Origin of the sequence: Streptomyces sp. NRRL F-5650 (assembly GCF_000721365.1) — a bacterium.
In the GTDB taxonomy this organism is placed as follows: domain Bacteria; phylum Actinomycetota; class Actinomycetes; order Streptomycetales; family Streptomycetaceae; genus Streptomyces; species Streptomyces ardesiacus.
In genome coordinates, this window is the sequence record NZ_JOGV01000018.1 from 1 (window position 1) to 55805 (window position 55805).

Consider the following 55805-nt stretch of genomic DNA (forward strand, 5'->3'; position numbering starts at 1 on the left):
AACCCGCCCCCGCCCTGGCGGTCCCCCAGTCCGGCGACCCCGCCCTCACCCTCCTCCGCCGCATCGGCACCACGGACCCCGCCTCCCTGGACGACTACCGCGCCCACGGCGGGGACACGGCCCTCCGCCGCGCCTTCGCCCTCCGCCCCGCCGCCGTCATCCGCGAGGTCACCGACCCCGGCCTGGTTGGGCGGGGGGGGGGCGGCCCCCTGCCCCTTGGGGCGGGGGGGGAGGGCGGCCCCCCCCCGGCCGACCAGGCCGGCGTCGGTGACCTCGCGGATGACGGCGGCGGGGCCGAGGGCGAAGGCGCGGCGGAGGGCCGATGACGATCGCGGCCTACGCCACCGGCGCCCACCGGGGCTACCTCTACCTCCGCGGCGAGTACCCCCGCGCACTGGCCCGCCTCACCCACGCCATCGAGCAGGCCCGCACCCGCGGCCTGCTCGGCGACGACGTCCTCGGCCAGGGCTACGCCTTCGACATCGAGATCCGGCGCGGCGCCGGCGCGTACGTCTGCGGCGAGGAGACGGCCCTGTTCAACTCCATCGAGGGCCGTCGCGGCGAGCCCCGCTCCAAGCCGCCCTTCCCCGTCGAGAAGGGCCTGTTCGGCAGACCCACCGTCGAGAACAACGTGGAGACCCTGGTCAACGTCCTCCCCGTCCTGACGATGGGCGCCCCGGCGTACGCCGCGATCGGCACGCCGATGTCCACCGGCCCGAAACTGTTCTGCGTGTCCGGCAGCGTGGCCCGCCCCGGCGTCTACGAACTGCCCTTCGGCGCGACGCTGGGCGAGCTGCTCGCCCTCGCCGGGGTCCGCGGCAACCTCCGCGCGGTCCTGCTCGGCGGCGCCGCCGGCGGATTCGTCCGCCCCGACGAGCTGGACATCCCGCTCACCTTCGAAGGCACCCGCGAGGCGGGCACGACCCTGGGCTCCGGCGTGGTCATGGCCTTCGACGACACGGTCCCGCTCCCCCGCCTCCTCCTGCGCATCGCCGAGTTCTTCCGCGACGAGTCGTGCGGACAGTGCGTGCCGTGCCGGGTCGGGACCGTGCGCCAGGAGGAGGCGCTGCGCCGGATCGCTGACCGCACGGGCGCCGCGGCGGCCGACGACGTCGCGCTGCTGCGCGAGGTCGGCCGCGCGATGCGGGACGCCTCGATCTGCGGTCTCGGGCAGACCGCGTGGAACGCCGTGGAATCCGCCATCGACCGTCTGGGGGCCTACGAATGACCGCGATACCGCTCGGAGTGCCGCGCCGCCTGGTGGAGTTCACCCTCGACGGGCAGGAGGCCAGGGTCCCCGAGGGGTCCACGATCCTGGACGCCTGCCGGGCCGCCGGCAAGGACGTCCCGACCCTGTGCGAGGGCGACACGCTCACCCCGAAGAACGCCTGCCGGGTCTGTGTGGTGGACGTCGAGGGCGCCAGGACCCTCGCGCCCGCCTGCTCGCGGCGGGCCGAGCCGGGCATGGTGGTGCGCACGGACACCGAGCGCGCCCGGCACAGCCGCAAGGTCGTCCTGGAACTCCTCGCCTCCTCGGTGAACCTCTCCACAACCCCACGGGTCTCCCGGTGGATCAAGGAGTACGAGGCGAAGCCGGACCGCTTCGGCCCGGACGCGGCCCGCGTCGACGAGGACCCGCGCGTCGACAACGACCTCTACGTGCGCGACTACGGCAAGTGCATCCTCTGCTACAAGTGCGTGGACGCCTGCGGCGACCAGTGGCAGAACAGCTTCGCCATCGCGGTCTCCGGTCGCGGCTTCGACGCCCGGATCTCGGTCGAGCACGACGGCCCGCTGCCCGACTCGGCGTGCGTCTACTGCGGCAACTGCATCGAGGTGTGCCCCACGGGCGCCCTGTCCTTCAAGTCGGAGTACGACATGCGGGCGGCGGGCACCTGGGACGAGGAACGGCAGACCGAGACGACGACGGTGTGCGCCTACTGCGGCGTGGGCTGCAACCTCACGCTCCATGTGCAGGACAATGAGATCGTCAAGGTCACCTCTCCGCACGACAACCCGGTGACCCACGGCAACCTGTGCATCAAGGGCCGCTTCGGCTACCAGCACGTACAGAACCGGGACTGACCGGCACACCGACCGGCGCAAGGGGCACGAACATGGGACGAGTCACGGAACGACGCAAGGTGATCCGCGTACGGGACGGCGCGGTGTCCACCCGGCCGGACACGCTCGTCGCCGAGGAGCCGCTGGAGATCCGGCTGAACGGCAAACCCCTCGCGATCACGATGCGCACCCCGGGCGACGACTTCGCACTCGCCGCGGGGTTCCTGGTCAGCGAGGGCGTGCTCGCCGAGCAGGGCGACCTGCAGAACATCGTGTACTGCGCGGGCGCCACGGTCGACGGTTCCAACACCTACAACGTGGTCGACGTGCGGACGTCCCCCGGCGTGCGCGTCCCGGACATCACCCTGGAGCGGAACGTCTACACCACCTCGTCCTGCGGGCTGTGCGGCAAGGCGAGCCTGGACGCGGTGCGCACGACGGCCCGCTGGCCCATCGCCGACACTCCCCCGGTGCGCGTCGCGCCGGAGCTGCTGGCGGACCTGCCCGACCGGCTGCGCGCTTCCCAGCGGGTCTTCGACCGGACCGGCGGGCTGCACGCGGCGGCGCTGTTCACCGAGGACGGCGAGCTGGTGGACGTGCGGGAGGACGTGGGCCGGCACAACGCCGTCGACAAACTCGTCGGGCGCGCCCTGCAGAACGGCGGTCTGCCGTTGTCGCGCTCCGTCCTGCTGGTGTCGGGCCGGGCCTCCTTCGAGCTGGCGCAGAAGGCCGTGATGGCGGGCATCCCGGTGCTGGCCGCGGTGTCCGCGCCGTCCTCGCTCGCGGTGGACCTCGCCGCCGAGACGGGCCTGACGCTGGTGGGCTTCCTGCGCGGCCGCTCCATGAACGTGTACGCGGGCGAGGACCGCGTCGTCCTGCGGGCCGCCGCCGCCCAGGGCTGACCCCGCCCTCCCCGCTGCACGGCGGCGGGGCCCCGGCCGGGCGGGGAGCGCCCCCTGCGCCCGAGGGGCCCCGCCTCGACCGCGCCGGTCGTCCTCCGGTCGTCCGCGCCGGTCATCCACGCCGGTCGTCCACGCCGGTCGTCCGCGTCAGCCTTCCGCCTCCGTACCGGCGACCCGCCGGACCAGATCCATGAGCCGCGCCCGCTCGTCCTCGGTGAGCGGCGCCGGCAGCTCGTCGTTGGCCGCGCGGGCGAAGCGGCGCGCCCCCGACGGGCACGGGGCACCCGGCTGCGGTCGGTTCACGCGGACCGGCCGGCGGTGCCCACCTCGGTGCGCTCCGGGGCGGCCGGCCGCTCCTGGGACGGGACCGCCTCGGGGTCGTGCGACCGCCGCTTGGCGATCACAGCGCACACCATCAGTTGCATCTGGTGGAAGAGCATCAGCGGCAGTACCGCGAGCGATGCCTGGGCGCCGAACAGGACGCTCGCCATGGGCAGCCCGGCGGCGAGCGACTTCTTGGACCCGGCGAACTGGATCGCGATGCGGTCCTCCCGCCCGAAGCCGAGCCCCTTCGCCCCGTACCAGGTCAGGACGAGCATCACCGCCAGCAGCACCGCCTCGACGGCCAGCAGCCCGGCCAGCCGCACCGGGCTCACCCGGTGCCAGATGCCCTGCACCATGCCCTCGCTGAACGCCGTGTAGACGACCAGGAGGATCGAGCCCCGGTCGACGAGCCCGAGCACCTTCTTGTGCCGGGCGACGAAGCCCCCGATCCACCGGCGCAGCAGTTGCCCGGCCACGAACGGCACCAGGAGCTGAAGCACGATCTTCACCACCGAGTCGGCGGAGAACCCGCCCCCGCCGCCGCCCAGCAGGGCCGCGGCCAGCAGCGGTGTGACGACGATGCCGGCCAGCGAGGAGAAGGACCCGGCACAGATGGCGGCGGGCACGTTGCCGCGGGCCATGGAGGTGAAGGCGATCGACGACTGGACGGTCGACGGGACCAGGGTGAGGAAGAGCAGGCCCTGGTGGAGGGGGTCGGTCAGGAGCACCGGGACCAGACCGCGCGACGCGAGGCCGAGCAGCGGGAAGACGACGAAGGTGCAGGCCAGCACCGTGACGTGGAGCCGCCAGTGCCGTACGCCGTCCATCGCCTCACGGGTGGAGAGCCGGGCGCCGTAGAGGAAGAAGAGGAACGCGATCGCGCCGGTGGAGGCGCCCGAGGCGACGTCCGCGCCCGTGCCGCGGGCCGGCAGCAGCGCCGCGAGGCCCACCGTGCCGAGCAGCAGCAGGACGTACGGGTCGATCGGCATCCAACTCGGCCAACGCAGGCGTCTCACGGTGCTCCACTTGCTCGCTGCTTGCTCGTTCTCGCTCGTTCCGGTGGGGGTCACGGGTCCCCGCTCCATCGTGCTCCCCCGCCCGGCGATCGGGAATCCGGTATACCGCTCTGACTGTCATCACGATCACCGATGAGCAGCGCTAGCCTGGCGTCATGTACGACCCCTCGCACCTGCGCACGTTCCTGTCGGTGGCCCAGACCCTGAGCTTCACGCAGGCCGCCCGGCGGCTCGGCCTGCGCCAGTCGACGGTGAGCCAGCACGTGCGGCGGCTCGAGGACGCCACCGGACGGCAGTTGTTCAGCCGGGACACGCACTCCGTGGAACTGACGGAGGACGGGGAGGCGATGCTCGGGTTCGCGCGCCGGATCCTGGAGGTGCACGAGCAGGCGACGGCGTTCTTCACGGGCACCCGGCTGCGTGGGCGGCTGCGGTTCGGGGCGTCCGAGGACTTCGTGCTGACCCGGCTGCCGGAGATCCTGGAGGGCTTCCGGCACGACCACCCCGAGGTGGACCTGGAGCTGACGGTGGAGCTGTCGGGCACACTGCACGAGCAGTTGGCGGCCGGGAAGCTGGACCTGGTGCTGGCCAAGCGGCGGCCCGAGGACCCGCGGGGCGAGCCCGTGTGGAGCGACCGGCTGGTGTGGATCGGCGCGGAGCGGCTGCGTCTGGAACCGGACCGCCCGGTACCGCTCATCGTCTATCCGCCGCCCGGCATCACGCGTGCGCTCGCCCTGGACGCGTTGCAGCGGGAGGGCCGCGAATGGCGCGTCGCGTGCACCAGCGGCAGCCTCAACGGCCTGATCGCGGCCGCCCGTGCCGGCCTGGGCGTGATGGCACACTCGCGCGGTCTCGTCCCGCCCGGTCTCGTCCGGGTGCCGGACCGGGCCGGGCTGCCCGAGCTGGGCGGTGTCGACTTCGTGCTGGTGCACGGCCGGCGGCGCCCCTCGGCCCAGGGAGCGGCGGACGCGCTGGCGGCGGCGATCCTGGCGGGTGCCGACCGGCTGCACCGCCCTCGACGCACGGCCTCGCACAGGTGAGCTGCTCCACCCGGCGCGGGAACGGCGACGCCTCCAGGTGCTGGACGCAGCCCGGGGACGCGCTCGGCACCGCCGTGTACGGATTCCGTGGCGCTCGCGCGGCAAGAAGAGGAGGCGCCTCCGGCAGCCGCGTACCGGCGGTAGGCGGGTCGTACAGATTCGGTGGAGATTACGGCACCGAAACTTACTCAACCGTCAGGAAACTGTCCGACCCTTCCCCATGTGAGCGCATTTCCTCTCGCTGACCAGCGCGGACATGAGCCCTGCTCCCCTTTGCCGCCCCTCCCGTCCGCGCGTCGGGTGGGGTAGCTTTCACCGCCGTGCGGGGGCGTCGTCCAAAAGCGGGGAGTGGGTTTGCGCGAGTTCACCAGTCCTCCGTCGACGTTGGCACCACCGGTGGGCGGTCTGGCCGACGTCGTCTTCGAGCATGCCGAGGAGGACCCCGGGCACATCGCCCTCGGCCGCAAGGACGACGCCGGGCAGTGGCGGGACGTCACCGCCGGCGCCTTCCGCGACGAGGTGCTGGCCCTCGCCAAGGGGCTGCTCGCCCAGGGCGTCCGCTTCGGCGACCGGGTCGCCATCATGTCCCGCACGCGCTACGAGTGGACCCTCTTCGACTTCGCCCTGTGGACGATCGGCGCCCAGGTGGTGCCGGTCTACCCGACCTCCTCGGCCGAGCAGTGCATGTGGATGCTGTACGACGCCGAGGTCACGGCGGCGGTGGTGGAGCACGAGGACCACGCGATGACGATCGCCACCGTCATCGACCGGCTGCCGCACCTGCGCGGGCTGTGGCAGCTCGACGCCGGTGCCGTCCAGGAGCTGTACGACGCGGGCGCGCACCTCGACGACGAGGTGGTCCACCGGCACCGCAAGGCGGTCACGCCCGAGTCGGTCGCCACCGTGATCTACACCTCGGGCACCACCGGCCGCCCCAAGGGCTGCGTCCTGACGCACGGGAACTTCATGTGGGAGGCCGACACCGTCATCGACCGCTGGGAGCCGGTGTTCCACTCCAGGCGGGGCGACGAGGCGGCGACGCTGCTGTTCCTGCCGCTCGCGCACGTCTTCGGGCGGATGGTGGAGGTCGCGGCGATCCGCGGCCGGGTCCGCTTCGGCCACCAGCCGCAGCTCAACGCCGCGGCCCTGCTGCCCGACCTGGCGGCCTTCCGGCCGACCTTCATCCTGGCCGTGCCGTACATCTTCGAGAAGGTGTTCAACGCGGCACGGCGCAAGGCGGAGAAGGAGGGGAAGGCGGGCCCCTTCGAGAAGGCCGTCGACGTGGCCGTGAAGTACGCCGAGGCGGTGGAGGCGAGGGCCTGGGGAACCGGGAGCGGGCCCTCGGCGGGGCTGCGGATGCAGCACCAGTTCTTCGACAAGCTCGTCTACTCCAAGGTGCGGGCCGCGATGGGCGGACGCATCCGCAACGCCATGTCGGGCGGCTCGGCGATGGACCGGCGCCTCGGGCTGTTCTTCGCGGGCGCGGGCGTGCAGATCTACGAGGGCTACGGCCTGACCGAGTCCACCGCGGCCGCCACCGCCAACCCGCCCGAGCGCACCCGCTACGGCACCGTGGGGCAGCCCGTGCCGGGTGTGAGCGTGCACATCGCGGACGACGGCGAGATCTGGCTGAACGGCGGCAACGTCTTCGGGGGCTACCTGAACAACCCGAAGGCCACCGACGAGACCCTGCACGACGGCTGGCTGGCCACCGGCGACCTGGGCTCCCTGGACGAGGACGGCTACCTCACCATCACCGGCCGCAAGAAGGAGATCCTGGTGACCTCCGGCGGCAAGAGCGTCTCGCCGGGCCTGCTGGAGGAGCGGGTGCGCGATCATCCGCTGGTCAACCAGTGCATCGTCGTCGGCAACGACCGCCCCTACGTCGCCGCCCTGATCACCCTCGACCACGAGGCCGTCGAGCACTGGCTGACGATGCGCAACAAGCCGCGGATGTCCCCGGCCGAGCTGGTGCACGACGCCGACCTGGAGACGGAGGTGCGCCGCGCGGTCGTCGCGGCCAACACGCTGGTCTCCCAGGCCGAGTCGATCCGCACCTTCCGCATCCTCGCCCAGCCGTTCACCGAGGAGCACGGGCTGCTGACGCCCTCGCTGAAGCTCAAGCGCAAGGCCATCGAGAACGCCTACGGCGCCGAGGTCGAGGCACTTTACCGGGCGTGAGTTCCACGGTCAGGAATGCGCGGGGGCTCGTGATCGTTGACGATGGGAGTACCACCTGACCACAACCGAAGGATCAAGAGCTCGTGAGCAGCAAGGTCCCCCCGATCATCCTGAACAACGGCGTCGAGATGCCCCAGCTTGGCTTCGGCGTCTGGCAGGTGCCGGACGACGAGGCGGAGACCGCCGTCGCCCAGGCGCTGGAGGCCGGGTACCGCAGCATCGACACAGCGGCGATCTACGGAAACGAGGAGGGTACCGGCAGGGCGATCGCCGCCTCCGGCGTGGCCCGCGAGGACCTCTTCGTCACCACCAAGCTCTGGAACAGCGACCAGGGGTACGACTCCACGCTCCGCGCCTTCGACACCTCGCTGGCGAAGCTGGGCCTGGAGTACCTGGACCTCTACCTGATCCACTGGCCCGCGCCGGCCAAGGACACCTACGTCGACACCTACAAGGCGTTCGAGAAGCTGCTCGCCGACGGCCGGGTCCGCGCCATCGGCGTGTCCAACTTCCTGCCGGAGCACCTGGAGCGGCTGACCGCCGAGACGTCGGTGATCCCGGCCGTCAACCAGATCGAGCTGCACCCCCACCTCCAGCAGCACGCCGCCCGCGAGGTGCACGCGGAGCAGGGCATCGCCACCGAGGCCTGGTCCCCGCTCGGTTCGGGCAAGGGCATCCTGGACATCCCCGCGATCGTCGCGATCGCCCAGAAGCACGGGCGCACCCCGGCCCAGGTGGTGCTGCGCTGGCACCTCCAGCTCGGCAACGTGGTGATCCCCAAGTCCGTGACGCCGTCCCGGATCAAGGAGAACATCGACGTGTTCGGCTTCTCCCTGGACACCGAGGACCTCGCGGCGATCAGCGCGCTGAACGAGGACCGCCGGCTCGGTCCCGACCCGGCGGAGTTCAACGCCTGAGCGCCCCCGTGCGAAGGGGCCCGGCCGTCCGGACGGCCGGGCCCCTTCGCACGGCGTCAGTTGGGCTGCCCCACCGGCCGTACGACCACCGTGTTGACGTCGACCCCGGCGGGCTGTCCCATGGCCCAGACGACCGAGTCGGCGATCTGGTCGGCGGTGAGCAGGTCCCCGGGCGGCAGGGCGCCGGTGCCGTCCCAGAACGGGGTCTCCACCCGGCCGGGCGCGATGAGGGTGACGCCCACGCCCCACTGCGTCACCTCCCGCCGGGTGTTCTCGGCGAGACCGGTCACCGCCCACTTGGTGGCGCCGTAGATGTTGCCCGGCGTGTTCACGAAGCCCGCGACGCTGCCCACCAGCACGATCCGCCCCCGGGTCTCCCGGAGCGCGTCGATGGACGCCCTGATCAGCAGGGCCGGGCCCAGCACGTTGGTCAGCACCATCTCGGTCCAGCCCGCCGGGTCGCCCTCGGCGACCGAGTCGTGGGTGGCGAACCCGGCGTTGGCGACGACCGTGTCGAGCCGGCCGAACCGCTTCAGCGTGGCCTCGACCGCGGCGGCCACGTCGCCGTGGTCGGCGGCGTTGCCGCGGATCGTCAGCAGGCCCTCCGGGTCACCGAGTTCCGCGCCGAACGCCCGCAGTCTCTCCTGCCCGCGTCCGGTGACGGCCACCCGCTGCCCCGATTCCAGCAGCCGCCGGGCGACGGCCGCCCCGATGCCGCTGCCGCCGCCGGTGATGAGTGTGACCGCTGTGTCGCTCATGATTCCCCCCTGTCTGTAGGTGTCTCTCACGGACGGCGGCAGTCCATCACTTGGAGCGCTCTCGAAGTCAAGCCCTGCCTCGGACCGGTCGCACCGCCGTGTACACGGTGTGCGCCACCAGCACGAACACGTCCGGGCGGCGGTGCACGCCCGCCTCGTCGGCGGGGTCGAGCAGCCGGTCCAGGGTGGCGCGGTCCTCGCTGTCGAGGCTCTCGCCGATGCGCTCGCGCAGCCGGGACAGGGACGTGGCGACGTAGTCGCGGGTCGCGGCGGTGACGGGCGCGGGCAGGTCGAGCAGGAAGCTGCGGGTGCCGGTGTGTGCGAGTCCGGCGGCGGTCAGCATCGCGGTCCAGTCCTCGGTCTCGGCCACACAGCCCGGCAGGTCCGCGCGCATCGCGGTGAAGGCGTCCTCCTCCACGGCGCGGAGCCTGGCCTGGAACCCGGGTCGTCCGATGCCGATGTCGCGGGGCAGGAAGCGGGCGGTCAGTCCGCCCTCCAGGACCGCCAGCGTGCCGCCGGGCGCCAGGTGCCCGCCGAGGGCGGCGAGGGCCGCGCGCTGGTCGGGCAGGTGGTGGACGCTCTGGGCGGCCCACATCAGGTCGGCGGGGTAGTCGAGGTCGGCCAGGGCATCGGGCAGGTCGCCGGCGAGGGTGCCGAAGCGGTCGGCGAACCCGAGCCGCTCGGCGCGGGCGCGGGCCCGCTCCAGCAACGGGGCGGCGCCGTCGGCGGCGACGACGCGGGCGCCGGGGAAGGCGTCGGCGAACAGCCCGGTGACGACGCCGGGGCCGCTGCCGACGTCGACGACGAGGCCGGGTGCGGTCACCTTCCGGGCCAGCCAGGCCAGGGCCTGCCGGTACAGCGGCGCGTACAGCTCGGCCTGGGCCTCCAAGTGCGGGGCCATCTCGGCCCAGTCGATGTCGCCGTGGTCGTGTGCCATACCGGTCAGCCTCCCGTTCGCGTGCCGTCAGGGTGCGACGACCCGCCGTCCGGGGGCAACCGGTGTTGCCACTTCCGCAAATGCGGGCGCGGACCACCGGGGCCCGGCGCACGAGGCCGGGCCCCGGGGCTCACCCGCGCGAGGTGCGCGGGCGTCCGCTCACGACAGGGGCGGGTAGGCGTTCTTCATCAGCTCCTGGAACTGGGCGGAGAACCACTTCCCGGAGATCGGGGCGTTGGGCAGCGCGCCCGAGGGGCTGTTCCCGTTGCGCACGTTGCCCTCGTAGGTCGGGTCGCACATCCGGTCGAAGCCCTTGCCCTCGTCGTTGTCGATCGCCTCGCTGGCGCCGTCGGACTCGCCCGGGGGCTTCATCCAGACGTACGCGTCGATCCCGGCGGCGGGGCTGGCCTGCGGACGCTCACCGAGACCGGCTCCGGACTGGTTGCACCAGTTGCCGGGGTGGATGCGCCGGTCGAAGCGGCCGCCGTCCACGTAGGCGTCGACGCTGGTCTGCGGTCCGGGTCCGGCGGGCCGGGCCGAACCGCCCCAGCCGTTGCGGGAGGTGTCGATCAGCATGCCGATGCCGGAGTCGAAGCCCTTGGAGACCAGCTCGTTGCGGAAGGCCTGGGCGAAGGACAGCTCGTCCACGTACCGGTTCCAGTCGACCCACTTCGACTGGCGCACGGAGGTGCCGTTGACGCTGTCGTCGATGCCGAAGTTCTCCTCCTTCAGCGCGCTGTAGTTGGCGGTGTTGGTGATGAAGCCGTGCACGTCGCCGATGGTGGCGCCCTCGGCGGTGGCGGCCTGCTTGATCACGTCGGCGCTGGCGCCGAAGTTGTCGTCCCAGCCGATCCAGCCGTGGTGGCCGGCGTCGATGTAGTTGTAGACGTTGGGCACGTCGCCCAGCTGGGCCAGGGCGTAGCCGACGCCCTTCACGTAGTTGCCGTTGGCCTTCATCGTGTCGCACGCGGGCACGGCCGTGGGACGGCTGCCGGTGTTGGTCACGAGGTTGGGCAGCGAGTCGATCTCCACGGTGGTGACGATCCGCAGCGAGGAGTACTTCGAGTCGCCGAGGATCTCCTTGATCGGGTCGATGTACTCGGTCTTGTACCGGTCGATCTCGGTCGGGCCCAGCTCGCCGTTGGAGGCGAGCGCGGAGCAGTCGCGGCCCGGCAGGTTGTAGATGACGAGCTGGACGACCATCTCGCCGGAGCCCTTCTGCTCCAGCGCCGCGTCCAGGTGGTCGCGCAGGCTCATGCCGCCGTTGACGCCCTCGATGGCGGCGGTCCGGTCGAGCCACACACCGGTCGGCTCGTTCGCGATGCGGTCCCCGCCGGGTTCGGCGGCGGCGTTGGCGGACCACTCGGGGTTCACGTAGACCTTGGCGCCGTCATAGGGGTTGTCCACCCGGGCGGACGGGCCGGTGGGGTCGGTCGGGTCCGTCGGGTCGGTGGGGTCCGTGGGGTCGGTTCCGCCGTCGGTGTTGCAGGTCACGCCGTTGAGCGTGAAGGTGGCCGGGATCGCGTTGCTGCCGCTGTAGGTGCCCTGGAAACCGAAGCTCGCCGAGCCGCCCGTGGACAGGGTGCCGTTGTAGGACTCGTTGGTCACGGTGACGGCGGCGCCGCTCTGGCTGATCTTCGCGTTCCAGCCGCTGGTGACCTTCTGACTGCCGGCGTACGTCCACCCCAGCGACCAACTGGACGTGGCGGCACCGTTGTTGGTGACGGTCACGGCAGCGGTGAATCCGCTTCCCCAGTCGTTCTGCACCTGGTAGTCGACAGTGCAGGCGGCGGCCGCGGCTCCGGCGCTCGCGGACTGGGCGGCCAGTGCCGTGCCGGAGGCGCCGGCGACCAGGGTCAGGGCGGCGAGCATCGCGGTTCTGGTACGGGTCATGAGTGCGGGTTCCTTCTTTCGTGGGGGAGCTGCTGTCGTCCGGGGCCGCACCGTGCACGGCGCGGCCCCCTGCCGATCGGCCTGGGGGTGCCGTCTGATCGGAGGTCAGGAACGACCCGCGGGCACGGGGGAACTGCCCACGGGATGAGCGATCCGGCCCACGGGCCGGCAAGGCGTCGGACACTTGGCGGCCACGGCTGCGGCCACGGCTAAAAGTCCTGAACGCGGGGGGTGGAACGGGGGGTGGCGCATGAGCGACTCCTTGCAGTTCGGGCGCGCCGTGACGGACGCGTCGACTGGTGGAACCGCTCCCACTGGTGCAGTGAACGTAGCGCCAAGTGACGGCAAAGAACAGAGGAGTTACCGACTTTCTCCGCCGGGACCCGTCGAATCTTTTCGACTGTTCACACATCTTGACCCCTCTTGGCGGCCTCCCCACTATGGGAGCGCTCCCACTGGTTCAAGGCTTGTTGCTCCTCCTCCACCCCCTCCCCGAGCCGCAAGGAGGAACCAGCACCATGCACCCCGGACACCGCCACAGACGCCGCACCGCGCGGCGCTGGTGGACCGCCGCCCTGGCGGCCCTCGCACTCCCCCTCACGATGCTGGGCACAACCGCGACCCCCGCCCAGGCGGCCGCGCTCCAGTGCAGCGTGGACTACAAGACCAACGACTGGGGCTCCGGCTTCACCGCCGAACTGACGCTGACCAACCGGGGCTCCGACGCCATCGACGGCTGGACCCTGACCTACTCCTACGCGGGCGACCAGAAACTGACGAACGGCTGGAGCGGCACCTGGTCCCAGTCCGGCCGGAACGTCACCGTGCGCAACGCGTCGTACAACGCGCGGATCGCCGCCGGGGCCGCCGTCTCCACCGGCGGTCAGTTCACGTACAGCGGCAGCAACGCCGCGCCGACCGACTTCGCGGTCAACGGCACCTCCTGCGCCGGCGCCCACCAGCCGCCGATCACGGTCCTGACCAGCCCGGAGGCCGGCGCGGTCTACTCGCGGGGCGAGGCGGTTCCGCTGGCGGCCACGTCGGCCGCGGCCGACGGCGCCACGATCAGCAAGGTGGAGTTCTACGACGACACCACCCTGCTCGGCACCGACACGAGCGCGCCCTACACGCACTCGGCCACCGGCTTGGCCGTGGGCAGTCATTCCCTGGTGGCGAAGGCCTACGACAGCACGGGCGCCTCCGCCAGCTCCACGCCGGTCGGCATCACGGTCGCCTCGGGACCGGCCGTGGTCGCCTCCCCCGGCCAACTGGGCGTCCAGCAGGGCAAGTCGGCGGCCTACGACGTCAAGCTCTCACAGCAGCCGACGGCGAACGTGACCGTCACGACCACCCGGGCGAGCGGCAACACGGGCCTCACGCTCACCGGCGGCGCCAGCCTCACCTTCACCCCGTCGAACTGGGACACCGCCCAGCGGGTGACCGTCTCGGCGGACGCCTCGGGCAGCGGTTCGGCGGTCTTCGAGTCGACGGCACCCGGCCACGGCAAGGCCGCGGTCACCGTCACGCAGTTGGCGGCGGCGAAGGACTACGACGCCCGCTTCCTGGAGCTGTACGGCAAGATCACCGACCCGGCGAACGGCTACTTCTCCCCCGAGGGCATCCCGTACCACTCGGTCGAGACGCTGATCGTCGAGGCACCGGACCACGGCCACGAGACCACGTCCGAGGCGTACAGCTACCTGCTGTGGCTCCAGGCCATGTACGGCAAGGTGACCGGCGACTGGGAGAAGTTCAACAACGCCTGGGAGATCATGGAGAAGTACATGATCCCCACCCACGCCGACCAGCCGACCAACTCCTCGTACAACGCGTCGAAGCCGGCCACCTACGCGCCCGAGCTGGACACGCCGAACGAGTACCCGGCACCGCTGGACGGCACCGTGCCCGTGGGTGCGGACCCGATCGCGGGCGAACTGAAATCGGCGTACGGCACGGACGACGTGTACGGCATGCACTGGCTCCAGGACGTCGACAACACCTACGGCTACGGCAACTCGCCCGGCAAGTGCGAGGCGGGGCCCTCCGACACCGGCCCGTCGTACATCAACACCTTCCAGCGCGGCGCGCAGGAGTCGGTGTGGGAGACGGTGCCGCAGCCGACCTGCGACGCGTTCAAGTACGGCGGAAAGAACGGCTACCTGGACCTGTTCACCGGTGACGCCTCCTACGCCAAGCAGTGGAAGTTCACCAACGCCCCGGACGCCGACGCGCGCGCCGTGCAGGCCGCGTACTGGGCGGACGTCTGGGCCGGCGAGCAGGGCAAGGGCGACGAGATCTCCGCGACCCTCGGCAAGGCCGCGAAGATGGGCGACTACCTGCGCTACGCCATGTTCGACAAGTACTTCAAGAAGGTCGGCGACTGCGTCGGACCGGCGAACTGCCCGGCCGGCACCGGGAAGGACTCCTCGCACTACCTGCTGTCCTGGTACTACGCCTGGGGCGGCGCGGTCGACACCTCGGCGGGCTGGGCCTGGCGCATCGGCTCCAGCCACACCCACGGCGGCTACCAGAACCCGCTGGCGGCCTACGCCCTGAGCACCGACGCCGATCTGAAGCCCAAGTCGGCGACCGGCGCGTCCGACTGGGCCAAGTCCCTCGACCGGCAACTGGAGTTCTACCGCTGGCTCCAGTCCGACGAGGGCGCCATCGCGGGCGGCGCGACCAACAGCTGGGCGGGCCGCTACGCGACCCCGCCGGCCGGCACGCCGACCTTCTACGGGATGTACTACGACGAGAAGCCGGTGTACCACGACCCGCCGTCCAACCAGTGGTTCGGCTTCCAGGCGTGGTCCATGGAGCGGGTCGCCGAGTACTACCAGCAGAGCGGTGACGCGGACGCCAAGGCGGTCCTGGACAAGTGGGTCGACTGGGCGCTGTCGGAGACGACGGTCAACCCGGACGGCACCTTCCGGATCCCGTCGACGCTCCAGTGGTCCGGACAGCCCGACACCTGGAACGCGTCGTCCCCGGGCGACAACGCCGGCCTGCACGTGACGGTCGCGGACTACACCGACGACGTCGGTGTGGCGGCGGCGTACGCCAAGACCCTGACGTACTACGCCGACCGCTCGGGCGACACCGAGGCGGCCTCGACCGCCAAGGCGCTGCTCGACGGCATGTGGGAGAACAACCAGGACGCGCTCGGCATCGCCGTCCCGGAGACCCGTGCCGACTACAACCGCTTCGACGACGGGATCTACGTCCCGAGCGGCTGGAGCGGCACCATGCCCAACGGCGACACGGTCGACGCGTCGTCGACCTTCGCCTCGATCCGGTCCTTCTACCAGGACGACCCGGCCTGGTCGAAGATCGAGAGCTACCTCCAGGGCGGTGCCGCGCCCACGTTCACGTACCACCGGTTCTGGGCCCAGGCGGACATAGCCCTCGCCATGGGTTCGTACGCGGAACTCCTGGAATAGCCCCGCCCGGCGTTCCGCGTGCACGGTCCCGTCACCGGACGACGGGACCAACCGACCGGGCGGCCCCCTGCTCACGCCTGGGGCCGCCCGGTCCTCGCATGTGTTCTGTTCCTGACGGAAGGACGGTCCCCACCGTGCGAAGAACCCGGATGCTCACCGCATTGCTGGCCCTCGCGGCCGGGCTGCTCGTGGGCGGCCCGCCCACGGCGCTGGCCGCCGACGCCCCGAAGCCGGCGCTCGCCGCCGACAGTTACACCTGGAAGAACGCCCGCATCGACGGCGGCGGCTTCGTCCCCGGCATCGTCTTCAACCGGACCGAGAAGGACCTGGCCTACGCCCGCACCGACATCGGCGGCGCCTACCGCTGGCAGGAGTCGTCCCACACCTGGACGCCGCTGCTCGACCACGTCGGCTGGGACGACTGGGGCCACACCGGCGTGGTCGGCATCGCCTCCGACTCCGTCGATCCCGACCGGGTGTACGCGGCGGTCGGCACCTACACCAACGACTGGGACCCCGGCAACGGCGCGGTGCTGCGCTCCGCCGACCGGGGTGCGACCTGGGCGAAGACGGACCTGCCGTTCAAGCTGGGCGGCAACATGCCGGGCCGCGGGATGGGCGAGCGCCTGGCCGTCGACCCGCACGACAACGACGTGCTCTACCTCGGCGCGCCCAGCGGCCACGGCCTGTGGCGGTCCACCGACGCCGGCGTCACCTGGTCCGAGGTGACGGCGTTCCCGAACCCGGGCAACTACGCGCAGGACCCGGGCGACACCTCCGGCTACGCCTCCGACAACCAGGGCATCACCTGGGTCACCTTCGACGAGTCGACGGGCGGCGCGGGAAAGGCCACGGGGACGGTCTACGTCGGGGTCGCCGACAAGGAGAACGCGGTCTACCGCTCGACGGACGCGGGGGCGACGTGGGAGCGGCTCGCCGGGCAGCCCACGGGGTACCTGGCCCACAAGGGCGTGCTGGACGCGGAGAACGGCTACCTGTACCTCGCCTACAGCGACACGGGCGGCCCGTACGACGGCGGCAAGGGCCGGCTGTACCGGTACGCGACCGCGACCGGCACGTGGACAGACATCAGCCCGGTCGCGGAGGCGGACACGTACTTCGGCTTCGGCGGCCTCACCGTCGACCGGCAGCGCCCGGGGACGGTGATGGCGACGGCGTACAGCTCGTGGTGGCCGGACACGCAGATCTTCCGCTCGACGGACAGCGGCGCGACGTGGACCCAGGCGTGGAGCTACACGTCGTACCCGAACCGTGAGAACCGCTACACGATGGACGTGTCGTCGTCCCCGTGGCTCACCTGGGGGGCGAACCCGGCGCCGCCCGAGCAGACGCCGAAGCTGGGCTGGATGACGGAGGCACTGGAGATCGACCCGTTCGACTCGGACCGGATGATGTACGGGACGGGCGCCACGGTCTACGGCACGGAGAACCTGACCGACTGGGACGAGGAGGGCGGCACCTTCGCCGTCGCGCCGATGGTGCGCGGCCTGGAGGAGACGGCGGTCAACGACCTCGCCTCGCCCCCGTCCGGCGCCCCGCTGCTCAGCGCGCTCGGCGACATCGGTGGTTTCCGGCACACCAGCCTGACCGAGGTCCCGTCGATGATGTACACCTCGCCGAACTTCACCTCCACGACGAGCCTGGACTTCGCGGAGAAGAAGCCGGACGTCGTGGTCCGCGCGGGCGATCTCGACTCCGGTCCGCACATCGCGTTCTCCACGGACAACGGCGCCAACTGGTTCGGCGGCACCGACCCGTCGGGCGTCAGCGGCGGCGGCACGGTCGCGGCGGGCGCGGACGGCGACCGCTTCGTGTGGAGCCCGCAGGGCGCGGGCGTCCAGTACACGACGGGCTTCGGCACGTCCTGGCAGGCGTCGACGGGCATCCCGGCGGGCGCCGTCGTCGAGTCCGACCGGGTGGACCCCGCGACGTTCTACGGCTTCAAGTCCGGGAAGTTCTACGTCAGTACGGACGGCGGCGCGACCTTCACCGCGTCGGCGGCGACCGGCCTGCCCACCGGTGACAGCGTCCGCTTCAAGGCGCTGCCGGGCGGGGAGGGCGACGTCTGGCTCGCGGGCGGCACGGCGGCCGGCCCGTACGGGCTGTGGCACTCGACGGACGGCGGCGCGAGCTTCACCAAGCTGGCGAACGTCGACGCGGCGGACACCGTCGGCTTCGGCAAGGCGGCCCCGGGCGCCTCCTACCAGACGCTGTTCACGAGCGCCGAGATCGGCGGCGTCCGCGGCATCTTCCGCTCCACGGACGAGGGCGCGAGCTGGACCCGTGTCAACGACGACGCCCACCAGTGGGGCTGGACCGGCGCCGCCATCACCGGCGATCCGCGGGTCTACGGCCGCGTGTACGTGGCGACCAACGGGCGGGGCGTCCTCTACGGCGACACCTCGGACACCGGCGGCCCCGGTCCGGGCCCCGGCCCCGATCCGGAGCCCACCGGCGCCTGCGAGGTGACGTACACGGTCACGAACCAGTGGTCGGGCGGCTTCCAGGCGGATGTCCGCCTCACCAACACCGGCGCCTCGGCCTGGAACGGCTGGTCCCTGAACTGGTCGTTCCCCGGCGGCCAGCAGGTGACCCAGATGTGGAACGCCGAGCACACCCAGTCCGGCGCCGCGGTGACCACGCGCAACGTGGGCTGGAACGCGGCGGTCGCGCCCGGCGCCTCGGTCAGCTTCGGGTTCACGGGGAGCTGGTCGGGGACGAACGCGGAACCGGCCGCGTTCTCGCTGGGCGGGCGGAGCTGCGGGGCCGGCTGAGCGCGGAGGGCGGGTCGGGGACCGCCGGGAGACCGGCCGTGCCCGACCCGCCCCGTGTTCAGGGCGTGTAGACCGACGGCCGCGGGGCCGTGGACATGCCCGCGCCGAGGAAGAAGCTCGGGTGCGGGGGCTGGTTGTAGGCCGTATTTTGCCAGGCCAGGGCGGTGCGGTACTGGGTGTCGTGGAGGAGGGTCGTGATGCGGGTGTCCGTGTCGTGGGGGCTGGAGTAGATGCGCAGGGCCTTGTTGTCCGACGTGCGCCAGACGACCTCCTCGCGCCAGTCACCGAGGATGTCCCCGGAGAGGACCGGGGTGGCCTTGGTGCCGTTGTTGGAGGCGACGCCGGAACCGGTGAGCAGACGGGTGTCGCCGGAGGTGCCGTACTTGTCGATGTGGGTGCCGTCGAGGAGTTCGCGGACGGTGTCGCCGTCCCACCAGGACAGGAAGTTGGTGCTGGAGGGCTTGCGGCTGCTCACGACGGTGCCCTTGGGGTCGCGGATGCCGCTCTCGGCGGACGACCAGGACTCGGCGCCCGCGCTGCCCGACCAGATGTCGCCCGAGACACCGCGGCCGTTGTCGCCGCTCGCGCCGGTGGACCAGAGGATCTGGCCGGTGCGCGCGTCCGCCATGTACGACGAGGGCTTCGAGCCGTCCTCGTCGACCTTGAACTCCTCCAGGCCCGCGCGCGACGGGTCGAGGTCGCCGACGTGCATGGCGTCGCCGTGGCCGTTCCGGGTGGTCCACAGGGCGTTGCCGTTGTCGTCGACGGCCATCGCGCCGTACACGATCTCGTCCCTGCCGTCGCCGTCGACGTCGGCGACGGAGAGCTGGTGGTTGCCCTGGCCGTCGTAGCCCTTGCCGCTGTTGGTGGAGGAGTTGGTGTCGAAGGTCCAACGGCGGGTGAACCGGCCGTCGCGCCAGTCCCAGGCGGCGATCACGGTGCGCGTGTAGTAGCCGCGCGCCATGATCACGGAGGGGCGGGAGCCGTCCAGGTAGGCCGTGCCGGCCAGGAAGCGGTCGACGCGGTTGCCGTAGGAGTCGCCCCAGGAGGAGACCGTGCCGCGGGCGGGGACGTAGTCGACGGTGCCCAGGGCCCTGCCGGTGAGGCCGTCGAACATGCTGAGGTACTCGGGGCCCGACAGGACGTAGCCGCTGGAGTTGCGGTGGTCGGCGGAGGAGCTGCCGATGACCGCGCCGGTGCCGTCCCTGGTGCCGTCGGCCGTCTTCATGGCGACCTCGGCCCGGCCGTCGCCGTCGTAGTCGTACACCTGGAACTGGGTGTAGTGGGCGCCGGAGCGGATGTTGCGCCCCAGGTCGACGCGCCACAGGCGGGTGCCGTCCAGGCGTATGCCGTCGACGACCGTGTTGCCGGTGTAGCCGGACTGGGAGTTGTCCTTGGCGTTGGTCGGCTGCCACTTGAGGACGATGTCGAGGGCACCGTCGCCGTCGAGGTCGCCGACGGAGGCGTCGTTGGCCTCGTAGGTGTAGGAGACGCCGTCGGGGGTGGTGCCGCCGGCCGGCGGGCTGATCGGCACGTCCTTGTAGCCGGCGCGGAACTGGACGGCGTGGACCGAGTCGCCCTGCTCCGTGCCGTTGACGACCGCGCGGACCGTGTAGTCGGCCTGGGCGGGGGCGCCGGAGTGGAAGAAGGTGGTGGAACCGGTGACCGGGCTGGAGTTGACCTTCGTGCCGGCCCGGTAGACGTTGAACGCGACGTTGTCCGGGTCGGTGCCCAGCCAGCGCCAGCTCACCAGGTTCCCGGCGTCGGTGTGGACGCTGACGACGCCCCGGTCCAGGGCCTCGACCTGGCGCGCGGTGGCGGCCTCGGCGGTGTCCGGGGCCAGCGTGGTCAGGCCCGCGCCGAGGAGTCCGGCGGCGGCGAGGGCCGCGGCCAGGGCGAGGGGGCGTCTGCGGTGGGGGCGGGTGTGGGGGCGGGTGTGGGGGTGCCTCACGGGACGAACCTCCTGGAGGACGGATGGATTCCGTCTCTCAGTCGCCGCCCGGGGCGGCCGGGTTGCCGCCCTTTCCCCCTGGCTTCCGGAACGCCGCGAGGGTGAAGACGGGGTCGGGCCGCGGCCGGTCCTGGTCCGGCAGGGCGGCCAGCCTCGCCGCGAACCCCTCGGCGAGCGGCTCGCCCGGCGGCAGCGTGACGAACCAGCCGCGCCGCAGGTCGGCGACGGTGCGGCGGGGGCTGCGCCCCTGGCCGTGGCCGGTGAAGCGGGCCCCGCCCGCGGGGAGCAGGCCGTGGTCCCGGGCGTACGCCTCGACCAGGTGCGCGGCGTCGTGCGCGGTGCTGGGCGGGCGGGAGGCGAGGACGGCGTCGATGTCGCTGCCCACGTTGTGCGAGGCGCCCTTGTCCACCGTGGTCACGTACACCCCGCCGGGCCGCAGCACGCGGGCGCACTCGCCGACGATCGCCCGCGTGTTCCCGGCTCCGCCCGCGAGGTGCAGCAGCCACACGCTGGTGACGGCGTCGAACTCGCCGTCCGCGAAGGGCAGTCGGCGGCTGTCGGCGAGTGCGACGGCTCCGGGCAGCCGTGCGGTGGCGCGGCGGGCCATGGCGGGGACGAGGTCCACCCCGGTCACCCGCAGGCCCTCGCGCCCGGCCGCGATCCGCCGGGTGACGATGCCGGTGCCGCAGCCCACGTCGAGCAGACGGCGGGCGTGCGGCGGCACCAGGCTCAGTACGGCGTCCGCGGCCGCCGCGGCCCGGGGCTCGCCGCCGCGGGACTCGTCGTACCGCTCCGCTTCCTTGTCGTAGTCGAGCACATCGTCAGTGTGCCCCGTGACCGGCGGCCAGGTCCTCCACCCTGCGGGCGAGCTCGACGTCCTTCGCGGTGACGGCGCCGCCCGCGCTGTGGGTGTGCACGGCGAGGGCGACCGTGTCGTAGCCGAGGGTCAGGTCGGAGTGGTGGTCCAGTTCCTCCTGCACCTGCGCGATGTGGACGACCATCGCGGTGGCCGCGAAGTGGGAGCCGAGCCGGTAGGAGCGGGTGAGGCGGCCGGCGTCGAGGGACCAGCCGGGCAGGGCGGCCAGGTGCTCCTCGATCTCCTGCGACGACAGCGGTTCGACGGGCATGTGCTGCGCTCCTTCGCTGGGGGGGGGTGCTCAACGGTCGGGCCGGCTTCAGCGTGCCACAGCGCGGCCGCTCCGGCGCGTCCCGCCGTCCACTACGGTTTCGTGCATGACCGCACTCATGTCCGGTACCGCACCCACCGCCGACCGGGGCGTGGGCCCGCTGCTGCGGGCCTGGCGGGAGCGGCGGCGGGTCAGCCAGCTCGAGCTGGCGCTGCGCGCCGACTCCTCCGCCCGCCACATCAGCTTCGTCGAGACGGGCCGCTCCCGGCCGAGCGAGGAGATGGTGCTGCGCCTGGCCGAGCACCTGGACGTCCCCGTGCGCGAGCGCAACGCGCTGCTGCTCGCGGCCGGTTACGCCCCGCGCTACCCGGAGACCCCGCTGGAGGACCCCGCGCTCGGCGCCCTGCGCGAGGGCATGGAGCGGCTGATCCGGGGATACGAGCCGTATCCGGCGCTGGTCGTCGACGGGACGTACCGGGTGCTGGCGGCCAACCGGGGGATCACGATGCTGATGGACGGTGTCGCGCAGCACCTGCTCGCACCCCCGATGAACGCGATCCGGCTGACGCTGCACCCGGAGGGGCTGGCGCCGCGCATCCGCAACCTGCGCGAGTGGCGCGGGCACCTGCTGGAGCAGATGGGCCGGCAGATCGCCCTGCACCGCTCGCAGCCGCTGCGGGAGCTGTACGACGAGGTGGCTGCGTACCCGGTGCCGGAGAGCGCGCCGGGCGGCGAGCCCCAGGAGCCGGTGCCCCACTTCGCGCTGCCGATGCGGATCGAGCACGAGGGACACGTCCTGTCGTTCGTCTCGTCCATCTCCACCTTCAACACCCCGATGGACGTGACGGTCGCCGAGCTGGCCATCGAGACGCTGCTCCCGGCCGACCCGGCGACGGGCAAGTACCTGCACACCCTGATGTCCTGAAGCCGGCCCCGCCGTCGGGCCGGTCGTGCGTCCGGTCCGCGAATGATCCACGAACACCCCTGTGAGACCGGCGGAGGAACATGGCAGACTGCGGTGAGACTTGGGCACGTTGGGGAGGCGTGGCGTGAGTGAGCGGCGGGCCGCACCCACCGTGGGCCAGGTGGTCCTCGGCAGACGGCTTCAGGAACTGCGGGAGACGGCGGGCCTCAAGCGCGAGGAGGCCGCCAAGGTGCTCCGCGTGGCACCGGCGACCGTGCGGCGCATGGAGACGGCCGAGGTCGCGCTGAAAATACCGTACGTCCAGATACTGCTGACGGCGTACGGAGTCGCCGCCGACGAGGTGGCGGCGTTCGTCGCGCTCGCCGAGGAGGCCAACCAGCCGGGCTGGTGGCAGCGGTACCACGACGTGCTGCCGGACTGGTTCAGCCTGTACGTGAGCCTGGAGGGCGCCGCGCGGATCATCCGGTCCTACGAGCCGCACTTCGTGCCGGGCCTGCTGCAGACCGAGGAGTACGCGCGCTCGGTCCTGGAGTCCGGGACGATCGGCAACGTGGGCGGGGACGCGGTGGAGCGGCACGTGGCCCTGCGCATGGAGCGCCAGCGGCTGCTGGAGCGGCCGGACCCGCCCCACCTGTGGGTGGTGATGGACGAGACGGTGCTGAAGCGGCCGGTGAGCATCCACGGCCGGGTGATGCGCGAGCAGCTCGACAAGCTGCTGGAGTTCGCCGCCCGGGACCGGGTGACGCTCCAGGTGGCGGAGTTCGAGGACGGGCCGCACCCCGGGACGTACGCGCCGTTCACACTGTTCCGGTTCGCGGAGCCGGAGCTGCCCGACATGGTCTTCACCGAGTACCTCACGGGCGCCCTGTACCTGGACTCCCGCGCGGAGGTGTCGGCGCACCTGGAGGTCCTCGACCACATGACGGCGCGCGCCGCCTCGACCCAGCGCACCGAGAAGATCCTGCGCGCCTACCGCGAGAACTTCTGACCGGCGAAGACCTGCACACATCCACGCAGTCCACGACGCCCACGCAGCCCACGCAGCCCACGCAGTCACGAGGAGACGACCCCGCATGACCGGTACCGAGCCCGCGCCCGCCCCCGTCGACACCAGCCGGCCGCACCCCGCCCGGGTCTACGACTGGTGGCTGGGCGGCAAGGACAACTACCCGGTGGACGAGGAGCTGGCGCGCAAGATCCTCGCGGCGGACAACACGGCGGTGCGCGGGGCGCGCGCGAACCGCCGGTTCATGCACCGGGCGGTCCGCACCCTCGCCGAGGCCGGGATCCGCCAGTTCCTGGACATCGGCACCGGCATCCCCACCGAACCGAACCTGCACCAGGTGGCACAGTCCGTGGCGCCCGAGTCGCGGGTGGTCTACGCCGACAACGACCCGATCGTCCTCCGGCACGCCGAGGCGCTGCTGCACGGCTCGGCGGAGGGCGCCACCGACTACGTCCACGCGGACGTCCGGGAGCCGGAGCGGATCCTTCGGCTGGCGGGCGAGTCCCTGGACTTCGGCCGGCCCGTCGCCCTGTCGCTGGTGGCCCTGACCCACTACCTGGGCGACGCGGCCGACGGCGACGACGTGTACGGCCTGCTCAAGCGGTACACCGGCGCGCTCGCACCGGGCAGCTTCCTGGTCCTCTCGCAGGTCACGCCCGACCTCAACCCGGAGGCGGTGGGCAAGGCCGCGGAGCTGTTCGCCCGCGGCGGCACACCGTTCTTCCCGCGCTCCCTCACCGACTTCGCCCGCTTCTTCGACGGCCTGGAGCTGTTGGGTCCCGGCATCATCCCGGTCACCGGCTGGCGGCCGGACCCCGAGGACGTGGCGGCCCAGACGGAGGGCATCGTGCCGGTGTACGCGGGGGTGGCCCGCAAGCTCTGATCCGGTGGTCCGGCGGCCGTGCCCTGACCCGTACGGGCGCCGCGAACGGGTGCGCTCCCGCGCCCGGCCCTAGGTTCGGGAACCAGGGCCTGGCGAGCACCCGGGACCGGGTGAGCAAGGGAGCGCACGTGACCGACACGCGGACACCGCCCACCGAACCGGGCGCGGCGCTGCTGCGCGCGGGCCGGTTCTTCCGGCCGGGCACCCCGGCTCCCGACCTGCACAGCATCGGACTGGTCGGCGGGCGGGAGTCGGACGCCTTCTACCGCGACCGCTGGAGCCACGACAAGGTCGTCACCTCGACGCACGGCGTGAACTGCACGGGTTCGTGCCGGTGGAACGTGTACGTCAAGGACGGCATCATCACCTGGGAGACCCAGGCCACGGACTACCCCTCCGTCGGCCCGGACCGCCCCGAGTACGAGCCGCGCGGCTGTCCCCGGGGTGCGGCGTTCTCCTGGTACACGTACTCGCCGACCCGGGTGCGCTACCCCTACGTGCGCGGTGTGCTGCTGACGATGTACCGCGAGGCGAAGGCCCGGCTGAAGGACCCGGTGCTGGCCTGGGCCGACATCCAGGGCGACCCGGAGCGGCGCACGCGCTACCAGCGGGCGCGCGGCAAGGGCGGCCTGGTGCGGGCGAGCTGGGACGAGGCGGTGGAGATGGTGGCCGCCGCCCACGTGCACACCATCCGCACCCACGGCCCCGACCGCATCGCGGGCTTCTCCCCCATCCCCGCCATGTCGATGGTGTCGCACGCCGCGGGCGCCCGCTTCCACTCGCTGATCGGCGCGCCGATGCTGTCGTTCTACGACTGGTACGCCGACCTGCCCGTGGCGTCCCCGCAGGTCTTCGGCGACCAGACGGACGTGCCGGAGTCGGGCGACTGGTGGGACGCGGCGTACCTGATCATGTGGGGCACCAACGTGCCGGTGACCCGCACGCCGGACGCGCACTGGATGGCGGAGGCCCGCTACCGGGGCCAGAAGGTGGTCGTGGTCTCCCCCGACTACGCGGACAACACGAAGTTCGCCGACCAGTGGCTGCACCCGCACCCGGGCACGGACGCCGCGCTGGCGATGGCGATGGGACACGTGGTCCTCAAGGAGTTCTTCGTCGACCGCGTCACGCCGTTCTTCGACGACTACGTACGGCGCTTCACCGACCTGCCGTTCCTGGTGACGCTGACCGAGCGGGACGGCGGGTACGTCCCGGGCAAGTTCCTGCGCGCCGCCGACCTGGGGCAGGGCGGCGAGGACGCCGGGTGGAAGACGGTCGTGCTGGACGAGGGGACGGGCCGCGCGGTCGTCCCGAACGGCTCGCTGGGCTTCCGCTGGAACGAGGCCGACCGGGGGAGGTGGAACCTGGACCTGGGTGACGTGCGCCCCCGGCTGAGCCTGCACGGCCACGCGATGGCGTCCGGCGTCCAGGTGCTGCTCCCCCGCTTCGACACCGAGGGCGGCCCGCACGGGCAGGGGCGCGGCGACGTCCTGAGCCGGGGGGTGCCGGCGACGCGGCTGGGCGGGGCGACCGGGCCACTGGTGACGACGGTCTTCGACCTGCTGCTCGCCCAGTACGGGGTGGCCCGGCCGGACCTGCCGGGGCGGTGGCCGGCGTCGTACGAGGACGCGGAGGCGCCCGCCACCCCGGCCTGGCAGGAGACGCACACCTCGGTCCCGGCGGCGGCGTGCGTGCGCATCGCCCGGGAGTTCGCGCGGACGGCGGAGCGTTCCCAGGGCCGCTGCATGATCCTCATGGGCGCGGGCACCAACCACTGGTTCCACTCCGAGACGATCTACCGCGCCTTCCTGGCCCTGCTCCAGCTCACCGGCTGCCAGGGCCGCAACGGCGGCGGGTGGGCGCACTACGTCGGCCAGGAGAAGTGCCGTCCGCTGACCGGCTGGGCGTCGCTGGCCGCCGCGTCGGACTGGTCGCGCCCGCCGCGCCAGGCGATCGGCACCGGGTACTGGTACCTGCACACCGACCAGTGGCGCTACGACCGCTTCCGCGCCGACGTCCTCGCCTCGCCGCTGGGCGAGGGGCGGCTCGCGGGGATGGCGGGCGCGGACTGCCTCGCCCTGTCGGCGCGCACGGGCTGGATGCCCTCGTACCCGACCTTCGACCGCAACCCGCTGGAGCTGGGCGAGTCCTTCGGCGACCCGGTGGCCAACGCGGTGGCCGAACTGCAGGCGGGCACGCTGAAGTTCGCGGGCGAGGACCCGGACGCGCCGGAGAACTGGCCGCGGATCGTGACCCTGTGGCGGGCCAACCTGCTCGGTTCCTCGGGCAAGGGGGCCGAGTACTTCACCAAGCACCTGCTGGGCACCCAGTCCTCGCTGCGGGCCGAGGAGGCGGCGCCCGGCGAGCGGCCCCGGGACGTGGTCTGGCACGAGCGGGCGCCCGAGGGGAAGGTGGACCTGCTGCTGTCCCTCGACTTCCGGCACACCTCGTCGACGCTGCTCTCCGACGTGGTGCTGCCGGCCGCGACCTGGTACGAGAAGCACGACCTGTCCAGCACGGACATGCACCCCTACGTGCACGCCTTCTCCCCGGCGGTGGACCCGCCGTGGCAGGCGCGCACCGACTTCGACACGTTCAAGGCGCTCGCGGAGAAGCTGAGCGAGCTGGCCGAGGAGCACCTCGGGGTGCGCAAGGACCTGGTGGCGGCTCCTCTCCAGCACGACACCCCCGGCGAGATCGCCCAGCCGGGCGGCGTCGTACGGGACTGGCGGCGCGGGGAGTGCGCCCCGGAGCCCGGGAGGACCATGCCGAACCTCGTCGTCGTGGAGCGCGACTACACGGCGGTCGGGGCCAGGTTCGCCGCGCTGGGCCCGCTGGTGGAGGCCAAGGGCCTGCCCGCCAAGGGCATCACCCTGAAGCCGGACGAGGAGGTGGCCCGGCTGCGGGACCTGAACGGCACGGTGCGCGGCGGCCCGGCCGACGGGCGTCCGGCGCTGGACACGGCGGTGAAGGCGGCCAACACCGTCCTGGCCCTGTCCGGCACCACCAACGGCCGCCTGGCCACGCAGGGCTTTCGCACCCTGGAGGCGAAGACCGGGCAGGAGATGGCCCACCTGGCCGCCGAGCACGAGGGCAGGCGGATCACCTACGCCGACACCCAGGCGGCACCCGTGCCGGTGATCACCTCGCCGGAGTGGTCGGGCAGCGAGGCCGGCGGGCGGCGCTACACCGCGTTCACGCTCAACACCGAGCACCTCAAGCCCTGGCACACCCTCACCGGGCGGCAGCACTTCTTCGTCGACCACGACTGGATGCACGAGCTGGGCGAGGCGCTGCCGGTGTACCGGCCGCCGCTGGACATGCACCGGCTGTTCGGCGAACCGCGCCTCGGTCCCGACGGGCACCGTGAGGTGACGGTCCGCTACCTGACCCCGCACAACAAGTGGTCGATCCACTCCGAGTACCAGGACAACCTGTTCATGCTGGCGCTGTCCCGGGGCGGTCAGACCATCTGGATGTCGGCCGAGGACGCGGCGGCGATCGGGGTCGCGGACGACGACTGGATCGAGGCGGTCAACCGCAACGGCGTGGTGGTGGCCCGTGCGATCGTCTCCCACCGCATGCCGCCCGGCACGGTCTACATGCACCACGCCCAGGAACGCACGGTCAACGTCCCGCTGACGGAGACCACCGGCAAGCGCGGCGGCGTCCACAACTCGCTCACCCGCCTGCTCCTCAAACCGACCCATCTCATCGGCGGCTACGCCCAGTTGTCCTGGGCCTTCAACTACCTGGGCCCCACGGGCAACCAGCGCGACGAGGTGACGGTGATCCGGCGCCGCTCCCAGGAGGTCGAGTACTGATGCGCCCGATGGCCCAGGTCGCGATGGTCATGAACCTCGACAAGTGCATCGGCTGCCACACCTGTTCGGTCACCTGCAAGCAGGCGTGGACCAACCGGCGGGGCATGGAGTACGTCTGGTTCAACAACGTGGAGACCCGCCCCGGACAGGGCTACCCGCGCCGCTACGAGGACCAGGAGAGGTGGCGGGGCGGCTGGGAGCTGAACCGGCGGGGCGCGCTGAAGCTCAAGGCGGGCGGCCGGTTCAAGAAGCTCGCCGGGATCTTCTCCAACCCGCGGCTCCCGGAGATCAAGGACTACTACGAGCCCTGGACGTACGACTACAAGAACCTCACCGACGCCCCGCTCGGCACCGACTACCCGGTCGCGCGGCCCGTCTCGCAGCTCGACGGCAAGCCGATGAAGATCGGCTGGTCCTCGAACTGGGACGACAGCCTGGGCGGCGCCCCCGCCTACGGCGACCTGGACCCCATGGTGGAGCGCACCCGCCAACAGGCCGCGGAGAAGGTGCGGTTCGCGTACGAAGAGACGTTCATGTTCTACCTGCCGCGCATCTGCGAGCACTGCCTCAACCCGTCGTGCGTGGCGTCGTGCCCGTCCGGGGCGCTGTACAAGCGCTCGGAGGACGGGATCGTCCTGGTCGACCAGGACCGCTGCCGGGGCTGGCGGATGTGCGTGACCGGATGCCCGTACAAGAAGGTGTACTTCAACCACCGCACCGGCAAGGCGGAGAAGTGCACCTTCTGCTACCCGCGCATCGAGGTCGGCCAGCCCACGGTCTGCTCGGAGACCTGCGTGGGACGGCTCAGGTACCTGGGAGTCGTCCTCTACGACGCGGACAAGGTGACGCGGGCCGCCGAGACACCGGACGAACGCGACCTCTACGAGGCGCAGTTGGGCGTCTTTTTGGACCCCTGGGACCCCGGGGTGCGGCGGGCGGCCGAGGAGGCGGGGATCCCGTACGACTGGATCGAGGCGGCCCGGCGTTCCCCCGTGCACGCGCTGGTCAGCAGGTACAAGGTCGCCCTGCCGCTGCACCCGGAGTACCGCACGATGCCGATGGTCTGGTACATCCCGCCGCTGTCCCCGGTCGTGGACGCGCTGACGGAGACCGGGCACGACGGCGAGGACGCGGACAACCTGTTCGGCGCGATCGACACGCTGCGCATCCCGCTGGAGTACCTGGCCGAGCTGTTCACGGCCGGGGACACCGGACCGGTGCGGGCGTCGCTGGAGAAGCTGGCGGCGATGCGCGCCCACATGCGGTCGGTCAACCTCGGCGAGGACCCCGACCCGGCCGTGTGCGAGGGCGTCGGCATGCGGGCGGCCGAGATCGAGGAGATGTACCGGCTGCTGGCGCTCGCCAAGTACGAGGAGCGGTACGTGATTCCGACGGCTGCCGTCGGTGACGCGCACCGGCTGGAGGCCTCCGCGCTGCCGGACACGTGCAGCCTGGACACCGAGGGCGGGCCGGGCATGGGCGGCGACGGGCCGTTCGGCGGGGACTCGGGACGCAAGCGGCTGCCCCTGGTGCCGGTGGAGAACTTCCACATCCTGCGCAGGCGGCAGACCGCGGACGACGAGAGGGAGGTCTGATCCGATGCCCGGCTTCGAGGTGCTCCACCAGGCGGCGGCGCTCTGTCTGACGTATCCCGACGACGACTTCCGCGCCCGGCTGCCCCTGCTGCGCGAGGCGGCCCCGCAACTGCGCGGTTTCACCGACCACGCGGCGGCGACCGAGCAGGGCGACCTCCAGGCGCACTACGTGGAGGTCTTCGACTTCCGGAACCGGCACAGCCTGTACCTGAGCTGGTGGACCGACGGCGACACCCGCAACCGGGGGATGTCCCTGGTCCGCTTCAAGGAGCTGTACCGGCGGCACGGCCTGGAGTTCACCGGGGAGGAGCTGCCGGACTTCCTGCCGGCGGTCCTGGAGTTCGCCTCCCGCACCGGGGACCTGACCATGCTCACCGAGCACCGCGACGCCCTGGACCAGCTCCGTTCCCGGCTCACCTCCTTCGGCACGCCCTACGCGTGCGTCCTGGACGCCGTGTGCGCCACCCTCCCGCCCGCACCCACCGGAGCCCGCCGATGAACGTCTTCCTGTGGGGCGTCCTGCCCTACGCCGCCTTCGCGCTGCTGCTGGCGGGCCTGGTCTGGCGGCACCGCTACGACCGCTTCGGCTGGACGACGCGCTCGTCGCAGGTCTACGAGTCGAAGCTGCTGAACATCGCCTCGCCGGTGTTCCACTACGGCATCCTCTTCGTCCTCGCCGGCCACCTGATCGGCCTGTTCGTCCCGGCGTCCTGGACGCGGTCGATCGGCATCAGCGAGCACGCGTACCACCTGTTCTCGCTCTACGGCGGCACGGTCTCCGGGGTCCTCGCGGTCGCCGGGATCGCCGTCCTGGTCTACCGGCGCCGCACCAACGCACCGGTCTTCCGCGCCACCACGGCCAACGACAAGCTCATGTACGTCCTCCTCCTCGGCGCCCTGCTGCTGGGCATGATCGCCAAGCTCTCCGACACCTCCGGCAACGGCTACGACTACCGCAGCACCATCGCCCCCTGGGCGCGCAGCCTGTTCACGCTGAACCCGCGGACGGACCTGATGGAGGGCGTGCCGGTGCTGTACCACGTGCACGCGGTGGTCGGGATGGTGCTGATCGCCCTGGTGCCCTACACCCGGCTGGTGCACATGTTCAGCGCGCCCCTGCAGTACCTGACCCGCCCGTACGTGGTCTACCGGTCGCGCGACCCGCGGCAACTGGGGCCGCGCCCGGACCGGCGGGGCTGGGAACGCGCGGGCTCCTGACCCGCGCGGGCTACCGCCCCGCCACCAGTTCCGGCCGCAGCATCAGGGCGCGCAACTGCTCCCGGGTCAGGGGCGGGGTCCGCAGCGGCGGGCCGAGCTGCCCGGGACCGCGGTAGCCGGCGCTGTCGCGGACGACCAGGACCCGGCCGTCGGGGAGCGCGAGCCGGCCGGTCAGCTCCTCGCCCCACTCCACGCCTCCCTCCTCGTGCTGCCGCGACTGCCGCCACACGGTCAGCACCCGGCCGCCGGCCAGTTCCTCGCGCACGCAGTCCACGCGCGCGGCCCCGGACCCCGTGCGCGCGCAGAGGTTGGCCGCGGGGTCCTTCTCGTCCGGGAACTTGGCCTCGACGTAGCTCTGGTCGCGCAGGGCGACCCCGAGGTAGCCGACGCCGTCGGGCCGGTGGACGGCGTACTCGCCGTCCAGGGCGCCCCGCGACTCCCCACTGGTGGCGCCCGCCAGGTCCGCGCCCTTCAGCAGCACGGCCCAGGAGACCTCCTCGACCTCCCCGGCGTCGGCGGGCAGCAGCCCCGCGAGCCTCTCCTCCCGTCCGGAACCCCCGGTCAGCCCGGTGTGCTCCGGAGGGGCGGAAGGGGAGGACAGGGCGGAGGCGGAGGGCCGGTCCGCCTCGCCCGGGGGCAGGGCGGACACCGTGGTCAGAGCACCGGCCATGAGGGCCAGCACCCCGCCGGCCACCACCGCCCGGCGCCTTCGGCGCACTCGGGACGCCTCGGCGAACACCGCCGCCGTGCCGAACGAGGGACCGCCGGCCCCCTCGGCGGCCCGGGCCAGCAGGTCGCGCACCTCGTCGTGTCCGGCGTCGCTCATACCAGTTCCTTCCCCACCTGGGCGCGCAGCGCCGCCAGCCCGCGGGCCGTGTGGCTCTTCACCGTGTTCTCCCGCATGCCGAGCACCGCGGCCGTCGCCTCGACGCTCTGGTCCTCCCAGTAACGCAGCACCAGCACCGCCCGCTGCCGCGGTGTGAGGCGTGCCAGCGCCGCGCGCACCACCATCCCGGTCTCCGAGTCGGACTCGGGGGCGGCCCGGTCGGGCATCTCCCCGTAGGCGTGCTCACGCCGCCAGAACCGGCGCCTGCCCTCGATGAACGTGTTGAACAGCGTCTTGCGGGCATAGGCCTCGACGTTGTCCAGCTTCCGCAGCCGCCGCCAGCCGAGAACCACCTTGACCAGGGTCGTCTGCACCAGGTCCTCCGCCTCGTCGCGGTTGCCGCACATCAGGAAGGCGCTCCGGAAGAGCGCCAGGCGTCTGTCACGGACGAAGTCGTGCAACGCGTCCTCACCGCGCTCCACCCCGCCCCCCTTTCCCCGTCCGCGGGCGCGGACGGTCTCACCGTTCAAGTGCGCCGGCACGCCCTCCCGGTTGCGGCCCGGACCGGCCAATCGGGCGGCGGAAGTCGCCGGACGCCGCAACGTCCCGCGCCCGCCACCTCATTGAGAAGGAGTGCAGACGTCGAACACCGAGAACGCAGCGGGAGAACCCAGCATGAGTGGAGCACGCGCACGAACGACGACCGCCGTCGCGGCCCTGGCCCTGGCCGTGGTGACGGTGTCGGCCGCCACGGCACACGCCGACGCACGGTGGCTGGCCGCGGACCTGACGGAGGTGGGCGACGCCGCGCTCACCGGCGTCACCCGGGTGGACGGCGACACCACCTGGGCCTACGGAGTGGGGGTCGGCGAGGAGGGCAGGACCCGGCCCAGGACGCCGCTGCTGCTGACCCGCGACGACGGTGAGCGGTCCTGGCGCAGGTTGCCGATGCCGGCCTTCGCCGACCGCTCCGGCCAGATCGGCCAGATCAGCGCCGTGTCCCAGGACGACGCCTGGATGGTCGGCCAGTACGAGGAGTCGCGGGGGGCCTTCCTCACCCAGCACTGGGACGGCACCGAGTGGCGGGTGGTCGACGCACCGGCGCCGGAGGGGAAGAGGTTCGCCGGCGCCGGACTGCTGGACGTGTCGGCACGGGCCTTTGACGACGTGTGGGCGGTCGGCTGGCTCATCGTCGTCGACAGCGAGGTGCCCACTCCGGGCAAGCCCGGGGGGACGACCCAGGAGACGCACGCGGAGGCCGTGGTGGAGCACTGGGACGGCGAGGCGTGGCATCTCGTGCCCGTGCCGGACGCCGCCTCGCTGTGGACCTACTCCGTCACCGCCCTCGCCGAGGACGACGTGTGGGTGTCCGGCTACACGTCCGAGGACCAGCCGGCGATGCTGCACTACGACGGCGTCTCCTGGTCCCGCGTACCGGTTCCCTACGACGGGGTCAACGGCGAACTCGTCGACCTGGAGGCCCGCGGGGCCGGCGACGTCTGGGCGGCCGGCCGGAGGCTGGCGGACGACGAGGACCCGGGGCACGCCCTGCTCGCGCACTGGGACGGCCGTTCCTGGCGGCAGGTGCGGACGCCCGCCGGCGCCGGGCGGGTGAACGACCTGACGCTCGCGCCCGCCGGCGTGGTGGTGGCCGGGGAGCGGCCGGACGGCACACCGTACGTGATGCGGCTGCGGCACGGCCGGTGGTCGGAGCTGTCCGTGCCGTCGGGCGGTACGGACAGCGGCCGGTACCTGACCGGGGTGGCCTGGACCCCGGGGGGCGTCACGGCCGTGGGGTACGAGGAGGCGGGCGGCAGCCTGCCCACGCCGGTGCTGCTGACCGGCGGGCGCTGACCTCCCGCGGCGGCCGTGCCCTCCCGGCACGCAAGGTGTGCGGGAGGGCACGGGGATGCCGGCGGACGGACCGCCGAGGTCAGGCCAGCTTGGCCGACAGGGTGATGGTCGTGCCGGTCAGGGCCTGGCTGACCGGGCAGTTCTTCTTGGCGTCCTCGGCGGCGGCGACGAACGCGTCGTTGTCGAGGCCGGGGACGGTGCCCTCCACGGTGAGGTGGATGCCGGTGATGCCCTCGCCGGGCTGGAAGGTGACGTCGGCGGAGGTGGTGAGCTTGGTGGGCGGGGTGCCGGCACCGGCCAGGCCGTTCGACAGGGCCATGGAGAAGCAGCTCGAGTGGGCGGCGGCGATCAGCTCCTCGGGGCTGGTCCTGCCGTTCGCCTGCTCGGCGCGCGACGGCCACGACACCGGCTGCTCGCCGATGCCGGACGAGTCGAAGGTGACGACACCGTTGCCCTCGAGCAGGTTGCCTTCCCAGACGGTGTGTGCGGAGCGCGTGGTTGCCACGGCGGGTTCCTCTCGAATTCTCTTGCTGTACTGGGGCGGTGGGAGCCCGGCGGCCGGGTTCCCGCCCCCATCCGATCACACTCCGGCCCGGCCCACCCGCAAGTCCGGTTCCCGGACGGTGAACGGCAGTCGCGGGTGCCGAGCGGTGACCGGCCCGGCGGCCCCGCGCCGTCCCCGTCAGGCGCTCTTGTCCTGTACGAACCCGTCGGCCACGGGAAAGGGCGCGTCCTCGACGACGTTCGGCCGTGGTTCCTCCGCCTCCACCGGCACCTGGGGTCCGTTCGACTCGCGCAGCCAGCGGCGGAGCACCCGGTGGACCTGCTCGGCGCCGACGATCTCCTCGCCCCGGCCGGCCGGGGCGGACAGCACGCTCGGCGACAGCAGGAAGGCGTGCGACTGGGCACCGCCGAGTCCGCCGTGGGAGCCGATCTGCTCCTCGAACGCGAGGACCTCCCCGTCGACCGGGTCGTGGAAGGAGTTGACCATGATGTCGGCGGTGTGCGGGAAGGTGTGGGTGCGGCGCACGGCGTCGGCGGCTCCGGGGCCGAAGGGGGCGAGTGGCCCCGGGTCCTCGTCGAGCCGGTCCAGGGGCACCTCGGCGCCGTGCGCGCCGAGCACGACGCCGCCGTGCTCGGCGCTGCGCACCAGCAGGAAGCCGATGCCGGGGTGGTTGGCGAGGGTCGGCAGCAGGGCGGGGTGGCGGGCGTCGATCTCCTCCCGGGTCATCCGGTGCGGCACGTCCGGGAAGGAGACCAGGCCCAGGTTGCCGGAGGCCAGCACGATGGGCTCGGAGCGGCGTCCGGTGGGGGTGTCGGCGGGCCGCTGTTGTTCGGCGCCCTCCTCGACGGGGCGGTGCAGGGCCGCGCGTACGGTGTTGCGCGCCTCGGCGCCGCTGCGGGTGCGCCGGGCGCTGCGCGGCACGGGCAGTCCGCAGCCGGCCCGCACCAGGTCGGCGAGGGTCAGGCCGTAGCGGGAGCGGAAGGTCTCGCCGGGGCTCTGGCCGTGGTCGGACAGGACCACGATCCGGTACGGGCGGGGGGCGTGCTCGGCGACCTTCTCGATCAGGGCGAGGGCCCGGTCGAGCCGCCCGAGGACCTTGGCGGCGTCCCGGCTGCCCGGGCCGGAGTGGTGGGCGACCTCGTCGTAGGCCACCAGGTCGGCGTAGACGGCGGTGCGGCCCGCGAGCATGTCGCCCATCACCGCGGCGACGACGACGTCGCGCTCGACGACGGTCGCGAAGGCGCGCACGAAGGGGTAGAGGCCGCCGCGGGAGACGCGCGGGCGGACCTTGTGCAGGCGGGCGCGGGTGGACTGGCCGATCTCCCGGCACACCTCGGCGACGAAGGACATCGCGGTGCGCACGGCGTTGGCCGGGTCGGAGAAGTAGGCGAAGTAGCCGGCCCGGGAACGGGTCTCCCGGCTGCGGCGGCGGGCGGCTATGGACAGCACGAGGGCCTGTTCGTCGGCGCCGCCGCCGAACAGGTTGCCGCGGCTGGCGCCGTCGAGGCTGAGCAGCCCGCCGTCGCCGGTGCGCCGCACGGCGCGGTACTGGAGTTCGGCGGCGCTGGTCGGGCGGTTGCTGACCATGACCTCGCCGGTGTCCTTCTCGTACCAGCGGAAGGCGGGGACGTCGTGGTTGCTGCCGTGCAGGATGCCGAGCTGGCTGGCGCCGGTCTGGCTGGACCAGTCGGTGCGCCACGGGTCGAGCCGGTGGGTGGCGGAGGTGCCGTCGCGGCCGAGCCAGCGGCCGACGGTGGGCATGACGCCGCGGTCGACGGCGTCCAGCAGGACGTCGTGGCCGACGCCGTCCAGTTGCAGGAAGACGGTGCCGGGTGCCGCCGGGCAGGGCGGCCCGGATCTGCGACGGCGGTCGGCGAGGCGGTAGAGGCGGCGCCGGTAGGCGTCGTCGTCGCGCACGGCCAGGGCGCCGCCGGTGGCGGAGGCGACGGCGGACATGACGGCGGCCACCACGACCGCCGTCTCGGGGGCGACGCCGCCGCGTCCGGCCGGGTTGACGTCGATCGCCAGGAGCAGCAGCCCGCCGTTGAGGAAGAAGACCAGCAGGCCCAGGACGAGGGCGGGCACCAGGAGCAGCAGGCGGACCATGAGCGGCCAGACCAGGGCCGAGAGCAGGCCGAAGGCACCGGCGCCGACCGCGGCGGTCATGGCGATGTCGGTCGCGCTGTCCCCGTCGGGCGACTGGAGCCGGAAGTCCGGCAGGATCCCGGCGAGCACGAGCATGGTGAGGGTGGACACGGCCCACACCGCGACACTCCGCCCGATCTGACTGGCGACCCGGCGCCAGCGGCCTCCGCTCACGTCCCGCACACCTCACGTCCCCGGCCCGTCGTCCGTGCGGGCCCTCCCCACCCTGCCACAACGCTTCGGGGCGCCCGTTTGTCCCCCCGGGTCCGGTTCACACCCCCGGGGCGGCGGTCAGCGGCCGTCGTAACCGGCCGTCGGCATCGAGAGCCTCCGGTGCACGCACGCCTTCATCCGGGCGTCGTACGACGGCTCCGCCCGGCCCACGGTCTCGACGCGGACGCCCCGCCGCGCGCACTCGGCGGTGAAGTCCTCGACGGAGGACAGCGCGCTCTCCAGCACCCGGCGGCTCGGCGCCACGAACAGGTCCTCGCCGGGCCGCACCCCGTCCCACAGGGCGTCGTGGTCGGGCCGCAGCCCGCGCACCAGGAGTTGCCGGGCGACGACGTAGCCGTGCTCCGCGGCCCAGCGGGCGCACATGGCGTGCTGGCTGCGGGAGTCGACGAGGAAGGGGTCGTCGTCCAGTTGTTCCAGTGGCGTCAGACTCGCGATCGCCGTCACCCGCACCGGCCCCATGGGGTCCCCCCTCACCTCCCGTCACCTCCCGTTTTCGCCGCCGACCCTACTCCTGGACGTAGGCTTCGGGGAGTCGCGCGAAGGAGGCAAAGGGGTGCCGGTGGAGCTCACGTGGTGGGGTCACGCCACCTGCACGGTCGAGGACTCGGACGTCCGCGTGCTGACCGATCCTCTGTTCGTACGCCGGCTCGCCCACCTGCGCCGCAGGCGGGGGGCGGTGCCGCCGCCGGAGGCCTGGCGCGCGGACGTGGCGCTCGTGTCCCACCTGCACGCCGACCACCTGCATGTGCCGTCGCTCGCGCGGCTCGCGCCGGGCACGCGCCTGCTCGTGCCCCGGGGCGCACGCCGTGCGGTGCCGGGGCTGCGCCGGCTCGGGCACCTGGAGCTGACCGAGGTGGCGCCGGGCGACGAGACGACCGTCGGCGACCTGCGGGTGCGTGCGGTGCCCGCGCGGCACGACGGGCGGCGGCTGCCGGTCGGACCGCACCGCGCCCCCGCGCTCGGGTACGTCGTCGAGGGCGAGGCCCGGACGTACTTCGCGGGGGACACCGGTCTGTTCGACGGCATGGAGAAGGAAGTCGGGCCCGTCGACGCGGCGCTGCTGCCGGTGGGCGGCTGGGGCCCGTACCTGGGCGCGGAGCACCTGGACGCGGGACGGGCGGCCGAGGCGCTGGCCCGGCTGGCGCCGCGCACGGCGGTGCCGGTGCACTACGGCACGTACTGGCCGATCGGGATGGACGCCGTGCGCCCCCACGAGTTCCACACGCCGGGCGAGGAGTTCGTGCGCCTGTCGGCGCTGCGCGCGCCGGGGGTGGCGGTGCACCGGCTGGGGCACGGCGAGAGCGTGCGGGTGGAGGTCGCGCGGTGAGCTGGCTGGCGGCCGCGACGCTGGACATACCGACGGAGCCGACGCAGCAGGCGCTCGGCTATCCGTCGCTGTTCCTGCTCGTGCTCATCGGGGCGCTGGTGCCGGTGGTGCCGACGGGCGCGCTGGTCAGTTCGGCGGCGGTGGTGGCGATGCACCAGACGCTGCCGTTCGCCATGCTGATGGTGTTCGTGACGGCCTCGCTGGCCGCGTTCTGCGGGGACATGGCGCTGTACTGGCTGGGCCGGCGCGGGGTCGGTTCGAAGAACGGCTCGCGCTGGCTGGAGGCGATCCGGTCGCGGGCGCCGGAGGACCGGCTGGAGCAGGCGCAGGAGAAGCTCGCCGAGCACGACGTGGCGGTGCTGGTGCTGTCCCGGCTGGTGCCGGCCGGCCGGATCCCGGTGATGCTCGCCTGTCTGCTGGCGAAGTGGCCGCTGCGCCGCTTCGCCCGGGGCAACCTGCCGGCCTGCCTGGCCTGGGCGGTGACGTACCAGCTCATCGGGATTCTCAGCGGCGCGCTGTTCAGCAAGCCGTGGGAGGGGGTGGCCGCGGCGATCGCCCTCACGGTGCTGGTCAGCGTGGCGCCGGGGCTGTGGCGGCGCTTTCGGGGGCCGGCGAAGGCGTAGGCCGGCGCGGACCGGTCCGGGGCGTCACTCCAGCACCCGGGAGCCGCCGACCGGCAGGTCCCACAAACGTTCGCGGGGCAGGCCGGCCTGCTGCCAGGCGGCGCGCACCCGGGTGAGGGGTTCCAGGACCGGTTCCGCGGACAGGACGAAGGTGCCCCAGTGCATCGGGGCCATGTGGCGCGCGCCGACGTCCTGGGCGGCCCGCACCGCCTCCTCCGGGTCGCAGTGCACGTCGCGGAGCCACCAGCGGGGGTCGTAGGCGCCGATGGGGAGCAGGGCGAGGTCGATACCGGGGTAGCGGCGCCCGATGCGGGTGAACCAGTGGCCGTACCCGGTGTCCCCGGCGAAGTAGACGCGCCGCCCGTCGGGGTCGGTGAGCACCCAGCCGCCCCACAGGGTGCGGCAGGTGTCGGTGAGGCTGCGCTTGGACCAGTGGTGGGCGGGGACGAAGTCGAACCGGACCCCGCCCAGCTCCGTCGCCTCCCACCAGTCCAGCTCGGTGACCCGGGTGAAGCGGCGGCGGCGGAACCAGCGGCCCAGACCGGCGGGCACGAGCACCGGGGTGTCGCGCGGAAGCCTGCGCAGGGTGGGGGCGTCCAGGTGGTCGTAGTGGTTGTGGCTGATGACGACGGCGTCGACACGGGGCAGGTCGCTCCACGGGACCCCGACGGGTGTGATCCGGGCGGGGGTGCCGAGGATGCGGCGGGACCAGACCGGGTCGGTGAGCACGGTGAGGCCGCCGATCCGCACCACCCAGCTCGCGTGGCCGGCCCAGGTGACGGCGACGGTGCGCGCGTCCGCCCGGGGCAGCGGGCCGGGGGCGTGGGGCAGCTTCGGGATGTCGGCGAGTCCGGCGGGGCCGGGTCTGACCGCTCCCTCGCGGGCGAATCTGGCCAGGGCCTTCAGGCCGGGCAGGGGCGCGGTCAGCCGGTCGTGGAAGGTCCGCGGCCACACCCGGTGCTCGGCGGGCGGCCGGGGGGCGGCGAGCGGAGGGTGGGGGGACGGCGTGCCGGTGTCCGCGGCGGACGTGGGGGGGCTCGTGGCCGACCGGGGCTGCTGCGTCATCGAGGGGGCTCCCATCGCTGAGCGTCGCGGAGACCGTCGAGGACCGACTTCAGAGCGGTCAACGCGCGTTGCACGTGTGGCAGTTCCAACGGGTCCGGGGACAGGAGGTCTTCCGCCCGCCGCTCGTCGGTGCCCGCGCCGAGCAGGGGGCCGGTGGCGAGCCGGACGCGCAGGGCGGGCAGGTCGTCGCCGAAGCGGTGGCCGCCGGGGGCGGGCATGCCGAGCCGGGCGGTGAGGAAGTCCTCCAGTTCCTGGGCGTCGCCGACCCCCTCGGCGCCGAGCGCGTCGCGCAGCGGGCCGAGGTCGGCGTACAGGTGGCGGCCGGCCTGCGGGGGCCTGGCGGTGGCGCCGGCGGCGACGACGGTCGCGTGCACGGCGGCGGCCAGGCGCGCGTGCAGGCGTACGGCGGCCGCGCGGCGGGCGGTGACCGGTCCGGGTTCGCCGAGCGCGTACCCGGCAGCGGCGGCGACGGGGGCCGCGACGCGGGCGCCGAGCGCGGTGAGCACGTCGAGCACGCGCGCGTGCAGGCCGTCGCCTGCGGTGCCGGCGGGGAAGCGGGCGACGGCGGCCGGCCAGGCGGGCGGGAGCAGCGCACCGGCCAGGTCTGTGACGACGGTGACCCGCTCGGGCAGCATCTCGGCGGGGCTGAGGACGACGGTGGCGTGCGGGTCGTGCAGGGTGTCGCGCCAGGTCTCGTCGCTGACCAGGTGCAGTCCCTCGGCGGCGGCCGCCTCGACGGTCTCGTGCAGCAGCTCGGGGGGCGCGACGGTGCCGGTCGGGTCGTCGGCGACGGACAGCACCAGCAGGCGGGGATCGCCGCCCTCGGCACGGACCCGGCGGACGGTTTCCAGGAGGGCGTAGGGGTCGGGTACGCCCCCGGACTCGGCGGGCGTCGGCACGTGGAAGACGGGCCGGCCCAGCAGACGTGCGTACGGCGCCCACCAGGCGGCGCAGGGGCGGGGCACCAGGACGTCGCCGCCCAGCGCGGCGGTCAGCGCGAGCAGCAGGACGCCCGCGCCGGGAGCCGCGGCGAGGTGACCGGGGCCGGAGGCCAGTCCCCGCCGCTCCCAGTAGCCACTCGCGGCCTCCAGGAGGGCGGCGCCGCCCCCGGCCGGCTCTCCGCGCACCCGGCCGCCGGCGGCCGCGAGCACGGCCGCCACCTCGGGCAGCACCGGCAGCCCGTCCCCGGAGAAGTCCGGCCCGTACCGAACGGGACCGTGCCCCACGGCACCCCGGCCGCGCGCCCCGTTGGACCCACCGGGTCCGGCGCCCTCGTCCCCGGGAGCGGCGACCGCACCGTCGTGAGCCGCGGCCGAGCCCTCCCGCGGGGGGACGGAGCCCTCGGTCAGGCGGCCCGAGCCCCCGGGCGGGACGGCCGAACCGTCGGGGTCCGTGTGCCGCATGCTGCCTCCGCGCGGTTCGTGCCGGCTGTCCTTGCCGTGAGCGGTCTCCGGTCCTGCCCCGTCGGGCCCTGCCGCCCGCTCGCGTCGTGATCCCCGTACCCACCGTGCCGCCCTGTCATGGCTCCGGCTCCGGCTCCGGCTCCGGCTGTGCGTGTCTCGGGTGGGCGGCCGCCGCGCGGGGTCAGTGTCTCCCGGTCTCCCCGCGCAGGTGCAGCCGCAGCCGGTGGGCGGCCGCGCCGCAGGCGCCCGCGATCAGGAGGCCGCCGGCGACCAGGGCGGGGACCGAGTCGCCGAAGGTCCCGCCCGTGCCGGCCTGCACCCCGTGCTCCGCCGTCCCGCCGCCACAGGGCGTGCCCTGGGGGGCGGACCCGCCGCGCGGGGCCGCCGTGGGTTCGGGGCAGCCGGGCTTGGAGGGATTGGCGGGACGGGTGGGGGCGCAAGGGGTGCCGTGCGTGTCGCTGCCCGCGCGGGGAGCCGTGGATTCCCGGCACGCCGGTTTGCCGGTCCCGGCACCGGCGCCGGCGCCGCTCTCCTCCGGCACCTTCATGGTCGTGCTCCAGGGAGCGCCGTCCTCCCCGCCCGAGGCGTCCGGGCAGGCGCCGTCGACGGTCCAGTCGTCGGCGGCCCCGGCGGACTCCTCCGGCTCCGTCCATTCCTCCGTGCCGACGGCGTCCTCCGGGGCCGCCGCGTCCGGTCCGCTCCCCTCGTCCGCGAAGTCCTCCGCGGTGGCCACGCGCGCCGTGCCCCGGTAGGTCGGCCCGGACGCGGTTCCCCCGTCGTCCGCCACCTTGCGCAGCGTGACGGTGCCCTCCTCGAAGGCCGCCGAGGTGGCGTCGAGGCTGGCCGGCTCGGACCCGCCGGTCGGGCCGCACGAGACCGAGACGGTGACCGTGTCGCCCGGGGCGGCGTCCGCCGGACTGACCCGCGCGGCGGCCTGTCCGGCCGACGGCGGGACGGCGTCCCCGGCGGACGGCGGAGGTACGGCGCCCGTGTCGTCGCCGGCCGGCGGCGCCACGGGCTGCCCGGCGTCGGCGGGCGGCGGCGGGACACCGGGGTCGGCCGCGCCGGTCCCCGCGCAGACACCGAGGGCGGCACTGGCCAGGACGGCGACGGACAGGGCGCGGGCGGTGCGGCGCATGGGACGGGCTCCTTCGAGCGACGGCTTGCGGGGCACTGCACTCGCGCCCCTCGGCCATCACAGCCCGACGGACCCGGGGCCGCCCGTCACCGTGCGCCGTTCGCGCGAACGGGGCGCCCGGGCGGGTGAGCCCCGGGTTTCACGCCCCCGGGTCCGGGTCCCGCAGGACCTGCTCCCGCACCCGGTCGCAGCAGCGGCTGATCAGCCGGGAGACGTGCATCTGGGAGATGCCGAGCTGTTCGGCGATGCGGCTCTGCGTCATGTCGTCGAAGAAGCGCATGTAGAGGATGGCGCGTTCGCGCGGCGGCAGCGCGGCCAGCCGGCCCTTGACGGACTCGCGGTCCACGACCGTGTCGAGGGCCGGGTCGGGAGCGCCGAGCGCGTCGCCCAGCGAGTAGCCGTCCTCGCTGCCGGGCAGTTCGGCGTCCAGGGACAGGGCGGTGAAGCTCTCCAGCGCCTCCAGGCCGGTCCGCACGTCCTCCTCGCCGAGTTCGGCGCGCTCGGCGATCTCGGCGACGGTGGGCGCGCGCCCCGAGACGGTCTGGGACAGCTCCTGGCGGGCGAAACGCACGCGGTTGCGCAGTTCCTGGACCCGGCGCGGTACGTGCAGCGTCCACATGTGGTCGCGGAAGTGACGCTTGATCTCGCCGGTGACGGTCGGCACGGCGTAGCTCTCGAAGGCGTTGCCGAGTTCGGGGTCGTAGCGGTCGACGGCCTTGACGAGGCCGAGGGCGGCGACCTGGCGCAGGTCCTCGTAGCTCTCGCCGCGGCTGCGGAACCGTCCTGCCAGCCGTTCGGCCATGGGCAGCCAGGCCTCCACGATCCGGTCACGGAGCGCGTCGCGCTCGGGACCGGGGGGAAGAACGGCGAGCCGGCGGAAGGCGTCGGCCGTGTCGGGGGCGTCGTCGTGCGGGTGCTTCACGCTGGCGTGGATCGGCATGGTGCGTCGCAACTCCCTCGGAGCGCGGGGTCCCGCCGTCGCACCGGACGACGGTCCGGTCGGTGCGGCCGGCACGGGAGGCGCCGGGATGCGGACGGCCTCCGGCACGTGACGCGGGCGGCACCGGTACGACGACGCGGCCCTAGGGTCTGGGCGGTCACCGTGGGAGGACGTCCGGCTTCGCTCGGACGCGTCCGTGGCGACGACCGTGCCGCTCCCACGGACGTGCCTCCTGTCCGAAGCACTGGACTTGCACCTGCCCCCTGTCCCCCGCGGCAAACACGCGAATTCTCAATCGCCCCGGCGCGGCCGGCCGAAGCGCAGGATGTTGCCGGCCGGGTCGCGGAAGGCGCAGTCGCGGACGCCGTGGGGCTGGTCGAGGGGTTCCTGGAGGACTTCGGCGCCCGAGGCGCGGAGGTGCTCGAAGGTGGCGTCGACGTCGTCGGTGGTGAAGACGACGCCGCGCAGATGGCCCTCGGCCAGGAGTCCGGCCATGGCCTCCCGGTCGGGGACCGGCGCGTTGGGGTCGGCGAGCGGGGGTTCGAGGACGATGTCCACGCCGGGCTGGGCCGGGGAGCCCACCGTCACCCGGCGCATCCCCTCGAAGGCGACGTCGTCGCGGACCTCCAGGCCGAGCACGTCCCGGTAGAAGGCGAGCGCCTCGTCGTGGTCGTCGACGGCAATGAAGCACTGCGCGAGGCTGATGTCCATGCGCGTCACGCTACGGGCGGCGGCGCGGGCGGCGCTTCTCCGTTCCTGACCGGCTCGCCACGCGCGACCGCCTCGCCAGGCGCGACCGCCTTGCCACGCTTGACCGGCTCGCCAGGCGTGACCGGCTCGCCGCCGCGGCCCGGTTCTCCGTTGCGGACCGGCCGGGTCCAGACCTTGGCGACGCAGGCCGGGATGGCGGCGCCGGCGGAGTGGTCGCGGTCCCGGTAGGCGCTCGGGCTCTCGCCGACCAGTTCCGTGAAGCGCGAGCTGAAGGACCCCAGCGAGGTGCAGCCGACCGCGAAGCAGACCTCGGTGACGCTCATGTCGCCGCGCCGCAGCAGTGCCATGGCGCGCTCGATGCGGCGCGTCATCAGGTAGCTGTAGGGCGTCTCCCCGTAGGCGGCGCGGAAGCTGCGGGAGAAGTGCCCCGCCGACATGAGGGCCACGCGCGCCAGCGCCGGCACGTCGAGGGGCTCGGCGTACTCGCGGTCCATCAGGTCGCGGGCCCGCCGCAGCCTGGCCAGGTCCTCCAGCGTCGTCACCCGGCCACGATCCCACAGCGCCGGACTCCACCGGTAGCGGTTCCGGCGCCGTGGGCCTCCCGCGTCGTCAGGCGCCGACGTAGGCCGCGAGGTGCTCGCCGGTGAGGGTGGAGCGGTCGGCGACGAGGGCGGCGGGGGTGCCCTCGAAGACGACCCGGCCGCCGTCGTGCCCGGCGCCCGGGCCGAGGTCGATGATCCAGTCGGCGTGCGCCATGACGGCCTGGTGGTGCTCGATGACGATGACCGACTTCCCGGCGTCGACGAGGCGGTCGAGCAGGCCGAGCAGTTGCTCGACGTCGGCGAGGTGGAGTCCGGTGGTGGGCTCGTCGAGGACGTACACGCCGCCCTTCTCGCCCATGTGCGTGGCGAGCTTGAGCCGCTGCCGTTCGCCGCCGGAGAGGGTGGTCAGCGGCTGGCCCAGGGTGAGGTAACCGAGGCCGACGTCGGAGAGCCGCTGGAGGATCCGGTGCGCGGCCGGGACGCGCGCCTCCCCCGCGCCGAAGAACTCCTCGGCCCGGTCCACCGGCATCGCGAGCACCTCGCTGATGTCCCGGCCGCCGAACCGGTACTCCAGCACGGCGGGCTGGAACCGCTTGCCCTCGCAGTCCTCGCAAGGGGTGGCGACGCCGGCCATCATCGCCAGGTCGGTGTAGAGGACCCCGGCGCCGTTGCAGGTGGGGCAGGCGCCCTCGGAGTTGGCGCTGAAGAGGGCCGGCTTGACGCCGTTGGCCTTGGCGAAGGCCTTGCGGATCGGGTCGAGCAGTCCGGTGTAGGTCGCCGGGTTGCTGCGCCGGGAGCCCTTGATGGGGCTCTGGTCGACCGATACGACGTCGGCGCCGGGCGGGACCGAGCCGTGGATCAGGGAGCTCTTGCCGGAGCCCGCCACGCCGGTGACCACGCACAGGACGCCGAGCGGGACGTCCACGTCGACGTCCTGGAGGTTGTGGGTGCGGGCGCCGCGGATCTCCAGGGCGCCGGTGGGCCTGCGGACGGTCTCCTTGAGGGCGGCCCGGTCGTCGAAGTGGCGGCCGGTGACGGTGTCGGCGGCCCGCAGTTCCTCGACGGTGCCCTCGAAGCAGACGGTGCCGCCCGCGGTGCCGGCGCCGGGGCCCAGGTCGACCACGTGGTCGGCGACGGCGATCGCCTCCGGCTTGTGCTCGACGACGAGGACCGTGTTGCCCTTGTCCCGCAGGCGCAGCAGCAGGTCGTTCATCCGCTGGATGTCGTGGGGGTGCAGTCCGACGGTGGGCTCGTCGAAGACGTAGGTGGTGTCGGTGAGCGAGGAGCCGAGGTGGCGGATCATCTTGACGCGCTGGGCCTCGCCGCCGGACAGGGTGCCCGCGGGCCGGTCGAGGGAGAGATAGCCGAGGCCGATCTCCACGAAGGAGTCGAGGGTGTCCCGCAGGGCGGTGAGCAGCGGTGCGACCGACGGCTGGTCCAGCTCGCGGACCCACTCGGCCAGGTCCCGGATCTCCATGGCGCAGGCGTCGGCGATGCTGATCTTCCCGATCCGCGACGAGCGCGCACCCTCGCTGAGCCGGGTGCCCTCGCACTCGGGGCAGGTGGTGAAGGTGACGGCCCGCTCCACGAAGGCCCTGATGTGCGGCTGCAGCGCCTCCTTGTCCTTGGACAGGAACGACTTCTGGACCTTGGGGATGAGCCCTTCGTAGGTGAGGTTGACGCCGTTGACCTTCACCTTGACCGGTTCGCCGTACAGGAAGTCCCGCAGTTCCCGGTCGGTGTACTCGCGGATCGGCTTGTCCGGGTCGACGAAGCCGGACTGGGCGTAGACCTGCACGGTCCACTGGCTGTCCGACTTCCAGCCGGGGATGGTGAAGGCGCCCTCGGCGAGCGACTTGGAGTCGTCGTAGAGCTGGGAGAGGTCGATGTCGGAAACGGTGCCGCGGCCCTCGCAGTGCGTGCACATGCCGCCGGTGCGCCGGAAGGTCGCCTTCACCGCCTTCTTGTCGCCCCGCTCGACGGTGATCGCGCCGCTGGCCCGGACCGAGGCGGTGTTGAAGGAGTACGCGCTGGGCGGCCCGATGTGCGGGTCGCCGAGGCGGCTGAAGAGGATGCGCAGCATCGCGTTGACGTCGGTGGCGGTGCCGACGGTGGAGCGGGGATCGGCGCCCATCCGCTGCTGGTCCACGATGATCGCGGTGGTCAGACCCTCCAGGACGTCCACCTCGGGGCGCGCGAGGGTGGGCATGAAGCCCTGGACGAACGCGCTGTAGGTCTCGTTGATCAGCCGCTGCGACTCGGCGGCGATGGTGTTGAACACCAGCGAGCTCTTGCCCGAGCCGGAGACCCCGGTGAACACCGTCAGCCGGCGCTTGGGAATCTCGACGCTGACGTCCTTGAGGTTGTTCTCGCGGGCGCCGTGCACGCGGATCAGGTCGTGGCTGTCGGCGACGTGCGATCCGGGCCCCGGCGTGCCCGGCCTCTTGGCGCTGCTCATCGTGTCTCCATCCGTCGGGGGCCCGCTGAAGGACGACGCCCTCGGTGCCTCGGTGGTCACACGCTAGAGGGGGCACGGCCGCCCACGCTTCTCGATTCCTGATCCGGCGGAAATCGGAACGTACCCGTCCGGGGGAATCCGTGTCGGCCCGCGGTGTCCGGGTACGCGGTCGGCACCCCCTGAGGATGTGGAGGGAGACATGCAGCGAGGCAGCGACCGGATGAGCGTCCACCGCGACGACGAGATGAAGCACGAACTGCAGGGTCTGCTCAGGTCCGGGCACCCCACCCGCAGCGAGGAGTGGAACGACCCGGAGCCGGCCGCCGAGGACGACCCGGACGTCATGTACGGACCGGTGACACCGGGCCGCGGCCCGACCTACCTGGAGTCCCTGCGCCTCGAGCTGGCCCGGAACCTGACCCGGGGCAGCTTCCCCGCGGGACCGCGGGAACTGACCCGCGCGCTGCGTCGCGGAAACGCGCCGGATGCCCTCGTCGAAGGGCTCGACCGGCTGCCGCACGAGGCGCGCTACGACAACGTCCAGGAGCTGGCGGTGGCCCTCACCGAGAGCGGCCCGTCCGGTCCGTCCGGTACATGAAGGAAGGGAGTCCGAACTCCATGCGCATCGCATTCCTCACCGCGCCCGAGGGCGTGGAACAGGTGGAACTGACCGAGCCGTGGCAGGCGGCGAAGGACGCCGGGCACGAGCCCGTGCTCGTCTCCACGCAGTCCGGCGAGATCCAGGGCTTCAACCACCTCGACAAGGCGGACACGTTCCCGGTCGACGAGGTGGTGGGTGACACGTCCGCCGACTCCTTCGGCGGCCTGGTCCTGCCCGGCGGGGTGGCCAACCCCGACTTCCTGCGGACGGACGAGAAGGCCGTGGCGTTCGTCAGGGACTTCTTCGAGCAGGGCCGGCCGGTGGCCGCCATCTGCCACGCACCGTGGACGCTCGTCGAGGCGGACGTCGTGCGCGGCCGCACCCTGACCTCGTGGCCCAGTCTGCGGACCGACCTGCGCAACGCGGGCGCCACCTGGGTCGACGAGCAGGTCAAGGTCTGCGACGGGGGCAGCAACGTCCTGGTCACCAGCCGCAAGCCGGACGACCTCAAGGCGTTCTGCCAGACCTACCTCGCGGAGTTCGCCAAGGCGGCCGGCTGAGATCTGGACAGCCGGGGCCCCGGGAGACCGCCCGGGGCCCAGGCCCGGAGAGGGGGACCGCCCAGGCCGGGAGGGGCGGGGAACAGCACGACGGGAACAGCACGACGGGAACAGCACGACGACGGGCCACCGGCGGGCGACCGACGGTGGCCCGCCGTCGTGCTCAGCCGCCGGGCGCGGCGCCCTGCCCGCAGCCGCGTTCCCGGGCGCCCTCGCGGGTGCGGCCGGCGGCCACCGGGCGCCGGGGGTTGCGGCGCAGCCATTCGCCCTCGAGCCGGGCCATCCGGTCGTTGTGGGCCCGCAGCGCGTCGTTCGACCCGTACAGGAGGGTGTCGTGGCGCGTGCGGTGGATGGTCTCCAGCTCTTTCATCAACTGCTGGTCGTCCAGGCGGCCCGGGTCCACTCCGGTCATGGTGCCGCCCCGCGTGTCGTGTTCGTTCATGCGTCCCGGGTACCCGCCCCGCAGCACTACCACCCCCGAGCGGCACCCGGGAGGGCAGCCACATGGACCTCGCGTTTCTGCATCCCCTCTACGAGCACCAGGGACCCTGGGCCTCCGTCTACGTCGACCTCTCCCGCCACACGGAGGACACCCCCCACGAGCGCGAGCTGACGGCCGCCGCGGTGGCCCGGGAGCTGGCGGAGCAGGGCGCCGACGAGGCCACCTGCCGGGCGGTGCGGGAGGCGGTGGACGAGCTGCGGCACGCGACCGATCCGCACGGGCGGGCCCTGTTCGCGTGTGCCGGGCAGGTGGTCCTCGATCCGCCGCTGGCCCGGCCGCCCTACGGCGGGACGACCGCCGACTGGGCCCCGCTGCCGCACGTCACGCCGCTGCTGGACCTGGCCGGCGAGGACCCGGTGTGCGTGGTGGCGTACATCGACCGCAAGGGCGCCGACTTCGAGCTGCGCAGCGCGCTGGGCAGCTCCGACGCGGGCGGTGTGACCGGCCGGCAGTGGCCGGTGCACCGTACGAGCAGCGCGGACTGGTCGGAGCGCCACTTCCAGCTCCGGGTGGAGAACACCTGGGAGCACAACGCGGCGGAGATCGCGGACGCGCTCGCCGTGTGCCAGGAGGAGACCGGCGCCGACCTGCTGATCCTGGTGGGCGACGACCGGGAGCGGCGTTCGGTGCACGAGCGGCTCCCCGACCGCCTGCGGGAACGCGTCGCCGAGGCCTCGCGCGGCGCCGGCAGCAGGCTGCTGGACGACGACGTGGAGGGGCTGCGCGAGGAGCACGTCCGCAGCCGTGCCCGGCAGGACCTGGACCGGTTCCTGGCGGCCAGGTCGCCCGACGACGAGGGCCGGGCCGGCGCGGCCGAGGGCGTGCCGGCGCTGGTCGAGGCGGCCCGGGAGCACCGCATCGACGAGCTGCTGGTGATCCCGGACGCCCCCGACACGCACCGCGAGGTGTGGATCGGCGAGGACGCCGACCAGGTGGCGGTGCGCCGCACCGAGCTGAAGACGCTGGGCGAGCAGAACTCCTGGTCGGCCCGTGCGGACGACGCCCTGCTCCGCTCGGCGGTGATGACCGGCGCGCCCGCGATCTCGGTGACGCCGGTGCAGCCGCCGGAGACCGCCCGGAAGGCGCCGGTGGGCGGCCTGGGGGCGCTGCTGCGCTGGAAGTGACGCGGGCCGGGCGGGCTCAGCGCGCCCGCTCGACCCGCCGTTCGTCCCAGACCGGTTCCGGCGTCTCGCGCACGCGCCCGTCGCTGCCGAAGACCAGGTACCGGTCGAAGGAGCGGGCGAACCAGCGGTCGTGGGTGACCGCGAGGACCGTGCCCTCGAAGCCCTCCAGGCCCTCCTGGAGGGCTTCGGCCGATTCCAGGTCGAGGTTGTCGGTGGGCTCGTCCAGGAGCAGGGCGGTGACGCCCTGGAGTTCGAGCAGCAGGATCTGGAAGCGGGCCTGCTGGCCGCCGGAGAGCCGGTCGAAGGGCTGCTCGGCCTGCTGGGTCAGTTCGTAGCGGCGCAGCCGTGACATGGCGGCGCCCCGGTCCTGGGAGTGCTCGGTCCACAGGATGTCCAGGAGGGTGCGGCCGAGCAGTTCGGGGTGGGCGTGGGTCTGCGCGAAGTGGCCGGGGACCACGCGCGCCCCGAGCTTCCACGCCCCGGTGTGCGCCACGTCGTCGCCGGCCAGCAGCCGCAGGAAGTGCGACTTGCCGGAGCCGTTGGAGCCGAGGACCGCGACCCGTTCGCCGTAGAAGACCTCCAGGTCGAAGGGTTTCATCAGGCCGGTGAGTTCCAGTTGCTCGCAGGTGACGGCGCGCACGCCGGTGCGGCCGCCCTTCAGGCGCATCCTGATGTCCTGCTCGCGCGGCGGCTCGGGCGGCGGTCCGGCCTCCTCGAACTTGCGCAGCCGGGTCTGGGCGGCGGCGTAGCGGGAGGCCATGTCGTGGCTGACCGCGGCGGCCTGGCGCAGCGTCAGCACCAGCTTCTTGAGCTGGGCGTGCTTCTCGTCCCAGCGGCGGCGCAGCTCCTCGAAGCGGGCGAAGCGTTCCCGGCGGGCCTCGTGGAAGGAGTCGAAGCCGCCGCCGTGCACCCAGGCGTCGGCGCCGGCGGGTCCGGGCTCGACGGAGACGATCTTCTGCGCGGCGCGGGCCAGCAGCTCCCGGTCGTGGGAGACGAACAGCACGGTCTTGCGGGTCTCGGCGAGCCGCTCCTCCAGCCAGCGCTTGCCGGGCACGTCGAGGTAGTTGTCCGGCTCGTCGAGCAGCAGCACCTCGTCGGTGCCGCGGAGCAGGGCCTCGAGCACGAGGCGCTTCTGCTCACCGCCGGAGAGGGTGCGCACCTGTCGCCACTGGGCCTTGTCGTACGGCATCCCGAGCGCGGCGGTGGTGCAGATGTCCCACAGGGTCTCGGCCTCGTACCCGCGCGCCTCGGCCCAGTCGGAGAGCGCCTGCGCGTAGGCGAGCTGGGCGGCCTCGTCGTCGACCGTCATGATCGCGTGCTCGGCGGCGTCGACGGCGCGGGCGGCCTCGCGGATCCTCGGCTGTGCCACGGACACCAGCAGGTCGCGCACGGTCGTCTCGTCCCGTACGGAGCCGACGAACTGGCGCATGACGCCGAGGCCGCCGGTGACGGTGACGGAGCCGCCGTGCGGCTTCAGCTCGCCGGCCAGCAGGCGCAGCAGGGTGGTCTTGCCCGCGCCGTTGGGTCCGACGAGGGCCACGACGGCCCCCTCCCCCACCCGGAAGGAGACGTCGCCGAGCAGCGTCCTCCCGTCGGGGAGGTTGTACTCCAGGTGGGCGGCTTCGAGGTGACCCATGGGACCGGATTCTGCGGCTCCGGCCCGGCTCCGGGCAAACCGTTTTCGGCAGGGGGACGGGGGACCCGCGGCACGTGGGGAACGCCACGGCAGGAAACACCGTCCGCGGGGTAGGTGGGAGCCATGAGTCCCGACGTAGACCTCACCGCCCCGACGCCCGGCCCGCACCCCCTGCGCACCGGCTTCCTGCGGCTGGACCAGCGGCTGTTCGAGGCCGTCGCCAACCGCTCCTGGCCGGGCGCCGACCCCCTGCTGCCCCGGTTGAGCCGCAGCGCCAACCACGGAGTGCTGTGGTTCGCGGCGGGCGCCGCGCTGGCCGCGACCCGCACCCCGAGGGCCCGTCGGGCCGCCGCCCGGGGACTGGCCTCGCTGGGCCTGGCCTCGCTGACGATCAACACCCTCGGCAAGCGTTCGGTGCGCCGGACCCGGCCGGTCCTCGACCCGGTTCCGCTGGTGCGCCGGCTCAAGCGGCAGCCGATCACGACGTCCTTCCCGTCCGGGCACGCCGCGTCGGCCGCCGCGTTCGCGACCGGTGTCGCGCTGGAGTCCCCGGCGTGGGGTGCGGCGGTCGCCCCGGTGGCGGCCGCGGTCGCCCTGTCCCGGGTCTACACCGGTGTCCACTTCCCGAGCGACGTCCTGGCCGGCGCGGCGCTCGGGGCGGGCGCCGCCTTCGCCGTACGGGGGCTGGTGCCGACGCGGGCCCAGCACGTCCCGCCGGCCCGGCCGCGTGCCGAGGTGCCGGCGCTGCCCGGCGGCGAGGGTCTCGTCATGGTCGCCAACATCGGCTCGGGCACCTCGGACCGGGTGCGGTCCCTGTGCGACGCGCTGCCCGACGCCGAGGTCGTCGAGTGCGAGCCGGAGGACGTGGGGGCCGAGCTGGAGAAGGCGGCCGGACACGCCCGGGTGCTCGGCGTCTGCGGCGGCGACGGCACCGTGAACGCGGCGGCCGAGGTCGCGCTCCGCCACGGCCTGCCCCTGGCGGTCCTGCCCGGCGGCACGCTCAACCACTTCGCCTACGACCTGGGCGTGGAGGACGTACGGGATCTGTGCGGGGCGCTGGAGCGGGGCGAGGGGGTGCGGGTGGACGTGGGCCGGTTCGCCTCCGGCGCGCGGCGCGGCGTCTTCCTGAACACCTTCAGCCTCGGCGTCTACCCGGAGCTGGTCCACGAGCGGGAGCGCTGGTCGCCCCGGATCGGCGGCTGGCCGGCCGGGGTGCTGGCGGCCGTGCGGGTGCTGCGCGCCGACCGGCATCCCCTGGAGGCCGAGGTGCGCGGCCGCAGGCGTCCGCTGTGGATGCTGTTCGCGGGCAACGGCACCTATCACCGCCGGGGGCTCGCCTCGGGGCGCCGGCTCGACCTGGCGGACGGCCAGTTGGACGTGCGGGTGGTGCACGGAGGAAGCCGGCCCGCCCTGCGGCTGCTCTCCGCCGCCCTCGCGGGACCGCTGACCCGCTCCCCCGCCCACGCGGCGGTGCAGGTGCCCCGGCTGCGCCTGTCGGGGGTCGCGCCCGGGACGCTGATGGCGTACGACGGTGAACTGACCGAGACCGAGGGCGACCTGACGCTGGAGAAGCTGCCCGAGGCGCTGACGGTGTACCGCCCGCTGCCCGGCGGCGGACTGCTGTCCTGACGGCCCCTCCCCCGACGGCCTCCCGCCACGCCTGCCCTGACGGTGTGTCAGTCCACATCGTAAAACACATGTCTCACCATGCGGCAGCCGGGCGTACCGTGACGGAACCGTCCGGAGAGGGGATCCACCATGCCGAAGCCGCAGGAGACCGCCGTCTACACCCACGGGCACCACGAGTCCGTACTGCGCTCGCACACCTGGCGCACCGCCGAGAACTCCGCCGCCTACCTGCTGGGGTCGCTGCGGCCGCACATGCGGATCCTGGACGTCGGCTGCGGCCCCGGCACCATCACCGCCGACCTGGCGGAGCTGGTGCCGGACGGCCACGTCACCGGCGTGGACCGGGCCCCGGAGATCGTGGCGACGGCCCGGGCCACGGCCGCCGCGCGCGGCCTGGACAACACCGGCTTCGCCGTCGCCGACGTGCACGCGCTGGACTACCCGGACGACACCTTCTGCGTGGTCCACGCGCACCAGGTGCTCCAGCACGTGGGCGATCCGGTGCGGGCGTTGCGGGAGATGAAGCGCGTCGTCCGGCCGAACGGGATCGTCGCCGTGCGGGACTCCGACTACGGCGCCATGACCTGGTTCCCCGCGTCGGCGGGCATGGACGACTGGCTGGACCTGTACCGCCGGGTGGCCCGCGCCAACGGGGGCGAGCCGGACGCCGGGCGCCGGCTGAGGGCCTGGGCGCTGGAGGCCGGGTTCACCGACGTCACGGCGACCTCGGCCACCTGGACCTTCGCCACGCCCGAGGAGCGGGAGTGGTGGAGCGGCCTGTGGGCGGACCGGACCCTGGCGTCGGCGTACGCGGAGCGCGCCACCGGGGGCGGTCATGCGACGCGGGAGCAACTGCGGGCCGTCTCGGCCGCCTGGCGGGAGTGGGGAAAGCAGCCGGAAGGCTGGTTCGCCGTCCTGCACGGAGAAATTCTGTGCCGGAAAGAAGCGTGATTGGCGCCTGTTCGGAGAATTCCGGGAAACCAGTACGGCAGGAGGTTCGACATCATGGTTCCGCTTCTGCTCGTACTGCTTCTCGCGATCGTCCTTTTCGGCGTCGGATTCGCGGTGAAGGTTCTCTGGTGGATCGCTCTGGCGGTCCTGGTCCTGTGGCTGATCGGTTTCCTGGCCCGCGGGACGAAGACCGGTGGCGGAAGGGGCCGCTGGTACCGGTGGTGAACGACCGATGACCGACTGACTGACGACAGGTGACCGACACACGGTGACGAGGCCGCTGCCCCGGGAGTGCTGATCACTCCCGGGGCAGCAGCGGTCCCAGCGGCCCGAGGTCCAGGTTCAGGTCCTCGGGCCGCAGTCCGTAGCGGTCGCGCAGTTCGGTCATGCGGTCGTCGAGGAGCATCAGGGTGAGCCCGATCCGCTCCTCCTGGTCCTCACTGAGATCGCCCTCGTCGACGCGGCGCAGCGCCTGGCGCTCCATGAGCTGGCGCAGCAGCTCGACGACGGTCAGCACCAGCTTGATCAGGTCGCGCTCGACCGTGTCGGGGTCCAGGTCGAGGCGGCGGTTGCCGGGCTCGGGCGGTTCGGCACGCGCGGGGAGTTCGGTCATGTCAGTCCCCGAACGGCGAGGGGACGTTGCGGTTGACCGAGCTGATCAGCGCGTTCAGGTCGATGCGGACCAGGTCGACGTCCGCGATGCGCAGCGTGACGTCGCCGGTGATGACCACCCCGCCGGCCAGCAGCCGGTCGAGCAGGTCCACCAGGGCGATCTCCCGGCGCTCCACGACGGTCATGAGTCCTCCCCCGCCTTCTCTCCGGCGCCCTCTTCCGCCCCGGCCTGCTCTCCGGCGAAGGAATAGGCCGCCCAGGGACCGGTGAGTTCCACCCTGATTCCGGGGACGCCGTCCTTCGTACGGTCCACCATTTCGACGAATTCCTCGGAAGCGTCGCGGCCCACCAGATAGGCGGCGTTGAGCACGTTCCGTCCGGCGGCCCCGGAAAGGCGGGGATTCTGCGGCGCGTGCAGCCGCGCGTCGTCGGCCCGGCCGGAGAGCGTCCGGTGCAGACCGGTGGCGAATTCCTCGGCCCGGCTCCACAGGTCCTCGTTGGCCCGGGACTGCCGGCGCCGGCGGCGCAGGTAGTCCCGGCCGGACACGGGCTTCTGCTCGGGCTCGGCCGGCGCGGCGGACCGCCCGGAGTCCGCCTGGTCCGTCCGCTCCTGCTCGACGTACACCTTCACGCCCCACTCCACCCGCCCGTCCAGGCGGTCGAGCGTGCGCCGGAAGGCCGCCTCGCGTTCCTCCAGCATCACGCGTACGCCGCTGTCGTCCCGGAAGACGGTGGCCAGCCGGAGCGGCAGCGGGGTGGTCACGGCGGTGAGGGCGTCGACGACCTGCTGGTGGGCGCGGGCGGTGGCGGTCAGCCAGTCCAGGTCCTCCAGGTGGGCGCGCAGCGCCTCCTCGCCGAAGTCCGCCTCGGGCACATGGCTGACCACGGCGACCAGGTCGCCGTGCGGCAGCAGCCGGGGAGGGTCGCCCGCCACCCCGTTGAGCTGGGCCTGCAGGGGTGTGTCGAAGGGGCGGCAGACAGCGTAGACGTAGCGCAGTCCGGTCACGGTGCCTCCCTCGGTACACGGCCCGGGTCCAGCTCACGCAGGCGTTCGCGCAGCGCCGCGTTCTCCCGGGTGAGTTCGTCGTGCCGGGCGCGCGAGGACAGTGCGGGGTCGCTCTCCCACCAGTCGATGCCCATCTCCTTGGCCTTGTCGACGGAAGCCACGACGAGGCGCAGCTTGATGGTCAGCAGTTCGATGTCGAGCAGGTTGATCTTGATGTCGCCCGCGATCACGACGCCCTTGTCGAGCACCCGCTCCAGGATGTCGGCGAGGTTGGCGCTCTGTCCCTGGCCGTAGGGTTCGGGCAACCGGCTGGGCGTGGTCATCGACGGCTCCCGCCCTCGGCGTCCTCGTACTCCTCACGGGACGCGTACTCGTCCTCCCCGGGCTCTTCCTCTTCTTCTTCGTACTCGTCCTCCTCCGGCTCCTCATCGTAGCCCTCCTCGGGCTCGCCCTCCGGCGCTTCCTCGTCCTCGGGCTCCTCCTCGTAGCCGTCGTCGTACGTGTCGTCGCCGGGTTCCCGCTCCTGCTCCGGGCCGTCCTGCCGGTCCTCCCGGTCCTCTTCCTCCTGCGCCACGGCGTCCTCGTGGCTGCGGACGACCTCGCCGTCGCGGATCTCG

The 55805-nt window shown here is 73.1% G+C and carries 50 protein-coding genes and 2 pseudogenes (1 of these 52 running past the window's edge); 25 read left to right on the plus strand and 27 right to left on the minus strand.

What is annotated here, in order from left to right; all coding sequences use genetic code 11:
* The 4 genes and pseudogenes from IG88_RS42640 to fdhD form a co-directional block, all read left to right on the plus strand.
* Positions 1-232: pseudogene (locus IG88_RS42640) on the plus strand (NADH-quinone oxidoreductase subunit E); the annotation flags it as partial.
* Between the two features lie 90 nt (positions 233-322).
* A pseudogene (locus tag IG88_RS0118255) lies at positions 323-1228 on the plus strand (NADH-ubiquinone oxidoreductase-F iron-sulfur binding region domain-containing protein); the annotation flags it as partial.
* Positions 1225-2085, plus strand: a complete 861-nt coding sequence (locus IG88_RS0118260) for a 2Fe-2S iron-sulfur cluster-binding protein (RefSeq protein WP_031041936.1) — start codon at positions 1225-1227, stop codon at positions 2083-2085. The pseudogene IG88_RS0118255 and the gene IG88_RS0118260, both read left to right, overlap by 4 nt.
* Before the next feature lie 32 nt (positions 2086-2117).
* Positions 2118-2966 carry a formate dehydrogenase accessory sulfurtransferase FdhD gene (fdhD, locus tag IG88_RS0118265; protein ID WP_031041939.1) on the plus strand — a complete coding sequence of 283 codons (849 nt, stop codon included), beginning with the start codon at positions 2118-2120 and terminating at the stop codon, positions 2964-2966.
* Positions 2967-3113: 147 nt separating this feature from the next.
* Here fdhD and IG88_RS43400 read toward each other — a convergent pair whose 3' ends face one another.
* Together IG88_RS43400 and IG88_RS0118275 are read right to left on the minus strand one after the other, a co-directional pair.
* Positions 3114-3269 (minus strand): hypothetical protein, encoded by a 156-nt coding sequence (locus tag IG88_RS43400; protein ID WP_158853974.1) that lies wholly within the window; start codon positions 3267-3269, stop codon positions 3114-3116.
* Positions 3266-4279 (minus strand): bile acid:sodium symporter family protein, encoded by a 1014-nt coding sequence (locus IG88_RS0118275; RefSeq protein WP_031041942.1) that lies wholly within the window; start codon positions 4277-4279, stop codon positions 3266-3268. Before IG88_RS0118275 ends, IG88_RS43400 begins: the two co-directional genes overlap by 4 nt.
* Positions 4280-4461: 182 nt before the next feature.
* Between IG88_RS0118275 and IG88_RS0118280 the strand changes: the two genes are divergently transcribed.
* The 3 genes from IG88_RS0118280 to IG88_RS0118290 all read left to right on the plus strand — a co-directional run bounded on the left by IG88_RS0118280 (position 4462) and on the right by IG88_RS0118290 (position 8444).
* Positions 4462-5346, plus strand: a complete 885-nt coding sequence (locus tag IG88_RS0118280) for a LysR substrate-binding domain-containing protein (RefSeq protein WP_031041945.1) — start codon at positions 4462-4464, stop codon at positions 5344-5346.
* Positions 5347-5700: 354 nt separating this feature from the next.
* Positions 5701-7527, plus strand: coding sequence for an AMP-dependent synthetase/ligase (locus IG88_RS0118285; RefSeq protein WP_031041948.1), 1827 nt, complete (start codon positions 5701-5703; stop codon positions 7525-7527).
* 83 nt (positions 7528-7610) lie between these two features.
* Positions 7611-8444, plus strand: a complete 834-nt coding sequence (locus IG88_RS0118290) for an aldo/keto reductase (RefSeq protein WP_031041952.1) — start codon at positions 7611-7613, stop codon at positions 8442-8444.
* A 56-nt stretch (positions 8445-8500) separates the two neighbouring features.
* Here the strand turns inward: IG88_RS0118290 and IG88_RS0118295 are convergent, their stop codons facing one another.
* The 3 genes from IG88_RS0118295 to IG88_RS0118305 all read right to left on the minus strand — a co-directional run bounded on the left by IG88_RS0118295 (position 8501) and on the right by IG88_RS0118305 (position 12032).
* Positions 8501-9202: an SDR family oxidoreductase gene (locus IG88_RS0118295; RefSeq protein WP_031041955.1), complete on the minus strand. Its 702-nt coding sequence runs from the start codon at positions 9200-9202 to the stop codon at positions 8501-8503.
* Positions 9203-9269: 67 nt separating this feature from the next.
* Positions 9270-10139, minus strand: coding sequence for a class I SAM-dependent methyltransferase (locus IG88_RS0118300; protein ID WP_051851950.1), 870 nt, complete (start codon positions 10137-10139; stop codon positions 9270-9272).
* A gap of 159 nt (positions 10140-10298) precedes the next feature.
* On the minus strand, positions 10299-12032 hold the full coding sequence (locus IG88_RS0118305; RefSeq protein ID WP_031041958.1) for a glycoside hydrolase family 6 protein: 1734 nt from the start codon (positions 12030-12032) through the stop codon (positions 10299-10301).
* A gap of 518 nt (positions 12033-12550) precedes the next feature.
* Here IG88_RS0118305 and IG88_RS0118310 point away from each other — a divergent pair.
* Together IG88_RS0118310 and IG88_RS0118315 are read left to right on the plus strand one after the other, a co-directional pair.
* Positions 12551-15472 (plus strand): glycoside hydrolase family 48 protein, encoded by a 2922-nt coding sequence (locus tag IG88_RS0118310; RefSeq protein ID WP_031041961.1) that lies wholly within the window; start codon positions 12551-12553, stop codon positions 15470-15472.
* A gap of 134 nt (positions 15473-15606) precedes the next feature.
* Positions 15607-18267 carry a cellulose binding domain-containing protein gene (locus tag IG88_RS0118315; protein ID WP_031041966.1) on the plus strand — a complete coding sequence of 887 codons (2661 nt, stop codon included), beginning with the start codon at positions 15607-15609 and terminating at the stop codon, positions 18265-18267.
* Positions 18268-18325: 58 nt separating this feature from the next.
* Here IG88_RS0118315 and IG88_RS0118320 read toward each other — a convergent pair whose 3' ends face one another.
* From IG88_RS0118320 to IG88_RS0118330, 3 genes are read right to left on the minus strand one after another with little or no spacing between them, the layout of a single operon-like run.
* Positions 18326-20218, minus strand: a complete 1893-nt coding sequence (locus IG88_RS0118320) for a rhamnogalacturonan lyase (protein WP_031041968.1) — start codon at positions 20216-20218, stop codon at positions 18326-18328.
* A gap of 37 nt (positions 20219-20255) precedes the next feature.
* A complete protein-coding gene (locus tag IG88_RS0118325) occupies positions 20256-21035 on the minus strand; it encodes a class I SAM-dependent methyltransferase (protein ID WP_051851951.1) in 780 nt (259 codons plus the stop codon).
* 4 nt (positions 21036-21039) lie between these two features.
* A complete protein-coding gene (locus IG88_RS0118330) occupies positions 21040-21345 on the minus strand; it encodes a 4a-hydroxytetrahydrobiopterin dehydratase (RefSeq protein ID WP_031041971.1) in 306 nt (101 codons plus the stop codon).
* A 106-nt stretch (positions 21346-21451) separates the two neighbouring features.
* Here IG88_RS0118330 and IG88_RS0118335 point away from each other — a divergent pair, with 106 nt between their 5' ends.
* The 7 genes from IG88_RS0118335 to narI all read left to right on the plus strand — a co-directional run bounded on the left by IG88_RS0118335 (position 21452) and on the right by narI (position 30796).
* Positions 21452-22270, plus strand: a complete 819-nt coding sequence (locus IG88_RS0118335; protein ID WP_031041973.1) for a helix-turn-helix domain-containing protein — start codon at positions 21452-21454, stop codon at positions 22268-22270.
* 124 nt (positions 22271-22394) lie between these two features.
* On the plus strand, positions 22395-23258 hold the full coding sequence (locus tag IG88_RS0118340; RefSeq protein ID WP_031041976.1) for a helix-turn-helix domain-containing protein: 864 nt from the start codon (positions 22395-22397) through the stop codon (positions 23256-23258).
* Positions 23259-23343: 85 nt separating this feature from the next.
* Positions 23344-24159 carry an SAM-dependent methyltransferase gene (locus IG88_RS0118345; protein WP_031041978.1) on the plus strand — a complete coding sequence of 272 codons (816 nt, stop codon included), beginning with the start codon at positions 23344-23346 and terminating at the stop codon, positions 24157-24159.
* Positions 24160-24287: 128 nt separating this feature from the next.
* Complete coding sequence (locus IG88_RS0118350; RefSeq protein WP_031041979.1) at positions 24288-27983, plus strand: nitrate reductase subunit alpha; 3696 nt, start codon at positions 24288-24290, stop codon at positions 27981-27983.
* Positions 27983-29578 (plus strand): nitrate reductase subunit beta, encoded by a 1596-nt coding sequence (gene narH / locus IG88_RS0118355; protein ID WP_031041982.1) that lies wholly within the window; start codon positions 27983-27985, stop codon positions 29576-29578. Before IG88_RS0118350 ends, narH begins: the two co-directional genes overlap by 1 nt.
* 4 nt (positions 29579-29582) lie before the next feature.
* On the plus strand, positions 29583-30077 hold the full coding sequence (gene narJ / locus IG88_RS0118360; RefSeq protein WP_031041984.1) for a nitrate reductase molybdenum cofactor assembly chaperone: 495 nt from the start codon (positions 29583-29585) through the stop codon (positions 30075-30077).
* A complete protein-coding gene (gene narI, locus IG88_RS0118365) occupies positions 30074-30796 on the plus strand; it encodes a respiratory nitrate reductase subunit gamma (RefSeq protein ID WP_031041987.1) in 723 nt (240 codons plus the stop codon). The genes narJ and narI overlap by 4 nt, the downstream gene beginning before the upstream one ends.
* A 10-nt stretch (positions 30797-30806) precedes the next feature.
* Here narI and IG88_RS0118370 read toward each other — a convergent pair whose 3' ends face one another.
* Positions 30807-31622, minus strand: coding sequence for a hypothetical protein (locus IG88_RS0118370; protein ID WP_031041989.1), 816 nt, complete (start codon positions 31620-31622; stop codon positions 30807-30809).
* Positions 31619-32104: a SigE family RNA polymerase sigma factor gene (locus tag IG88_RS0118375; protein ID WP_031041992.1), complete on the minus strand. Its 486-nt coding sequence runs from the start codon at positions 32102-32104 to the stop codon at positions 31619-31621. The genes IG88_RS0118370 and IG88_RS0118375 overlap by 4 nt, the downstream gene beginning before the upstream one ends.
* 193 nt (positions 32105-32297) lie before the next feature.
* Here IG88_RS0118375 and IG88_RS0118380 point away from each other — a divergent pair, with 193 nt between their 5' ends.
* Positions 32298-33476, plus strand: a complete 1179-nt coding sequence (locus tag IG88_RS0118380; protein ID WP_031041995.1) for a hypothetical protein — start codon at positions 32298-32300, stop codon at positions 33474-33476.
* A gap of 79 nt (positions 33477-33555) precedes the next feature.
* Here the strand turns inward: IG88_RS0118380 and IG88_RS0118385 are convergent, their stop codons facing one another.
* From IG88_RS0118385 to IG88_RS0118395, 3 genes are all read right to left on the minus strand, one after another.
* Positions 33556-33981, minus strand: a complete 426-nt coding sequence (locus IG88_RS0118385; RefSeq protein ID WP_030400974.1) for an OsmC family protein — start codon at positions 33979-33981, stop codon at positions 33556-33558.
* 177 nt (positions 33982-34158) lie between these two features.
* Positions 34159-36300, minus strand: coding sequence for a phage holin family protein (locus IG88_RS0118390; RefSeq protein ID WP_234332190.1), 2142 nt, complete (start codon positions 36298-36300; stop codon positions 34159-34161).
* Between the two features lie 117 nt (positions 36301-36417).
* Positions 36418-36819 (minus strand): hypothetical protein, encoded by a 402-nt coding sequence (locus IG88_RS0118395; protein ID WP_031042001.1) that lies wholly within the window; start codon positions 36817-36819, stop codon positions 36418-36420.
* A gap of 94 nt (positions 36820-36913) precedes the next feature.
* On the opposite strand from IG88_RS0118395, the gene IG88_RS0118400 reads away from it, so the two are divergent.
* Together IG88_RS0118400 and IG88_RS0118405 are read left to right on the plus strand one after the other, a co-directional pair.
* Positions 36914-37687, plus strand: a complete 774-nt coding sequence (locus IG88_RS0118400) for an MBL fold metallo-hydrolase (RefSeq protein ID WP_031042004.1) — start codon at positions 36914-36916, stop codon at positions 37685-37687.
* On the plus strand, positions 37684-38310 hold the full coding sequence (locus IG88_RS0118405; protein WP_031042008.1) for a DedA family protein: 627 nt from the start codon (positions 37684-37686) through the stop codon (positions 38308-38310). The genes IG88_RS0118400 and IG88_RS0118405 overlap by 4 nt, the downstream gene beginning before the upstream one ends.
* Before the next feature lie 24 nt (positions 38311-38334).
* Here IG88_RS0118405 and IG88_RS0118410 read toward each other — a convergent pair whose 3' ends face one another.
* The 7 genes from IG88_RS0118410 to IG88_RS0118445 all read right to left on the minus strand — a co-directional run bounded on the left by IG88_RS0118410 (position 38335) and on the right by IG88_RS0118445 (position 46567).
* A complete protein-coding gene (locus IG88_RS0118410; protein WP_031042010.1) occupies positions 38335-39375 on the minus strand; it encodes an MBL fold metallo-hydrolase in 1041 nt (346 codons plus the stop codon).
* Positions 39372-40778 carry an aminotransferase class I/II-fold pyridoxal phosphate-dependent enzyme gene (locus IG88_RS0118415; protein ID WP_234332191.1) on the minus strand — a complete coding sequence of 469 codons (1407 nt, stop codon included), beginning with the start codon at positions 40776-40778 and terminating at the stop codon, positions 39372-39374. Before IG88_RS0118415 ends, IG88_RS0118410 begins: the two co-directional genes overlap by 4 nt.
* Before the next feature lie 181 nt (positions 40779-40959).
* Positions 40960-41916 carry a hypothetical protein gene (locus IG88_RS0118420; RefSeq protein ID WP_037836160.1) on the minus strand — a complete coding sequence of 319 codons (957 nt, stop codon included), beginning with the start codon at positions 41914-41916 and terminating at the stop codon, positions 40960-40962.
* Positions 41917-42055: 139 nt separating this feature from the next.
* Entirely contained in the window at positions 42056-42856 is an 801-nt protein-coding gene (locus IG88_RS0118425) for an RNA polymerase sigma factor SigF (protein ID WP_031042018.1), read from the minus strand.
* A 291-nt stretch (positions 42857-43147) separates the two neighbouring features.
* Positions 43148-43567: a VOC family protein gene (locus IG88_RS0118435; protein ID WP_031042020.1), complete on the minus strand. Its 420-nt coding sequence runs from the start codon at positions 43565-43567 to the stop codon at positions 43148-43150.
* Between the two features lie 5 nt (positions 43568-43572).
* On the minus strand, positions 43573-44109 hold the full coding sequence (locus IG88_RS0118440; RefSeq protein ID WP_078861532.1) for a helix-turn-helix transcriptional regulator: 537 nt from the start codon (positions 44107-44109) through the stop codon (positions 43573-43575).
* Between the two features lie 67 nt (positions 44110-44176).
* Positions 44177-46567 (minus strand): ATP-binding cassette domain-containing protein, encoded by a 2391-nt coding sequence (locus IG88_RS0118445; RefSeq protein WP_031042025.1) that lies wholly within the window; start codon positions 46565-46567, stop codon positions 44177-44179.
* A 199-nt stretch (positions 46568-46766) separates the two neighbouring features.
* On the opposite strand from IG88_RS0118445, the gene IG88_RS0118450 reads away from it, so the two are divergent.
* A complete protein-coding gene (locus IG88_RS0118450; protein ID WP_031042026.1) occupies positions 46767-47165 on the plus strand; it encodes a DUF2795 domain-containing protein in 399 nt (132 codons plus the stop codon).
* A 20-nt stretch (positions 47166-47185) separates the two neighbouring features.
* The gene (locus tag IG88_RS0118455; RefSeq protein ID WP_031042028.1) at positions 47186-47728 is read left to right on the plus strand and encodes a type 1 glutamine amidotransferase domain-containing protein; all 543 of its coding nucleotides are present in this window, start codon (positions 47186-47188) and stop codon (positions 47726-47728) included.
* Positions 47729-47891: 163 nt separating this feature from the next.
* Here the strand turns inward: IG88_RS0118455 and IG88_RS0118460 are convergent, their stop codons facing one another.
* The gene (locus IG88_RS0118460; RefSeq protein WP_031042030.1) at positions 47892-48170 is read right to left on the minus strand and encodes a DUF6158 family protein; all 279 of its coding nucleotides are present in this window, start codon (positions 48168-48170) and stop codon (positions 47892-47894) included.
* Positions 48171-48232: 62 nt separating this feature from the next.
* Between IG88_RS0118460 and IG88_RS0118465 the strand changes: the two genes are divergently transcribed.
* Positions 48233-49354 (plus strand): Vms1/Ankzf1 family peptidyl-tRNA hydrolase, encoded by a 1122-nt coding sequence (locus IG88_RS0118465; RefSeq protein WP_031042032.1) that lies wholly within the window; start codon positions 48233-48235, stop codon positions 49352-49354.
* Between the two features lie 16 nt (positions 49355-49370).
* On the opposite strand, the gene IG88_RS0118470 is transcribed toward IG88_RS0118465, so the two are convergent.
* A complete protein-coding gene (locus IG88_RS0118470) occupies positions 49371-50990 on the minus strand; it encodes an ABC-F family ATP-binding cassette domain-containing protein (RefSeq protein WP_031042034.1) in 1620 nt (539 codons plus the stop codon).
* Positions 50991-51113: 123 nt separating this feature from the next.
* Here IG88_RS0118470 and IG88_RS0118475 point away from each other — a divergent pair, with 123 nt between their 5' ends.
* The 3 genes from IG88_RS0118475 to IG88_RS0118485 all read left to right on the plus strand — a co-directional run bounded on the left by IG88_RS0118475 (position 51114) and on the right by IG88_RS0118485 (position 53795).
* Positions 51114-52619, plus strand: coding sequence for a bifunctional phosphatase PAP2/diacylglycerol kinase family protein (locus IG88_RS0118475; protein WP_031042036.1), 1506 nt, complete (start codon positions 51114-51116; stop codon positions 52617-52619).
* 129 nt (positions 52620-52748) lie between these two features.
* Positions 52749-53570 carry a class I SAM-dependent methyltransferase gene (locus IG88_RS0118480; RefSeq protein ID WP_031042038.1) on the plus strand — a complete coding sequence of 274 codons (822 nt, stop codon included), beginning with the start codon at positions 52749-52751 and terminating at the stop codon, positions 53568-53570.
* Between the two features lie 54 nt (positions 53571-53624).
* Positions 53625-53795: a hypothetical protein gene (locus IG88_RS0118485; RefSeq protein WP_031042041.1), complete on the plus strand. Its 171-nt coding sequence runs from the start codon at positions 53625-53627 to the stop codon at positions 53793-53795.
* A 73-nt stretch (positions 53796-53868) separates the two neighbouring features.
* Here IG88_RS0118485 and IG88_RS0118490 read toward each other — a convergent pair whose 3' ends face one another.
* The 5 genes in view from IG88_RS0118490 to IG88_RS0118510 are tightly spaced (at most 1 nt apart) and all read right to left on the minus strand, a layout consistent with a single transcriptional unit that may run on beyond the window.
* Complete coding sequence (locus tag IG88_RS0118490; RefSeq protein WP_051851952.1) at positions 53869-54183, minus strand: gas vesicle protein K; 315 nt, start codon at positions 54181-54183, stop codon at positions 53869-53871.
* Between the two features lies 1 nt (position 54184).
* Positions 54185-54367 (minus strand): gas vesicle protein, encoded by a 183-nt coding sequence (locus IG88_RS0118495; RefSeq protein ID WP_003972471.1) that lies wholly within the window; start codon positions 54365-54367, stop codon positions 54185-54187.
* Complete coding sequence (locus IG88_RS0118500; RefSeq protein WP_031042045.1) at positions 54364-55188, minus strand: GvpL/GvpF family gas vesicle protein; 825 nt, start codon at positions 55186-55188, stop codon at positions 54364-54366. Before IG88_RS0118500 ends, IG88_RS0118495 begins: the two co-directional genes overlap by 4 nt.
* Complete coding sequence (locus IG88_RS0118505; RefSeq protein ID WP_030400951.1) at positions 55185-55511, minus strand: gas vesicle protein; 327 nt, start codon at positions 55509-55511, stop codon at positions 55185-55187. The genes IG88_RS0118500 and IG88_RS0118505 overlap by 4 nt, the downstream gene beginning before the upstream one ends.
* A protein-coding gene (locus tag IG88_RS0118510) for an SRPBCC family protein (RefSeq protein ID WP_031042047.1) crosses the window boundary here: on the minus strand, positions 55508-55805 show its end. It continues 824 nt past the right edge of the window; the window shows 298 of its 1122 coding nt (coding positions 825-1122); its start codon lies beyond the right edge, outside the window — the gene reads right to left on this strand; the stop codon is at positions 55508-55510. Before IG88_RS0118510 ends, IG88_RS0118505 begins: the two co-directional genes overlap by 4 nt.

Excerpts from the sequence above, each read along its gene's own strand:
- IG88_RS0118260 (WP_031041936.1), top strand. The coding sequence starts at position 1,225 with ATGACCGCGATACCGCTCGGAGTGCCGCGCCGCCTGGTGGAGTTCACC.
- fdhD (WP_031041939.1), top strand. The coding sequence starts at position 2,118 with ATGGGACGAGTCACGGAACGACGCAAGGTGATCCGCGTACGGGACGGC.
- IG88_RS0118275 (WP_031041942.1), bottom strand. The coding sequence starts at position 4,279 with ATGCCGATCGACCCGTACGTCCTGCTGCTGCTCGGCACGGTGGGCCTC.
- IG88_RS0118280 (WP_031041945.1), top strand. The coding sequence starts at position 4,462 with ATGTACGACCCCTCGCACCTGCGCACGTTCCTGTCGGTGGCCCAGACC.
- IG88_RS0118295 (WP_031041955.1), bottom strand. The coding sequence starts at position 9,202 with ATGAGCGACACAGCGGTCACACTCATCACCGGCGGCGGCAGCGGCATC.
- IG88_RS0118300 (WP_051851950.1), bottom strand. The coding sequence starts at position 10,139 with ATGGCACACGACCACGGCGACATCGACTGGGCCGAGATGGCCCCGCAC.
- IG88_RS0118305 (WP_031041958.1), bottom strand. The coding sequence starts at position 12,032 with ATGACCCGTACCAGAACCGCGATGCTCGCCGCCCTGACCCTGGTCGCC.
- IG88_RS0118310 (WP_031041961.1), top strand. The coding sequence starts at position 12,551 with ATGCACCCCGGACACCGCCACAGACGCCGCACCGCGCGGCGCTGGTGG.
- IG88_RS0118330 (WP_031041971.1), bottom strand. The coding sequence starts at position 21,345 with ATGCCCGTCGAACCGCTGTCGTCGCAGGAGATCGAGGAGCACCTGGCC.
- IG88_RS0118335 (WP_031041973.1), top strand. The coding sequence starts at position 21,452 with ATGACCGCACTCATGTCCGGTACCGCACCCACCGCCGACCGGGGCGTG.
- IG88_RS0118345 (WP_031041978.1), top strand. The coding sequence starts at position 23,344 with ATGACCGGTACCGAGCCCGCGCCCGCCCCCGTCGACACCAGCCGGCCG.
- narH (WP_031041982.1), top strand. The coding sequence starts at position 27,983 with ATGCGCCCGATGGCCCAGGTCGCGATGGTCATGAACCTCGACAAGTGC.
- narJ (WP_031041984.1), top strand. The coding sequence starts at position 29,583 with ATGCCCGGCTTCGAGGTGCTCCACCAGGCGGCGGCGCTCTGTCTGACG.
- narI (WP_031041987.1), top strand. The coding sequence starts at position 30,074 with ATGAACGTCTTCCTGTGGGGCGTCCTGCCCTACGCCGCCTTCGCGCTG.
- IG88_RS0118370 (WP_031041989.1), bottom strand. The coding sequence starts at position 31,622 with ATGAGCGACGCCGGACACGACGAGGTGCGCGACCTGCTGGCCCGGGCC.
- IG88_RS0118380 (WP_031041995.1), top strand. The coding sequence starts at position 32,298 with ATGAGTGGAGCACGCGCACGAACGACGACCGCCGTCGCGGCCCTGGCC.
- IG88_RS0118395 (WP_031042001.1), bottom strand. The coding sequence starts at position 36,819 with ATGGGGCCGGTGCGGGTGACGGCGATCGCGAGTCTGACGCCACTGGAA.
- IG88_RS0118410 (WP_031042010.1), bottom strand. The coding sequence starts at position 39,375 with ATGACGCAGCAGCCCCGGTCGGCCACGAGCCCCCCCACGTCCGCCGCG.
- IG88_RS0118415 (WP_234332191.1), bottom strand. The coding sequence starts at position 40,778 with ATGCGGCACACGGACCCCGACGGTTCGGCCGTCCCGCCCGGGGGCTCG.
- IG88_RS0118420 (WP_037836160.1), bottom strand. The coding sequence starts at position 41,916 with ATGCGCCGCACCGCCCGCGCCCTGTCCGTCGCCGTCCTGGCCAGTGCC.
- IG88_RS0118425 (WP_031042018.1), bottom strand. The coding sequence starts at position 42,856 with ATGCCGATCCACGCCAGCGTGAAGCACCCGCACGACGACGCCCCCGAC.
- IG88_RS0118435 (WP_031042020.1), bottom strand. The coding sequence starts at position 43,567 with ATGGACATCAGCCTCGCGCAGTGCTTCATTGCCGTCGACGACCACGAC.
- IG88_RS0118445 (WP_031042025.1), bottom strand. The coding sequence starts at position 46,567 with ATGAGCAGCGCCAAGAGGCCGGGCACGCCGGGGCCCGGATCGCACGTC.
- IG88_RS0118450 (WP_031042026.1), top strand. The coding sequence starts at position 46,767 with ATGCAGCGAGGCAGCGACCGGATGAGCGTCCACCGCGACGACGAGATG.
- IG88_RS0118455 (WP_031042028.1), top strand. The coding sequence starts at position 47,186 with ATGCGCATCGCATTCCTCACCGCGCCCGAGGGCGTGGAACAGGTGGAA.
- IG88_RS0118460 (WP_031042030.1), bottom strand. The coding sequence starts at position 48,170 with ATGAACGAACACGACACGCGGGGCGGCACCATGACCGGAGTGGACCCG.
- IG88_RS0118465 (WP_031042032.1), top strand. The coding sequence starts at position 48,233 with ATGGACCTCGCGTTTCTGCATCCCCTCTACGAGCACCAGGGACCCTGG.
- IG88_RS0118470 (WP_031042034.1), bottom strand. The coding sequence starts at position 50,990 with ATGGGTCACCTCGAAGCCGCCCACCTGGAGTACAACCTCCCCGACGGG.
- IG88_RS0118475 (WP_031042036.1), top strand. The coding sequence starts at position 51,114 with ATGAGTCCCGACGTAGACCTCACCGCCCCGACGCCCGGCCCGCACCCC.
- IG88_RS0118480 (WP_031042038.1), top strand. The coding sequence starts at position 52,749 with ATGCCGAAGCCGCAGGAGACCGCCGTCTACACCCACGGGCACCACGAG.
- IG88_RS0118485 (WP_031042041.1), top strand. The coding sequence starts at position 53,625 with ATGGTTCCGCTTCTGCTCGTACTGCTTCTCGCGATCGTCCTTTTCGGC.
- IG88_RS0118490 (WP_051851952.1), bottom strand. The coding sequence starts at position 54,183 with ATGACCGAACTCCCCGCGCGTGCCGAACCGCCCGAGCCCGGCAACCGC.
- IG88_RS0118495 (WP_003972471.1), bottom strand. The coding sequence starts at position 54,367 with ATGACCGTCGTGGAGCGCCGGGAGATCGCCCTGGTGGACCTGCTCGAC.
- IG88_RS0118505 (WP_030400951.1), bottom strand. The coding sequence starts at position 55,511 with ATGACCACGCCCAGCCGGTTGCCCGAACCCTACGGCCAGGGACAGAGC.